56 protein-coding genes, 2 tRNA genes, 1 other RNA gene and 1 riboswitch (2 of these 60 running past the window's edge) are annotated in these 55,047 nt (G+C 74.9%); of the genes, 27 read left to right on the top strand and 32 right to left on the bottom strand.

The annotated features are described in order from the left end of the window. Positions 1-1,131, top strand: partial view of a sigma-70 family RNA polymerase sigma factor gene (locus BXA05_RS07270; RefSeq protein WP_076404459.1) — the end only. The gene continues 3,921 nt to the left of window position 1, outside the view; the window shows 1,131 of its 5,052 coding nt (coding positions 3,922-5,052); its start codon lies off the left edge, out of view; the stop codon is at positions 1,129-1,131. A 31-nt stretch (positions 1,132-1,162) separates the two neighbouring features. Here the strand turns inward: BXA05_RS07270 and BXA05_RS07275 are convergent, their stop codons facing one another. The 3 genes from BXA05_RS07275 to upp all read right to left on the bottom strand — a co-directional run bounded on the left by BXA05_RS07275 (position 1,163) and on the right by upp (position 3,659). Continuing rightward, on the bottom strand, positions 1,163-1,885 hold the full coding sequence (locus BXA05_RS07275; RefSeq protein WP_034651883.1) for an SDR family oxidoreductase: 723 nt from the start codon (positions 1,883-1,885) through the stop codon (positions 1,163-1,165). A gap of 139 nt (positions 1,886-2,024) precedes the next feature. After that, positions 2,025-2,708, bottom strand: a complete 684-nt coding sequence (locus BXA05_RS07280) for a winged helix-turn-helix domain-containing protein (protein ID WP_076404460.1) — start codon at positions 2,706-2,708, stop codon at positions 2,025-2,027. A 315-nt stretch (positions 2,709-3,023) separates the two neighbouring features. Continuing rightward, the gene (gene upp / locus BXA05_RS07285) at positions 3,024-3,659 is read right to left on the bottom strand and encodes a uracil phosphoribosyltransferase (protein ID WP_021482058.1); all 636 of its coding nucleotides are present in this window, start codon (positions 3,657-3,659) and stop codon (positions 3,024-3,026) included. Between the two features lie 325 nt (positions 3,660-3,984). Between upp and BXA05_RS07290 the strand changes: the two genes are divergently transcribed. After that, positions 3,985-4,416 (top strand): nucleoside deaminase, encoded by a 432-nt coding sequence (locus BXA05_RS07290; RefSeq protein WP_074804208.1) that lies wholly within the window; start codon positions 3,985-3,987, stop codon positions 4,414-4,416. Positions 4,417-4,560: 144 nt separating this feature from the next. Here the strand turns inward: BXA05_RS07290 and BXA05_RS07295 are convergent, their stop codons facing one another. The 4 genes from BXA05_RS07295 to BXA05_RS07310 form a co-directional block, all read right to left on the bottom strand. Beyond that, positions 4,561-5,364, bottom strand: coding sequence for an NAD-dependent protein deacetylase (locus tag BXA05_RS07295; RefSeq protein ID WP_043656515.1), 804 nt, complete (start codon positions 5,362-5,364; stop codon positions 4,561-4,563). Positions 5,365-6,205: 841 nt separating this feature from the next. Further along, the gene (locus BXA05_RS07300) at positions 6,206-8,275 is read right to left on the bottom strand and encodes a carbohydrate-binding domain-containing protein (protein WP_143311081.1); all 2,070 of its coding nucleotides are present in this window, start codon (positions 8,273-8,275) and stop codon (positions 6,206-6,208) included. Further along, on the bottom strand, positions 8,275-9,171 hold the full coding sequence (locus tag BXA05_RS07305; protein ID WP_083711622.1) for a polyphosphate polymerase domain-containing protein: 897 nt from the start codon (positions 9,169-9,171) through the stop codon (positions 8,275-8,277). The genes BXA05_RS07300 and BXA05_RS07305 overlap by 1 nt, the downstream gene beginning before the upstream one ends. Beyond that, positions 9,168-9,851 carry a DUF4956 domain-containing protein gene (locus BXA05_RS07310; protein WP_170963149.1) on the bottom strand — a complete coding sequence of 228 codons (684 nt, stop codon included), beginning with the start codon at positions 9,849-9,851 and terminating at the stop codon, positions 9,168-9,170. Before BXA05_RS07310 ends, BXA05_RS07305 begins: the two co-directional genes overlap by 4 nt. Before the next feature lie 223 nt (positions 9,852-10,074). Here BXA05_RS07310 and BXA05_RS07315 point away from each other — a divergent pair, with 223 nt between their 5' ends. From BXA05_RS07315 to BXA05_RS07325, 3 genes are all read left to right on the top strand, one after another. After that, a complete protein-coding gene (locus BXA05_RS07315) occupies positions 10,075-10,914 on the top strand; it encodes a siderophore-interacting protein (RefSeq protein WP_076404462.1) in 840 nt (279 codons plus the stop codon). Positions 10,915-10,922: 8 nt separating this feature from the next. Then, complete coding sequence (locus BXA05_RS07320) at positions 10,923-11,945, top strand: iron-siderophore ABC transporter substrate-binding protein (RefSeq protein WP_076404463.1); 1,023 nt, start codon at positions 10,923-10,925, stop codon at positions 11,943-11,945. A gap of 198 nt (positions 11,946-12,143) precedes the next feature. Beyond that, positions 12,144-12,233: transfer RNA gene (locus BXA05_RS07325), tRNA-Ser, on the top strand. A 215-nt stretch (positions 12,234-12,448) separates the two neighbouring features. On the opposite strand, the gene BXA05_RS07330 is transcribed toward BXA05_RS07325, so the two are convergent. Continuing rightward, complete coding sequence (locus tag BXA05_RS07330; RefSeq protein WP_076404464.1) at positions 12,449-12,742, bottom strand: hypothetical protein; 294 nt, start codon at positions 12,740-12,742, stop codon at positions 12,449-12,451. 544 nt (positions 12,743-13,286) lie between these two features. On the opposite strand from BXA05_RS07330, the gene BXA05_RS07335 reads away from it, so the two are divergent. Continuing rightward, positions 13,287-13,952, top strand: coding sequence for a Type 1 glutamine amidotransferase-like domain-containing protein (locus BXA05_RS07335; RefSeq protein WP_076404658.1), 666 nt, complete (start codon positions 13,287-13,289; stop codon positions 13,950-13,952). A gap of 79 nt (positions 13,953-14,031) precedes the next feature. Here the strand turns inward: BXA05_RS07335 and BXA05_RS07340 are convergent, their stop codons facing one another. Together BXA05_RS07340 and BXA05_RS07345 are read right to left on the bottom strand one after the other, a co-directional pair. Continuing rightward, on the bottom strand, positions 14,032-15,702 hold the full coding sequence (locus tag BXA05_RS07340) for a DHA2 family efflux MFS transporter permease subunit (protein ID WP_143311082.1): 1,671 nt from the start codon (positions 15,700-15,702) through the stop codon (positions 14,032-14,034). A gap of 82 nt (positions 15,703-15,784) precedes the next feature. Next, positions 15,785-16,375 carry a TetR/AcrR family transcriptional regulator gene (locus BXA05_RS07345; RefSeq protein WP_076404465.1) on the bottom strand — a complete coding sequence of 197 codons (591 nt, stop codon included), beginning with the start codon at positions 16,373-16,375 and terminating at the stop codon, positions 15,785-15,787. Positions 16,376-16,396: 21 nt separating this feature from the next. On the opposite strand from BXA05_RS07345, the gene BXA05_RS07350 reads away from it, so the two are divergent. After that, positions 16,397-17,626 (top strand): YbfB/YjiJ family MFS transporter, encoded by a 1,230-nt coding sequence (locus tag BXA05_RS07350; protein WP_076404466.1) that lies wholly within the window; start codon positions 16,397-16,399, stop codon positions 17,624-17,626. A gap of 112 nt (positions 17,627-17,738) precedes the next feature. On the opposite strand, the gene BXA05_RS07355 is transcribed toward BXA05_RS07350, so the two are convergent. Next, on the bottom strand, positions 17,739-19,232 hold the full coding sequence (locus BXA05_RS07355) for a DNA polymerase IV (protein ID WP_076404467.1): 1,494 nt from the start codon (positions 19,230-19,232) through the stop codon (positions 17,739-17,741). 216 nt (positions 19,233-19,448) lie between these two features. Between BXA05_RS07355 and BXA05_RS07360 the strand changes: the two genes are divergently transcribed. Continuing rightward, entirely contained in the window at positions 19,449-21,116 is a 1,668-nt protein-coding gene (locus tag BXA05_RS07360) for a glycosyl hydrolase family 18 protein (RefSeq protein WP_076404468.1), read from the top strand. Positions 21,117-21,258: 142 nt separating this feature from the next. Here the strand turns inward: BXA05_RS07360 and BXA05_RS07365 are convergent, their stop codons facing one another. Genes BXA05_RS07365 through BXA05_RS07375 form a run of 3 tightly spaced genes read right to left on the bottom strand, consistent with a single transcriptional unit; the run spans position 21,259 to position 23,103 of the window. Continuing rightward, entirely contained in the window at positions 21,259-21,954 is a 696-nt protein-coding gene (locus BXA05_RS07365; protein WP_076404469.1) for a phosphatase PAP2 family protein, read from the bottom strand. Further along, complete coding sequence (locus tag BXA05_RS07370; protein WP_076404470.1) at positions 21,954-22,652, bottom strand: phosphatase PAP2 family protein; 699 nt, start codon at positions 22,650-22,652, stop codon at positions 21,954-21,956. Before BXA05_RS07370 ends, BXA05_RS07365 begins: the two co-directional genes overlap by 1 nt. 55 nt (positions 22,653-22,707) lie before the next feature. Further along, positions 22,708-23,103, bottom strand: coding sequence for a RidA family protein (locus tag BXA05_RS07375; protein WP_076404471.1), 396 nt, complete (start codon positions 23,101-23,103; stop codon positions 22,708-22,710). A gap of 172 nt (positions 23,104-23,275) precedes the next feature. On the opposite strand from BXA05_RS07375, the gene BXA05_RS07380 reads away from it, so the two are divergent. Next, positions 23,276-23,773, top strand: coding sequence for an NUDIX hydrolase (locus BXA05_RS07380; RefSeq protein WP_043658711.1), 498 nt, complete (start codon positions 23,276-23,278; stop codon positions 23,771-23,773). A gap of 45 nt (positions 23,774-23,818) precedes the next feature. Here BXA05_RS07380 and BXA05_RS20685 read toward each other — a convergent pair whose 3' ends face one another. The 3 genes from BXA05_RS20685 to BXA05_RS07390 form a co-directional block, all read right to left on the bottom strand. Further along, entirely contained in the window at positions 23,819-23,947 is a 129-nt protein-coding gene (locus tag BXA05_RS20685; protein ID WP_255179672.1) for a hypothetical protein, read from the bottom strand. 192 nt (positions 23,948-24,139) lie between these two features. Next, a complete protein-coding gene (locus BXA05_RS07385; RefSeq protein WP_076404472.1) occupies positions 24,140-25,372 on the bottom strand; it encodes an acetyl-CoA C-acyltransferase in 1,233 nt (410 codons plus the stop codon). A 117-nt stretch (positions 25,373-25,489) separates the two neighbouring features. Next, positions 25,490-26,731, bottom strand: a complete 1,242-nt coding sequence (locus BXA05_RS07390; protein ID WP_076404473.1) for an acyl-CoA dehydrogenase family protein — start codon at positions 26,729-26,731, stop codon at positions 25,490-25,492. Positions 26,732-26,903: 172 nt separating this feature from the next. On the opposite strand from BXA05_RS07390, the gene BXA05_RS07395 reads away from it, so the two are divergent. Next, positions 26,904-27,569, top strand: coding sequence for a hypothetical protein (locus BXA05_RS07395; RefSeq protein ID WP_143311085.1), 666 nt, complete (start codon positions 26,904-26,906; stop codon positions 27,567-27,569). Positions 27,570-27,606: 37 nt separating this feature from the next. Here BXA05_RS07395 and pnuC read toward each other — a convergent pair whose 3' ends face one another. Together pnuC and BXA05_RS07405 are read right to left on the bottom strand one after the other, a co-directional pair. Beyond that, positions 27,607-28,317, bottom strand: coding sequence for a nicotinamide riboside transporter PnuC (pnuC, locus tag BXA05_RS07400; RefSeq protein WP_076404475.1), 711 nt, complete (start codon positions 28,315-28,317; stop codon positions 27,607-27,609). 150 nt (positions 28,318-28,467) lie between these two features. Next, a riboswitch (FMN riboswitch) is annotated at positions 28,468-28,591 on the bottom strand. 134 nt (positions 28,592-28,725) lie between these two features. After that, on the bottom strand, positions 28,726-29,484 hold the full coding sequence (locus tag BXA05_RS07405) for a TetR/AcrR family transcriptional regulator (protein ID WP_061268990.1): 759 nt from the start codon (positions 29,482-29,484) through the stop codon (positions 28,726-28,728). An 84-nt stretch (positions 29,485-29,568) separates the two neighbouring features. On the opposite strand from BXA05_RS07405, the gene BXA05_RS07410 reads away from it, so the two are divergent. Next, positions 29,569-30,030 carry an MOSC domain-containing protein gene (locus tag BXA05_RS07410; RefSeq protein ID WP_076404476.1) on the top strand — a complete coding sequence of 154 codons (462 nt, stop codon included), beginning with the start codon at positions 29,569-29,571 and terminating at the stop codon, positions 30,028-30,030. A 168-nt stretch (positions 30,031-30,198) separates the two neighbouring features. Here the strand turns inward: BXA05_RS07410 and BXA05_RS20690 are convergent, their stop codons facing one another. From BXA05_RS20690 to BXA05_RS07425, 3 genes are all read right to left on the bottom strand, one after another. Further along, positions 30,199-30,459, bottom strand: coding sequence for a hypothetical protein (locus tag BXA05_RS20690; RefSeq protein ID WP_061268988.1), 261 nt, complete (start codon positions 30,457-30,459; stop codon positions 30,199-30,201). A 237-nt stretch (positions 30,460-30,696) separates the two neighbouring features. Continuing rightward, positions 30,697-30,984: a hypothetical protein gene (locus tag BXA05_RS07420; protein ID WP_143311086.1), complete on the bottom strand. Its 288-nt coding sequence runs from the start codon at positions 30,982-30,984 to the stop codon at positions 30,697-30,699. Next, the gene (locus BXA05_RS07425; RefSeq protein ID WP_143311087.1) at positions 30,981-31,616 is read right to left on the bottom strand and encodes a TetR/AcrR family transcriptional regulator; all 636 of its coding nucleotides are present in this window, start codon (positions 31,614-31,616) and stop codon (positions 30,981-30,983) included. The genes BXA05_RS07420 and BXA05_RS07425 overlap by 4 nt, the downstream gene beginning before the upstream one ends. A gap of 142 nt (positions 31,617-31,758) precedes the next feature. Here BXA05_RS07425 and BXA05_RS07430 point away from each other — a divergent pair, with 142 nt between their 5' ends. Beyond that, positions 31,759-33,606, top strand: coding sequence for an ABC transporter ATP-binding protein (locus BXA05_RS07430; RefSeq protein WP_244550408.1), 1,848 nt, complete (start codon positions 31,759-31,761; stop codon positions 33,604-33,606). 102 nt (positions 33,607-33,708) lie between these two features. Continuing rightward, positions 33,709-34,308 carry a dihydrofolate reductase family protein gene (locus tag BXA05_RS07435; RefSeq protein WP_076404662.1) on the top strand — a complete coding sequence of 200 codons (600 nt, stop codon included), beginning with the start codon at positions 33,709-33,711 and terminating at the stop codon, positions 34,306-34,308. Between the two features lie 33 nt (positions 34,309-34,341). Here BXA05_RS07435 and BXA05_RS20025 read toward each other — a convergent pair whose 3' ends face one another. Then, on the bottom strand, positions 34,342-34,542 hold the full coding sequence (locus BXA05_RS20025; protein WP_076404477.1) for a DUF2510 domain-containing protein: 201 nt from the start codon (positions 34,540-34,542) through the stop codon (positions 34,342-34,344). Between the two features lie 136 nt (positions 34,543-34,678). On the opposite strand from BXA05_RS20025, the gene BXA05_RS07445 reads away from it, so the two are divergent. Further along, a complete protein-coding gene (locus BXA05_RS07445) occupies positions 34,679-34,975 on the top strand; it encodes a hypothetical protein (protein WP_076404478.1) in 297 nt (98 codons plus the stop codon). 31 nt (positions 34,976-35,006) lie between these two features. Here BXA05_RS07445 and BXA05_RS07450 read toward each other — a convergent pair whose 3' ends face one another. Further along, a complete protein-coding gene (locus BXA05_RS07450) occupies positions 35,007-35,900 on the bottom strand; it encodes an LLM class flavin-dependent oxidoreductase (RefSeq protein WP_076404479.1) in 894 nt (297 codons plus the stop codon). A gap of 23 nt (positions 35,901-35,923) precedes the next feature. On the opposite strand from BXA05_RS07450, the gene BXA05_RS07455 reads away from it, so the two are divergent. The 3 genes from BXA05_RS07455 (at position 35,924) to BXA05_RS07465 (ending at position 38,658) form a co-directional block, all read left to right on the top strand. Then, positions 35,924-36,223, top strand: coding sequence for a Dabb family protein (locus tag BXA05_RS07455; protein WP_076404480.1), 300 nt, complete (start codon positions 35,924-35,926; stop codon positions 36,221-36,223). 77 nt (positions 36,224-36,300) lie between these two features. Next, positions 36,301-37,224, top strand: coding sequence for an LLM class F420-dependent oxidoreductase (locus BXA05_RS07460; RefSeq protein WP_031315298.1), 924 nt, complete (start codon positions 36,301-36,303; stop codon positions 37,222-37,224). A 99-nt stretch (positions 37,225-37,323) separates the two neighbouring features. Then, positions 37,324-38,658: a uracil-xanthine permease family protein gene (locus BXA05_RS07465; protein WP_076404481.1), complete on the top strand. Its 1,335-nt coding sequence runs from the start codon at positions 37,324-37,326 to the stop codon at positions 38,656-38,658. 78 nt (positions 38,659-38,736) lie between these two features. Here the strand turns inward: BXA05_RS07465 and BXA05_RS07470 are convergent, their stop codons facing one another. From BXA05_RS07470 to BXA05_RS07480, 3 genes are read right to left on the bottom strand one after another with little or no spacing between them, the layout of a single operon-like run. Next, on the bottom strand, positions 38,737-39,345 hold the full coding sequence (locus BXA05_RS07470) for a GNAT family N-acetyltransferase (RefSeq protein ID WP_076404482.1): 609 nt from the start codon (positions 39,343-39,345) through the stop codon (positions 38,737-38,739). Between the two features lie 54 nt (positions 39,346-39,399). Continuing rightward, positions 39,400-40,050 carry a LytR C-terminal domain-containing protein gene (locus BXA05_RS07475; RefSeq protein WP_061268978.1) on the bottom strand — a complete coding sequence of 217 codons (651 nt, stop codon included), beginning with the start codon at positions 40,048-40,050 and terminating at the stop codon, positions 39,400-39,402. 25 nt (positions 40,051-40,075) lie between these two features. Further along, the gene (locus BXA05_RS07480) at positions 40,076-40,372 is read right to left on the bottom strand and encodes a type II toxin-antitoxin system VapB family antitoxin (protein WP_021480409.1); all 297 of its coding nucleotides are present in this window, start codon (positions 40,370-40,372) and stop codon (positions 40,076-40,078) included. Between the two features lie 229 nt (positions 40,373-40,601). Here BXA05_RS07480 and BXA05_RS20030 point away from each other — a divergent pair, with 229 nt between their 5' ends. From BXA05_RS20030 to BXA05_RS07515, 8 genes are all read left to right on the top strand, one after another. Beyond that, complete coding sequence (locus BXA05_RS20030; RefSeq protein ID WP_163188684.1) at positions 40,602-40,739, top strand: hypothetical protein; 138 nt, start codon at positions 40,602-40,604, stop codon at positions 40,737-40,739. Continuing rightward, the gene (locus BXA05_RS19685) at positions 40,736-40,825 is read left to right on the top strand and encodes a potassium-transporting ATPase subunit F (RefSeq protein WP_061268977.1); all 90 of its coding nucleotides are present in this window, start codon (positions 40,736-40,738) and stop codon (positions 40,823-40,825) included. Before BXA05_RS20030 ends, BXA05_RS19685 begins: the two co-directional genes overlap by 4 nt. Continuing rightward, the gene (gene kdpA, locus BXA05_RS07490; RefSeq protein WP_076404483.1) at positions 40,825-42,498 is read left to right on the top strand and encodes a potassium-transporting ATPase subunit KdpA; all 1,674 of its coding nucleotides are present in this window, start codon (positions 40,825-40,827) and stop codon (positions 42,496-42,498) included. The genes BXA05_RS19685 and kdpA overlap by 1 nt, the downstream gene beginning before the upstream one ends. 3 nt (positions 42,499-42,501) lie before the next feature. Beyond that, positions 42,502-44,655, top strand: a complete 2,154-nt coding sequence (kdpB, locus tag BXA05_RS07495; RefSeq protein WP_076404484.1) for a potassium-transporting ATPase subunit KdpB — start codon at positions 42,502-42,504, stop codon at positions 44,653-44,655. 26 nt (positions 44,656-44,681) lie between these two features. Beyond that, positions 44,682-45,296 carry a potassium-transporting ATPase subunit KdpC gene (gene kdpC / locus BXA05_RS07500; RefSeq protein ID WP_061268974.1) on the top strand — a complete coding sequence of 205 codons (615 nt, stop codon included), beginning with the start codon at positions 44,682-44,684 and terminating at the stop codon, positions 45,294-45,296. 2 nt (positions 45,297-45,298) lie between these two features. Next, complete coding sequence (locus BXA05_RS07505) at positions 45,299-47,812, top strand: sensor histidine kinase (RefSeq protein WP_061268973.1); 2,514 nt, start codon at positions 45,299-45,301, stop codon at positions 47,810-47,812. After that, positions 47,809-48,519, top strand: a complete 711-nt coding sequence (locus BXA05_RS07510; protein ID WP_021483553.1) for a response regulator — start codon at positions 47,809-47,811, stop codon at positions 48,517-48,519. The genes BXA05_RS07505 and BXA05_RS07510 overlap by 4 nt, the downstream gene beginning before the upstream one ends. A gap of 131 nt (positions 48,520-48,650) precedes the next feature. Continuing rightward, the gene (locus tag BXA05_RS07515) at positions 48,651-49,145 is read left to right on the top strand and encodes a hypothetical protein (protein ID WP_076404485.1); all 495 of its coding nucleotides are present in this window, start codon (positions 48,651-48,653) and stop codon (positions 49,143-49,145) included. 28 nt (positions 49,146-49,173) lie between these two features. Here BXA05_RS07515 and BXA05_RS07520 read toward each other — a convergent pair whose 3' ends face one another. From BXA05_RS07520 to BXA05_RS07540, 5 genes are all read right to left on the bottom strand, one after another. Beyond that, entirely contained in the window at positions 49,174-50,001 is an 828-nt protein-coding gene (locus BXA05_RS07520) for a hypothetical protein (protein WP_061268970.1), read from the bottom strand. A 64-nt stretch (positions 50,002-50,065) separates the two neighbouring features. Next, positions 50,066-51,730: an ABC transporter permease gene (locus BXA05_RS07525; protein ID WP_083711636.1), complete on the bottom strand. Its 1,665-nt coding sequence runs from the start codon at positions 51,728-51,730 to the stop codon at positions 50,066-50,068. Then, entirely contained in the window at positions 51,727-52,662 is a 936-nt protein-coding gene (locus BXA05_RS07530) for an ABC transporter ATP-binding protein (protein ID WP_076404486.1), read from the bottom strand. Before BXA05_RS07530 ends, BXA05_RS07525 begins: the two co-directional genes overlap by 4 nt. Beyond that, complete coding sequence (locus BXA05_RS07535) at positions 52,659-53,360, bottom strand: TetR/AcrR family transcriptional regulator (protein WP_076404487.1); 702 nt, start codon at positions 53,358-53,360, stop codon at positions 52,659-52,661. The genes BXA05_RS07530 and BXA05_RS07535 overlap by 4 nt, the downstream gene beginning before the upstream one ends. A 291-nt stretch (positions 53,361-53,651) precedes the next feature. Further along, positions 53,652-53,737: transfer RNA gene (locus tag BXA05_RS07540), tRNA-Ser, on the bottom strand. A gap of 166 nt (positions 53,738-53,903) precedes the next feature. Here BXA05_RS07540 and ffs point away from each other — a divergent pair. Continuing rightward, an RNA gene (gene ffs, locus BXA05_RS07545) (signal recognition particle sRNA small type) lies at positions 53,904-54,000 on the top strand. A gap of 474 nt (positions 54,001-54,474) precedes the next feature. Further along, a protein-coding gene (locus BXA05_RS07550) for a MetQ/NlpA family ABC transporter substrate-binding protein (protein ID WP_061268967.1) crosses the window boundary here: on the top strand, positions 54,475-55,047 show its 5' portion. 330 nt of this gene lie beyond the right edge of the window; 573 of the gene's 903 nt are visible here — the first part of the coding sequence; it begins with the start codon at positions 54,475-54,477; its stop codon lies off the right edge, out of view.

The raw sequence follows: 55,047 nt of genomic DNA on the forward strand, positions 1-55,047 counted from the left end.
GCGGGGACGGCCACGTTCGCGGTCGAGCGGGTTCACGCCCCCGGCCTGGCGGGGAGCACGGTGACCGCGTCGTACGCAGCGACGACCTACGCGCCGTCGTGGGCGCGCACGGCGACGGTCGAGGCGCGCTGGCAGGACGGCTCGATCCGGCTCGTCGGCACTCTCACGAACGACACGGCGGAGACGCTCGACGCCCGGATGCTCGGCGGCGCGCTCGGGGACTCCGCCCCGGTGAACGGCATCAGACCGGGGGAGACGGCGACGTTCACGATCGACACGGGGAAGCTCGACGTCAAGGCCGGGAAGGTGACCTTCCGCCAGTACCGCTGGGTGCTCGGCAAGGGCTTCCAGGACTCCACCCTCGCGGCGACCTACCGGGGAGCGGCGTACGTGCCCGACTGGGCGGCGACCCTCACGGCGACGACGCAGTGCGCGCCCGGCGGGGGCGGGGTGGTGCTCACGACCGGTCTGCGGAACGACGCCGACGAGCCGACCCGCGTCGTCGTCCGCACCCCGTTCGGCACGCGCGACCTCGGCGAGGTCGCGCCGGGTGCGAGCGCGAGCGTCGACCTGCCCGCGGGCGCCCTCGCGGTGCGGTCCGGTGCGGTGACGTTCGAGCTGTCGCGCACGGTCCTCGGCACCCCGTTCGCGGAGACGGTGACGGCCCGGTTCGACGCGCTCGACTGCGCGGTCGTGGCGCCCGGCGGCAGCCTCGTCCTCGGTGACCCGTACTACGACGCGAAGCGTGGTGACTCGTTCCGCACGGTGTCCGTGCTCCTCGACAACGCGGGCTCCAACGTCCCGCTGACCTTCCGGGTCACCGGGCAGGCGAAGGGCCAGTGGGACCTCGCGGCCGGCGAGCGCCGCACGGTGGCGCTGGGCGAGGCCTCCGGGTCCGGGGCGAAGTACGTCCTGCACGCGGGATCGTGGTCCGAGCAGCTCGTGGTCGACCCCTTCAGCGCGGCGCCCGCGTGCTACGCCGCGTGGGAGGTCGACGAGTGGTACGGCTTCGGCGACAAGGTGTCCTACGGCGGCTGGAACTACACGGCGCGGATCGCGAACGTCCTCATCCGGCCCGACCGTGACCCGCTCGGGGTGATCTGGCAGCGCGAGGCCCGCTGCGCGGGCTGACGCACCCGACGTCCGTCGCCGGGCCGGGCGGTCAGGGCAGGACGTCGGCGAGCGCGTCCTCGACGGGGCGGTCGCCGCCCACGAGGTCGAGCACGAGTCCGGCCGAGCGGGGCTCGTGGAGCACCGCCGCGAGCACGAGCGCGACGTCGTCGCGCGTCACGTCGGACCGCTCGCCGACGGCGGCGCCGGGCTTGCGCCGCTTGCCGCGCGGCTTGTCGCCGTCGCCCACGGGGGCGAGGGCCACGAGCCCGACGCCCGGGTCGTCGGTGAGACGGCCGGGCCGGACGATCGTCCACTGCAGGTCCGTGCGGGCGCGCAGGTCGTCCTCCGCAGCGGCCTTCGCCCGCAGGTAGGCCCAGAACACGTCGTCGACGCCGTCGGGGCGCTCGTCGGCACGGGCCGCCTCGACGCCGCGCGACGAGACGAGGACGTATCGCCCCACCCCGGCGCGCTCGGCGGCGTCGGCGAGGAGGGCCGCGCCCGCGCGGTCGACCGCGTCCTTGCGCGGCGCCCCGCTGCCGGGTCCGGCGCCCGCGGCGAACACGACGGCGTCCGCACCCTCGAGCTCGAAGGACACCGCGACGGCGTCGTCCTTCTCGAGGTCGACCAGCGCGACGTGCGCGCCGAGCTCCGTGAGATCCGTGATCTGCGCGGCGGACCGCACGAAGGCGACGACGTCGTCCCCGCGCTCCACCAGCGTCCGGGCCAGGCGACGGCCCACCTGGCCGTGACCTCCCGCGATGACTGTGCGCATGGGCCGAACGTATCGCCGCACGCGCGTCCGCGCCCGGCGAGCGGGCGGCGTGCGAGGGTCGTCACAGGAGGGGGTTGCGCTGCCGGGCGCGTGGTCCCCCACGTACCCCCACGTCGACCGCGGCCCGGCAGCGCGGTCCTCAGGCGGCGTCCCCCGAGCCGCCGAGGACGACGGGGGTCTGCGGGTCGAACCGGTAGCCGAGCCCGCGGACCGTGGTGATGACGTGCTCCAGCCCGAGCTTCTCGCGCAGGCGTCGCACGTGGACGTCGATGGTGCGGCTGCCGCTCGCGACCTCGTGGTCGGCCCACACGGTCTCCAGCAGCTCGGCGCGCGTCACGACGCGGTGCGCCGTGCGCGCGAGGTACGACAGCAGCTCGAGCTCGCGGAAGGTCAGGCGCGCGGAGCGGCCCTCCACGGTGACCGTGCGCCCCGCGGGGTCGATGACGACGCGCGGCACGGGCGAGAGGGTCGCGAGCCGCTCGCGGAACGCGGCGATGTCCTGGACGGGCGACGACGTCGCGGTCGTGGGCTCCGCGAGGGCGAGCGCCGTGTACGTCTCGGCGCTCGGCAGCCAGTCGCGCGCGAGCTCGCCCAGGGCCTCGGCGAGCTCGACGAGCTGCGCCTGCGGCTGCTCGCCCGGCGCGGCGTCGACGCCGACGTAGAGCACGAAGCCGGGGTTGCGCCGCGGGGCGGCGGGCTCGGGCGCCGCCGCGCGGGGCGCGGGGGCGGGCCGCGGGGCGGTGGGGCGCGGCGTCGTCGCCCGGGCGGCGGGGACGCGGGCCGACGGCGTGCGGCGGGCGGGGCGGGTAGCGGTGAGCGTCATGGGTGGCTCCGGGTGCGTCGGGCCGACGGCGACGCCGGGAGTCCGGCGGGTCGGCAGGGGTCGAGGGCTGAACCGAGGTGCGGGAGAGGGTTCAGGCCTGACAACAGACGCACACGACCGCGCCCGGGAGCACGCCGGACGGCGCGCTGACGGGACGGGTCGAGGTGCTCACGGGAGCGAGCATGGCAGCGGAGCGCACGGCACGCCAAGAGGAGCCGTGGAAGTTCTCATCATGCGGACCGCCGCGATCTCGCGTTCCGGGCGTGCCGAGCGGGCGCCGGGGCGTCCCGGCGGGTGTTCGTGCAGGTGGGAGGGTCAGACGACGCCGTACAGGCGGTCGCCCGCGTCGCCCAGCCCGGGCACGATGTACGCCTTCTCGTCGAGGCGCTCGTCGACCGCGGCGACCACGAGCTGGACGTCGACGCGCTCGCCGACCGCCTTCTCGAGCACCTGGATGCCCTCCGGCGCGGCGAGCAGGCACACGGCGGTGACGTCGCGCGCCCCGCGCGCGAAGACGTAGTCGATCGCCGCGACGAGCGTGCCGCCGGTCGCGAGCATCGGGTCGAGCAGGAAGACGTGCCGGCCCGTGAGGTCGTCGGGGAGGCGGTTCGCGTACGTGACCGCCTCGAGCGTCTCCTCGTCGCGCTGCATCCCGAGGAACCCGACCTCGGCCGTGGGCAGGAGCCGCGTCATGCCCTCGAGCATGCCGAGGCCCGCGCGCAGGATCGGCACGACGAGGGGGCGCGGCTCCGCGAGCCGGACGCCGACCGTCCTGGTCACGGGCGTCTCGATCTCGTGCGGCTCGACGCGTACGTCCCGCGTCGCCTCGTAGGCGAGGAGGGTGACCAGCTCGTCGACGAGGAGCCGGAACGTCGAGGACGTCGTCTCCTTGTTCCGCAGGACGGTCAGCTTGTGGGCCACGAGCGGGTGGTCGGCGACGTGCAGGCGCATGGTGACAACGGTATCGGACCGCGGGCCGTCCGCCGTACCGGCCGGTAACCGATCCGCGCACGGGGCGAGCGCGCGGTCGCTAGCCTGGTGCGGCCCGCTCCTACCGACCGGAGGTCCCGTGCCCGACGACGTCGCCCACCCCGGCGAGCCGGCCCACCCGGGCGGCCCCGCCCGCTCGGGCGACCCCGCCCACCGGGGCGACCTCGCGCACCCGGAGGAGGGGACGGCGTCGGGCAGCGTGCCGCGCGGGCTCGCGATCCCTGCCACGGAGGGTGCGTTCCCGCCCGCCACGGTCGCGGGGCGCCGCCGGACGTGGGACGCCCTGATGGGCCTCGCGCTGCACGAGGCGACCCACGCGCTCGCGAGCGCCGACGTGCCCGTGGGGGCGGTCGTCGTCGGGCCGGACGGTCGGCTGCTCGGCGTGGGGCGCAACCGGCGCGAGGAGACGGGCGACCCGACCGCGCACGCCGAGGTGCTCGCGCTGCGCCAGGCCGCCGCGACGTGGGGGGAGTGGCGCCTCGAGGGCTGCACGCTCGTCGTCACGCTCGAGCCGTGCGTCATGTGCGCGGGCGCGCTCGTGCTGGCGCGCGTCGAGCGGCTCGTGCTCGGGGCGTGGGACCCGAAGGCCGGTGCGACCGGCTCGGTGTGGGACCTCGTGCGCGACCAGCGCGCGAACCACGCCGTCGAGGTCGTCGGCGGCGTGCGCGAGGACGAGTGCGCACGGCTGCTCCGCGACTTCTTCGGCGCGCAGCGCTGACCGCACCCCCTGTCGTCGTGGTCGCGGAGGGGAGGAAGGACGGCGCCGGGTCTACCATCCGGCGCCTCGTCCCTCGGCGCCTCCCGCCAGGCCCGCCACGACCCGGCGCCGTCCTTCCTCCCCACCGCTCGTGGGTCGGTCGCCTCAGCGCGCGAGCGCCTCGGCGAGGGCGGTGAGGGTCTCCGTGGTGCCGGCCTCGATCTTGAGCGTCGCGAGCGGGTCGCCGCGCGTCCATCCGCGGTTGACGATGACGACCGGCTTGCCGTCCTTCGCCGCGTGCCGCACGAACCGCAGCCCGCTCAGCACCGTGAGCGACGACCCGGCGACGAGGAGCGCGTCGCCCTCGTCGACCATGGCGAACGCGCGGTCGACCCGCTCGCGCGGCACGTTCTCCCCGAAGTACACGATCTCCGGCTTGAGGACCCCGCCGCAGAACTCGCACGGTGCGGGCCGGAAGTGCGACGTCTGCTCGATCACGGCGTCCGCGTCCGGCGCGATCTCCACGTCGCCGACGTCGCCGACGCTCTCCAGGAACCCCGGGTTGAGCGCGGTCAGGCGCTCGGCCAGGTGCTCGCGCGAGATGACGCGCCCGCACTGCAGGCAGATCACCCGGTCGTAGCGGCCGTGCAGGTCGATGACGTTGCGGCTGCCCGCGTCCTCGTGCAGCAGGTCCACGTTCTGCGTGATGAGCCCGACGAGCACGCCCGCGTCCTCGAGCCGCGCCAGCGCCCGGTGGCCCGCGTTCGGGTGCGTGCGGTGCACGTGCTGCCACCCGACGTGGTTGCGCGCCCAGTAGTGGCGGCGGAACGCCTCGTCCTGCACGAACTGCTGGTACGTCATCGGGTTGCGCGGCGGCGAGTCCGGGCCGCGGTAGTCCGGGATCCCCGAGTCCGTCGACACGCCCGCGCCCGTGAGCGCCGTGACCCGCAGCCCGCGCAGCAGCTCCACCGCGTCCTCGACCGTCCCCGTCCGCGGCGCCGGCTCCGCGCCCGCCGGCGGCTGGCTCGGCCGCCACGCGAGCCGCGACGACAGGGTCGGGACGGCGGACGGCAGGTCGGCGGCCGACGTCGCCACGTGCGCGGGGGAGGCGGTCGTCGGTTCGGTCGGGTCGGTCGGGGACGGTGCGGTCGGGTCGCTGGGCACGTCTCCCACGGTACGACGAGAGCGGGGACTGAACCCCGGCCCGCCGAGGTAGCCCTGGTCACCCCGAGGGAGACCCGAGGCCCCGCGAGGTAGAGCTGAGGTCGCGCGAGGTAGAGCCGTGGTTCGGTCGAGGTAGAGCCGTGGTCCCGTGAGGTGGACTCGAGGTCTGGCGAGGTAGAGCCGTGGTCCCGTGAGGTGGACTCGAGGTCTGGCGAGGTAGAGCCGTGGTCGCGCGAGGTAGACCCGAGGTACGGCGAGGTAGAGCCGTGGTTCTGCGAGGTAGAGCCGTGGTCTTGTGCCCGACGGCGCGGGTCGGGTCTGGATGGTGGTGCCGCCTTGCTGGTGGCCGGCTGAGGCGCCCTCGCCGCGGGCGACCGACCGCCGTCGGGCACGACGGTGCTCCAACGCGAGGACGCGGCACGACCACGGCAAGGGCTCCTCGCGACCAGGTGGCCGCACGGACCGGAGTGGGGACGATCCTTGGCGCGCTCCTGCCGGTGCCCGACCGCGGGTCTCTCTCGGATGACCTCGGCTCTACTTCGCGGGACTTCGGCTGTACGTCGGGGAACCACGGCTCTACCTCGCGGGACCGGGGCTCTACCTCGGCAGGGCGCTCGGGCTGGGATCCCCGCCGGACGACGCGCGGTCAGGACTCGGTGGTCTCGCGCTGGCCCCTGGTGCCGTTCTGGGCCGTGGTGCCGTCCTGCGTGCCCGGGCGGGTGGGGCGGCCCCCCATGCCGCCGCCGGTCCAGTCGCCCGCGACGGCGGTCACCGAGCCGGACGGGGTGGTCACCGTGTAGGTCTCGCCGGTCGTCACGTCGGGGGAGGAGACGACGACGTTCGCCGTCTCCTTGGTGACGGTGAGCTCGGCGACGACGGTGCCGTCCGACGCCGTGACGGTGACGGTGTCGCCGGCGCTCGCAGAGACGTCGGCGGCGAGCCAGCCCTGCTCGGAGTCCGTGGCCGGTACGACGACCATCCCCGCGCTGCCCGCCGCGACGAGCGAGCCGCCGGAGACGGTGAACGTGCCGTTCACGTCGAGCGCGCCGTTGCCGTCGTTCGTCGGGCCCTGGACGACCGTCTCGCCGCCCGTGACCGTGAGCGACCCGTTCGAGTCGATCCCGTCGCCGCCCGCGTCGATCGTGAGCGTGCCGCCGGAGATCGTCAGCGACGAGCCGTCGTCGGCGTCCATGCCGCCGCCCGCCATGCCGCCCGCCCCACCGCCAGGGCGGCCCTGCGGCAGGTCCGTGCCGTCGGGGGGCTCGACACCGTCAGGCAGGTCGTCGCCCTGCGGGGGCTCGGGCATCTCGCCGTCGGCCGGCATCTCCGGCGGGGTGCCGCCCGTCGTCCCGCCCGGTGCACCGTCCGGCGGCTCCGGCATGGTGCCGTCGACCGAGCCGCCCGCCGCCGAGCCGCCCGCCGCCGTGTCGCCTGCTGTCGTGCCGCCTGATGCCGTGTCGCCCTCGCCGGTGCCGGTCGTCGACCCGACCGTCGCGTTGAGGCCGTCGTCGCTCGCCGTCACGTCGACGTCACCACCGGAGATCGTGAGGGTCGCGCCCTCGATGCCCTCGACGGACGTCGCGACGGTGAGTTCACCGCCGGAGACGGTGACGTCGCCGTCGGCGTGCACGCCGTCGTCGCCGGACGACAGCTCGACGGTCCCGCCCGAGACGGACACGGCGCCGTCCGAGTGCAGCGCGTCGTCGGCGGCGTCGACGGTGACCGTCGCGTCGTCGCCGACCACGACGCCCACGTCGCCCTTGAGGCCCTTCGCGGAGGCGTCCTCGCTCACGTCGGCGCCCGCACCGCCGGCCGCGGTGACCGTCAGCGTGCCGCCGGAGACGACGACGTCCGTCACCGCCTGCACGCCGTCGTCGCCCGACGTGACGGTGACGTCCCCGCCGCGCACGTCGACGAAGCCGAGGGCCGCGTCGCCGTCCTCGGTGGACTTCAGCCCGTCCTGCGCGGCGGTGACGTCGAGCGTCCCGCCCGTGACGACGAGGTAGTCCTTGCCGCGCAGGCCGTCGTCGCCCGCGTCGACGGTGAGGTCGCCGCCCGCGACGACGAGGCCGTCCTTCGAGACGATGCCGTCGTTAGCGTGCGACGTCACGGTGAGCGCGCCGTCGCCGCCGATCACGAGGTCGGCCGTCGAGAACAGCGCGCCGTCGGGCTCGCCGTCGGCGTCCAGCTCGGAGGGCTCCTCGGCGCCGGTGAGGCTGTTCGTCGAGCCGTCGGCGAGGACCACCGCGACCTTCTCCGCGTCCTGCACGTTGACGGCGGCGTTGGTCGGGGAGGTGATGTCGGCGTCGTCGAGCACGAGCTGGACGAGCCCGCCCTCGGCGGTGTCGACGACGACCTGGCCCTCCAGCGTGCCGCTCAGCACGTACGTGCCGGGGGCGGTCACGGTGACGGTCGCGCCGTCGACGGTCACGCCGTCGCCGTCCACGGTGGCGGTGCCGCCGTCGAGCGCGACAGTCGTCGCCGACGCCTCGTCGACCGCGAGGTCGGCGTCGTCCACCGTCACCTCGGTGTTGTCGGCGCGCGCCTCGTCCGGGGTGAGGCCGGCGACGGCGTCGGACGCGGTGGTCGAGGTTGTGGTGCTCGCGCTCGCGGACGTGTCGTCCGTGGCGGCGTCGCTGCCCAGGACCGAGCAGCCGGCGAGGACGGCGGCCGCCGCGGCCGCGGTGAGGTACGTGAGGGGTCGTCGGATGCGCATCACAGGCTCCTGTCGTCGTGCCCGGGGGTGCGGGCGGGTTGTCGGGCGAGGTGGTGGGCGGGAGTCCGGTCGGACGTCGTGCCGCCTGGGGAGGGGGTGAGGTGGCGGCGGATCACGCGCCGCCAGGGGCCGTCGGGCAGGTCGGGGCGCAGCAGCGCCAGCCCGGTGCCGTACTTCGAGATCCGCTCGGGGCGGTGGCCGTGCCGCCACAGCAGCCGGTCGAGGTCCGACGGCGTCGAGCCGCCCTTCGTCTCGACGACCGCCAGGTGGGTGACGGGCCAGGAGAGGGGGCGGGCGCCGTCGGGCCGGTCGAGCTCCCACGTGAGCCCGGTGTCGACGGTGGCGCGCGCGGCGCCGTCGGGCCGGGGGAGCAGGAGCGTCGTGCGGCGGTACCGCGACACGAGGCCGGGTGCGAGCGCGTGCTCCGGCACGCCGTCGATGCCCTCGGCGGCGAGCGTCCGGTGGACGAACTCCTGCCCGCCGTCGAGCGCCGTCGGGCAGTCGTGGGCGACGCGCTGCTTGAGCGTCGTGCCGCGCGCGGCGCGCGTCTTGACCTCGAGGAAGCTCGTCCCGGAGTCGAGGTAGGTGCGCGTGCGGACCTTGAACCGCCGACGGCGGCGCGTCGCCGTGAGGCGGAACGACGCGAGGTCGGGCGTGTCGAAGTACACCGACTCGTAGGCCGCGCTGCGCGCGCCGTCGATCTCGAGGACGCGCGCGGCGGTCGTGCGGGAGAGGGCGTCGAGCACGGCGACCGCGTCGTCCACCGGCAGGACGTACTTGCGGTCGACCCGGGTCAGCAACGCGGCCGTCCCGACGAGCTCGTCGAGATCCACCCCGGTGAGCGGCTGCAGGGCGGCGCGCACGCGGTCGTCGGCCGGGAGGGTCTGCGGGCTCATGCGCGCACCCCCGTCCGGGCGGGGAGACCGTCCGGGGCCGCGGTGGCCACGCGGAGCGGCGCGGCGTCGGCCGCGGGCGGGGGGACGGCGTCGGGCAGGACGGCGGGACGGGCGGGGCGCGCGCCCCGGCGCGGCGTCCGTGGGGCGGTCCAGCGGACGTCGACCCAGGTCGTGTCGTTGACGAGGTCGAGCCGCTGCACGCTCACCCCGCGGACCTCGGCGCCGAGCAGCTCCTCCAGGTAGCGCGTGAGCTCGGCCGGGTCGGCGAGGGCGCGGTCGACGACGACGGTCTGGCTCTGCGCGCGGCGCAGGACGCGCGGGTGGTCGACGACGGCCATCACCCCCACGACGAGCGCCATGCCGGCGAGGGACAGCCAGCCGGTGGCCGCGCCGAGGCCGCCGAGGAGGCCCAGCGCGAGGGCGGCGAAGTAGTAGGCGACCTCGGTCTGCGAGAGCTCGGTCGAGCGGAGGCGGATGATCGACAGGACGCCGAAGAGCCCGAGCCCCAGACCGGCGCCGACGCTGCTCGTCGCGAGCGTCGCCGCGACCGCGAGCACCCCCACGTTGACGCCGAGGTACGCGACGACGAGGTCGCGGCGGCGGTGCCGGGGGAAGTAGAGGCCGAACGCGAGGACGGTGACCGCGACGAGGTCGACGAGGTACAGGACGGGCTGGGACACGAGGCCTCCGGGTGCCGGGGCGCTGGGCGCCGTGGTCGAGGACGTCCTCATTCCGCCGGTCGAGCCTGTGCGGCCGCTGTGGAGGGCACAGGGTGCGTGTATGAGTTCCCTCGGGCCCCACGACCGCGCGACTCGCCCTGCTCCGCAGGGTGGTGACCGGCGTCACGACCTCGCGCCCAGGCGGTGATGTTAGCCTCACCTAAGTCACCGACGAGAGGTTGTCATGTCGACCACCACCGCGCCCGCCCCGCGGCGCGCCCGCCCCCAGACGGTCCTCGAGGTCCTCGAGACCGCGTGGCTCTCCCCGCACCTCGTGCGCGTCGTGGCCGGGGGCGACGGGTTCGCCGCGTTCACGACGAACGAGCACACCGACAAGTACGTCAAGATCTACTTCGCCAAGCCCGAGCTCGGCCTCGAGCCGCCCTACGACGTCGCGGCCCTGCGCGACACGCTCGCGCCCGAGGACGTGCCCGTCACCCGCACGTACACCGTGCGCTGGGTCGACGAGGCGGCGCGGCGGCTCGCGATCGACTTCGTCGTGCACGGCGACGAGGGCCTGGCCGGGCCGTGGGCCGCGCGCGCGAAGCCCGGCGACCGCCTCGTCCTCTCCGGCCCCGGCGGCGGGTACCTGCCCGACCCGGCCGCCGACTGGCACCTGCTCGCCGGCGACGACTCCGCGCTCCCCGCGATCGCCGCCGCGCTCGAGGCCATGCCGCGCGACGCCGTCGGGCACGCCGTGCTCGAGGTCGGGACCGAGGCCGACCGCCTGCCGCTCGAGGCGCCCGACGGCGTCCAGGTCACCTGGGTGCTGCGCGGCGACGCGCCCGCCGGGACGACGACGCTCCTGCCCGACGCCGTCGCCGACCTCCCGTGGCGGGAGGGCCGCGTCCACGTCTTCGCGCACGGCGAGCGCGGGGCCATGAAGGCCCTGCGCCGCGTCTTCACGGAGCGCGGCGTGCCGCGCTCCGACCTGTCGCTCTCCGGCTACTGGGCCTACGGCCGCGCGGAGGACCGCTTCCAGGCGGAGAAGCGCGAGCCCGTCGGCCAGATCTTCGAGGACTGAGGAGTCCCATGCACCGCACCAGCACCACCCGTCCCCGCCGCGCGCTCGCGGCCGTGTCCGCGCTCGCCGTGCTCGCGCTCGCCGCGTGCTCGTCCGGCGACGGCGACGCCGAGGCTTCGCCGTCCGGCAGCGCGACCGCCGACGGCGCCGCGGACACCTTCCCGGTGACCATCCCCACGGCGTTCGGCGACGTCGAGATCCCCGAGGAGCCGGAGCGCGTCGTCGCGCTCGGGTGGGGCGACGCCGAGACCGCCCTCGCGCTCGGCGTCCAGCCCGTCGGCGCGAGCGACTGGCTCGCGTTCGGCGGCGACGGCGTCGGCCCGTGGCTCGCCGACGCGTACGACGAGTCGCCCGAGATCATCGGCACCCTCGAGCCGTCGTACGAGCAGATCGCCGTGCTCGACCCCGACGTCATCCTCGACGTGAAGTCGTCCGGCGACCCCGAGCGGTACGAGCGGCTCTCCGAGATCGCCCCGACCGTCGCCATCCCCGAGGGCGGCGAGGCCTACCTCACGCCCATGGAGGACCAGGTCGGCATGATCGCCGCCGCCCTCGGGCGCAGCGAGGCCGGCGACGAGCTGCTCGCCGAGGTCGACGACGCGTTCGCCGCCGCGCGCGACGAGCACCCCGAGTTCGCGGGCAAGATCGCCGTCATCGGGTCCTACTGGGCCGAGGGCTTCGGCGCCTACGTCTCGACCTCCAGCCGCGGCGAGTTCATGCAGGGCCTCGGGTTCGAGACCAAGCCCGAGATCGACGAGGCCGCCGGCGAGGAGTTCTCCGCCACCCTCGGCACCGAGAACGTCGACCTGCTCGACGCCGACCTCACCGTCATCCAGCCCATCGGCTTCACCGCCGCCGACGTCGAGGCGCTCCCCATCTTCCAGACCGTGCCGTCCGTCGCCGACGGCCGCTACGTCGTGTTCGACGACAAGGACCTCTCCAACGCCTTCTCGCTCGGCACGCCCACGGCCGTGATCTACGCGATCGACAACGTCACCCCGCTGTTCGCCGAGGCGCTCGCCGGGAAGTGACGCCCGTGCCTCCGGCGGGGTGCGCGACGCGCGCGGTCCGGCGGCGGGTGTTGCCCGACGGCGCGGGGCGGGCCGGGTGGTCCGTCTCGCGCGGGCGTCGAGCGGGGCGTGCGCGACCCGGCGCAGGAGCGGCTGACCGGCCGATTCGGTGTCCGGGGGTGTGACCAGGTATCCTTCCTGGGCCGGGTATCCCGGCGAGGTAGCGTGTCCGAGCGGCCTAAGGAGCACGCCTCGAAAGCGTGTGTGGGTGAAAGTCCACCGTGGGTTCAAATCCCACCGCTACCGCCACCCGAAGGGCCCCACCCGCAGAGTTCTGCGGCGGTGGGGCCCTTCGTCGTACGCCACCCTCCGATTTCGCTCCGTCTTGCCTGGCTGACCGCCTCCGGGCGCAGCCCCGCGCTCCGCCCGTTGCGCTCGCTTCGCGCACCCCACCGTCCGGCGGCTCATATTGCCAAGGGGCCCAGGAGTCGTTCCGAGACCGCCTCGTCGTCACGCAGCCGCGCTCACGTCCAGAAGCGAGGGTCCCGCCACCAGTAGCCGTCGAGATCACCGACCATCCGAACGTCGGAGTCGCGCACGAGCCGCCGCAGCTCTCGCCCGGCGCCCGACGATGACTGACGCATCAGGGACTCGATGATGTCGCGTGTCTCAGCGAGGGGCCTGTGGAAGCCGCAGCACTCCCAGATGCCGCAGCTGGTCACGGACGGTTCGACCACGGCATCGGCGCGTGTCCAGACCGACAACGCGACGAGGAGCGATCCGCGCACCAGGCCTGTCCGATGCTCGTACTGGAGCACCGCCGCTCGGGCTGACCCGGACAGGCTGCCGCCACCGACCTTCGGTCTTCGGAGCGGAGTCGTCGCTCGCGCGATCAACTGCGCCTCCGCGCGCAGCTGGGAAGGACGCCTACGCGGCATGTCCCTTCGTGGAGGTGTGCATGCCGCGATCGTAGGGGCGCGGAAGGAGCCGCGTCCATCTGTCACTGTCCGGCCCCGAACCGACAGCCGAGCATCCGGCCAGCTCCGGCCCGCGTCAAGGGCGCCTGCGCGGTCGCTGCGCGATGGCCTGCGGCCGCCCTCGACCCGGACCTCCGCGGAACTGTTGTGAGGCCGCGCTTCGGTGCAGGTCAGCGGTGATTCCATGCAGTCTCGACCGAGGGCATGAAAGGCGACCATCCAAGCCACCGCTACCACCCCGAAGGGTCCCATTCGCGGAACCTGCGGCTGTCGGGCCCTTCGTTGTCACTCGGTCGTGCTGAGACGAGCGCCGCCGACGTGGCGCGATGAGTTCCCGCCCGCACGGAGGTCTGTCGTGCAGACCGCCGGAGCCGAGGAGGACGCGATGAAGCTGTTGCTCACGTCAGGGGGAGTCACGAACCCGACCATCGAGGGGGCGCTCGTCGGGCTGCTGGGCCGGCCGATCGGTGAGTGCTCGGCGCTGTGCATCCCGACGGCGTTGTACGGCCACCCGTGGGTGGGGCCGGGGAAGAACGCCCGGGACTTCATCACGGGGGAGTCGGACCACATGGCGGGGTTGGGGTGGGGGTCGGTTGGCGTGCTGGAGCTGACGGCGCTACCGAGCATCCCCGCGGACCGCTGGGTGCCGCTCGTCCGGGAGACGGACGTGCTGCTGGCCGCGGGCGGTGACGCGGGGTACCTGGCGTACTGGATGCGACGGTCGGGGTTTGCGGACCTCGTGCCGTCGCTCACCGAGACGGTCTACGTCGGGATGAGCGGCGGCAGCATGGCCCTGACGCCGCGCGTCGGCGAGGAGTTCGTGGGGTGGGAGCCGCCCGACGGCGAGGACGCGACGCCGCTGGGGCTCGTCGACTTCTCGATGTTCCCCCACCTGGGCCACCCGGACCTGCCCGACAACACGGAGGCCGCGGCGCGGCGGTGGGCTGCCGCCCTGGGCGGGCCGGCGTACGCGGTCGACGACGAGACGGCCTTCGTGGTCGACGGCGCGGTCGAGGTCGTGTCCGGGGGCGTCTGGCACCGCCTGGCGTAACCCGCGTCGGCTCGACCCGGCACCGGGCTCGGCGCGACCCCGCGCCGGGCGGGACCCGCTCCGGCGTCGGGCCCGACCCTCACCCCGACCGGCGCGACGCCCGCACGACGGCCGTCGCGGACGCGAGGCCGAGCACGAGGAACGCCCCGGCGACGAGCAGCGACCCGCGCGTCGCGTCGGCGAACCCGGACGCGAGCGCGTCGACGACCTCGGGTTCCTGCGGCCCGAGCTCGCCGTGCGTGCCCTCGGCGCGCAGCTTCGCGATGACGTCGCCGGCGGAGCCGCTCGTCGCGTCGGCGAGGCGCGTGACCTCGGCGTCGGGCAGGCCCTCGCCGTCGAGGGCCGCGGGCACGGCGCTCGCGAGCAGGACGGCGAGCGCGGTCCCGACGAGCGCGGTCCCGAGCGCGGAGCCGACCTGCCGCGCCGTCGACTGCGTGGCGGAGCCCTGGCCGGACTCCTCGGCGGGGACCTGCACGAGGGTCGTGCTGGTGAGCTGCGCGGAGGCGAGGCCGAGCCCGACGCCGTAGACGACGAGCAGGGCCGCGAGCAGCCACGGGGAGACGGTCGCGGTGACCGTGAGCGCGACGGCGGCGACCCCGACGATCTCGAGCGCGAGGCCGATGACCACGACGAGCGGGGCGCCGACGGCGGCGGCGAGGTGACGCGCCGACGCGCCGGAGAGGAACGCGCCGAGCGCCATCGCCGCGAGCACGAGCCCGGCGCCCATGGTGGACAGCGCGAGCACGTTCACGAGGAAGAGCGGCAGGACGAAGATGATGCCGAACTCGCCGACGGCGACGGTCGTCGCGGTGACGTTGCCCCACCGGAACGTCGGGATGCGGAACAGCGTGAGGTCGAGCAGCGCGGACCGCCGCACCCGCGCGCGGTGCCGCTCCCACACGACGAAGAGCACGAGCAGGAGCAGCCCGGCGGCGAGGAACACGGGGGTGGGCGAGACGGGCGCGGACGTCGGCCAGGTCGCCCCGAGCAGCTCGACGTCCCCCTTCGGGCTCCACCAGCCGAACGTCTGGCCCTCGATGAGTCCGAACACGAGCGCGCCGAACCCGAGCGCGGACAGCAGGAGCCCGACGAGGTCGAGCCCGGGGGCGGACGCGTGTGCCCGGGTCTCGGGCACCCAGAGGTAGGCGCCGACCACGACGAGCGCGCCGACGGGGACGTTGACGAGGAAGATCCACGGCCACGTGAACGACGTCGTGATCCACCCGCCCGCGAGCGGGCCGACCGCGGCGGCTCCCGAGATGACGGCGCCCCAGACCCCGAACGCCGCGGCCCGGTCCTTGCCGCGGAACGTCGCGTTCACGGTCGACAGCGTCGAGGGCAGGATCGCGGCCGCGCCGAGGCCCTGGGCGAGCCGCCCGACGATGAGCGAGCCGCCGTCGTCGGCCGCGGCGGCGAGCAGCGACCCGGCGAGGAAGACGGCGACGCCCACCACGAGGAGCCGCCGTCGCCCGAGCCGGTCCCCGAGACGGCCCGACGAGAGCAGCAGCGCGGCCAGCACGACGGCGTACGAGGCGCTGATCCACTGCGCCTCGCTCAGCCCGAGGTCGAGGTCGGCGACGATGTCCGGGACGGCGACGGCGACGATCGTCCCGTCGATGACGACCATCGACAGCGCGACCGCCAGGACGACGAGCGCGCGCCACCGGTTGGCATGGGCCCGCGGGTCGACGGCGGGTTCGTCGTCCTCGGGCGGTTCGGTCTGCGGCGCGTTCCCCTGCACGGACTCCACGGGGCCTCCCTCGTGTCGTGACGCGGCCCTCCGTCCAGCATCACCGGGGAGGCGCGCGAGCGCATCAGCAGCGCCGGGCAGGTCAGGCGCGGTGGCGCAGGACCGCTCCCGCCGCGAGGTCGCGCCACGGGAGGGGCGTCGGGCCGTCGTCGCCCGCGACGGCGCGGCGCGTGCGGGAGGCGAGCGCGGCGTCGTAGAGCGCGAGGAGCTCGGCCGCGAGGGCGTCCGGGTTCGCGGCGTCGGTCGCGGCGGCGAGGTCGCGCAGCCGATCGACGAGCAGGCGGGTGTCGGCGGCGAGCCACCGGTACGCGGGGTGCTCGGGGTCGGTGACCTCGACCGCAGCGGCGAGGAACGCGCAGCCGCGGGTGCTCGTCGCGGTGGGGAAGCCGTCGAGCGCGTCGAAGACGGCGAGCGCCCGCGCGTCCGCGTCGTCCCCGCAGCGGTCCAGCGCCACGTCCCACGCGGCGCGCCAGCGCTCGTGCCGCCGCTCCAGGTAGGCCGCGACGAGGTGGTCCTTGCCCGGGAAGTGCGCGTACAGGGTCGCGGGGGAGACCTCGGCGCGGCGGAGCACGGCGTCGACGCCGGTCGCCGCGATCCCGTGCTCGACGAACAGCGCTTCCGCGGCGTCGAGCAGGCGGTCGCGGGCCGGTCGGCGTGCGTCGGTCCGGGGCATGGGGATAGCGTAACGATCACTATGCTGAAACGATCGTTACACCCCGCCGCGCCCGCCCCAGGCCGCCTGGTCGCCGCGGGCACCGGCCTCGTCGCGGTGACGTACGGCGTCGTCCGCTACGGGTACGGCCTCCAGCTCCCGACGCTCACGAGCGAGCTCGGCCTCTCGTCCGCCGCCGCGGGCGCGATCGCCGCCGGCAGCTTCGCCGCGTACTGCGCTGCCGCGCTCGGGGCGCAGCGCGCGATGGCCCGACGCTCCCCGCGCGCGGTCGTCTGGGCCGCAGCGGCGCTCGCCGCGGCAGGGGCGGTCCTGGTCGGGCTGTCGTGGTCGTCCGCGAGCCTCGCGGCGGGCGTGCTCGTCGCGGGCAGCGCCGCCGGTGCGGCGTCGCCCGCGCTCGTCGCCGTGGTCGGCGCGACGGTCGACGGCCGCCGGGCCGGGCGCATGCAGGCCGTCGTGAACTCCGGGACGGGCGTGGGCGTGGCGCTCGTGGGGGTAGCTACGCTCGTCGCGCCGGACGTCTGGCGGCCCGTGTGGTTCGCCGCCGCGGTCGGGGCGGTGGTCACGGCAGCGGTCGTCGACCGGAGCGCGCGCTGGCCCTCGGCCCCCGAGTCGCCGCCCGCGGCTGGCGCCGCAGTCGGGCGGTCGCTCGGACGCGCCGGGGTCGCGGCCGCGGTGGCCGGCATCGGCAGCGCCGCGGTCTGGACGTTCGGGCGCGACCTCGTCACCGTGACCGGTGGCCTCCCCGGCCGCACGACGGCGGCCCTCTGGTGCCTCCTCGGCGTGGCGGCGGTCCTCGGTGCCCTCAGTGGCGACGCCGTCCGCGTGCTCGGCCTGCGCGGCGCCTGGGTCGTGACGGCCGTCGCGACGGCCGCCGGCACCGCCGCGCTGGCCCTCGCCCCGGGCAGCGTGCCTGTCGTGGCGGTGGCGGGCGCTCTCTTCGGCGGCGCCTACACCGCCCTGAGCGGCGTGCTCATCGCGTGGGGCACCGCGCTGCGCCCGCACGCCGCCGGGCGCGCGACCGCCGCGCTCTTCGTCGCGCTCACGGCCGGGCAGGCGGTCGGCGCCCTCGCGACGGGCGGGCTGAGCGACGTCGTCGGGCCGCAGGCCGCGTTCTGGGTGGGCGCGGCGCTCCTCCTCGTCGCGGCCGGGGTCGTCCCGCGCGTGCCCGACGGCGCAGGCCCGGTCGGCAGCGCGCCGACCGCCCGGCGTCGGGCAGGACCGGGACGGAGGGGCCGAGCGCGGACGGGGTGAGCTCGGAATGGACGAGCACAGACGGGACGAACAGAGGCGCGATGAGCGCAAGCGAGACGAGCGCGGGCGGGACGAGCGCGGACGACACGCGCGCGGGTGCGACGGCTCGCGGTTACGCGTCGTCGTCGGCGGGCGAGGCGCGCACGGGCTCGCCGTCCGGGCCGAGCGGCTCGACGAGCGCGAGCTCCTCCGTCTCCGGGTCGACCCAGCGCTGGTAGCCCGGGCCGGTCCGCGCCGTCTCGAAGCGGACGGCGACGCGGCCGTCGTCGCCGACGCGCACGACCCACCCGCGCCCGTCAGCCGGGGTGGCGACGTCGAGGCCGGGGGCGAGGAGGGCGGCTGTCGCCCGGACGGGTCCGGTCGCGGCCGCGCCGGGCGCCTCGGCACCCACCGACTCTGCACCCACCGACGCTGCACCCACCGACGCTGCACCGACCGCCCCGGGGCCGACCGCCTCATCGCCCACCACCTCCGCGGCGATCGGAACGGCGGGGTCCTCCGCCGCGTCCGCGCCGAGCGGCAGCATGAGCTGCGCGTGCTCGGACAGCGCGTGGAACGCGACCCCGAGCAGGCGGACGGGCTCGGTGACGTCCGCGAGGCGGAGCGCGCGGTGGGCCGCGTCGCGGAGGGCGCCCTCGTCGGTCGTCGGGCGGGACAGCGTGACCGAGCGGGTGAGGGTCGTGAACGACGCGAGGCGCACCTTGACCACGACGGTGCGCGCCGCGACGGCGTGCCGCTCGAGGCGGGCCAGGGCGGCGTCGACCACCGGGTCGAGCGCCCCGGCGATCGCGGCCCGGCCGTGCAGGTCGGTGTCGAACGTGTGCTCCGCGCCCGCGGACTTGCGCTCCCGCACCGTGGAGACCGGGCGGTCGTCCCAGCCGCGCGCGATCCGGTAGAGGTTGGTGCCGCCCGCCTCGCCCGCGACGAGGAGCAGCGTGTCGAGCGGCTGGCGGCGCAGGTCGGCGACCGTGCGCACCCCGAGCTCGTCGAGCCGCGCGGCCGACACCGGGCCGACGCCCCACAGCGCGCGGACGGGCAGGTCGAGCAGGAACGGGTCCTCGTCGTCGGCCCCGACGACCCGGACGCCGCCGGGCTTCGCGGCCTCCGAGGCGAGCTTCGCGACGAGCTTGGACCGCCCGAGCCCGAGCGAGACGGGCAGGCCGCTCAGCTCGCGCGCCCGCTCGCGGATGCCGGTGGCGAGCGCCGCGAGGTCGGTCTCCGGCCCGACGGCCGCGGCGAGGTCGGCGAACGCCTCGTCGATGCTCACGGGCTCGACGAGGTCCGTCACCTCGCGCAGCGCCGCCATGATCCGTGCCGAGTAGGCCGAGTACGCGGCGAACCGCGGCACGACGACGACCGTCGACGGTGGGCACAGCCGCCGCGCCTGCTCCATCGGCATCGCCGAGCGGGCGCCGTACTGCCGGGCCTCGTACGACGCCGTCGCGACGACGCTGCGCGGCCCCACGCCGCCGACGAGCACCGGGCGCCCGCGCAGGGACGGCCGCTGGTGCTGCTCGACGGCGGCGAAGAACGCGTCGGCGTCGAGGTGTGCGATCGTCGGGCGGGCGCGCAGCACGGGGGCGTGCGGCGCACGGTCGAAGCTCACCGCCCTACTCTGCGCCCTGCCACCGACAGCGGTAACGGTTTCGTTCGGACCCTGGCGTTTCGGGGATGCGCACGGGTATCTTGCAGGAGACCGAACAAATCCCGGGATCCCCAGCCCGGGCCGAAGAGCAACGAGGCCTTCATGACCGATCGATCGACACCCAGCGCGGCTGCCCCCGGCCGCTCGTTCGCCAGGACCTCGCCACGACGCTCGCGCGTGGTCACGGCCTCCGCCGTCGTCGGGGCGCTCGCCCTCACGGCCGCCACCTTCGCGTCGCCCGCCGCGGCGGCGCCCCAGCCCGCGGCCAAGCCGGCGGCCTCCGTCGCCGGGCCGTCGGACATCAACGGGTTCCGCAGCGTCGGCTACGTCATGGCCGACTCGCGCGTGACCCGCGACTTCCACGTGGCCGACCTCGTGCGCACCGGAGCGATCGAGGACCTCACCCACATCAACTACGCGTTCGGCAACGTCACGACCGACCTGGTGTGCGACATCGCCGACGTCCCCGGCGAGGGCGACCCCCTCAACGACTTCGTCGCGGAGGTGCCCGCCGCGGACTCCGTCGACGGCAAGGCCGACAAGCCGGGCCAGAAGCTCGCCGGCAACTTCAACCAGCTCAAGAAGCTCAAGGCCGTCAGCCCGGAGACGAAGATCCTCGTCTCCCTCGGCGGCTGGACCTGGTCGGACAACTTCTCCGAGGCGGCGTCCACGGCCGAGGGTCGTACGCGGCTCGTCGACTCGTGCCTCGACCTCTACATCGACGGCAACCTGCCGGTCGTCGACGGCAAGGGCGGCCCCGGAGTCGCGGCCGGCATCTTCGACGGCATCGACATCGACTGGGAGTGGCCGGTCACCGGCGGCGAGACGGCGAACGTCCGCCCGGAGGACAAGGAGAACTTCCTGCTCCTCATGGAGGAGTTCCGCGCCGAGCTCGACGCGCGCGGCGCGACGACGGGCCAGGACTACCTGCTGACGGCGTTCGCGCCCGCGGGCGGCTGGAACGCCGGCCAGGGCGGCTGGCTCGACCCGCGCCTGTTCGCGGTCGTCGACTTCCTCAACGTCCAGGGCTACGACTTCCACGGCGGCTGGGTCCCGAACAAGACGGGCCACCAGGGCAACCTGCACCCCGACGGCGCGGAGAACTGGGGCCTCGGCCTCGACGGCGCGCTCGGCATGTACGTGAAGGCGGGCGCGGACCCGTCGCAGATCAACGCGGGCCTCGCGGCCTACGGCCACGGCTGGTACGGCGTCAAGGACGGCACGAAGGGCTGGCAGCCCGCCGCCGGGTACGTCGGCACCAAGACGTACGCCGAGCTGCGCTCGTTCGGCGGGAAGAAGTTCTTCGACCCGAAGATCGGCGCGAGCTGGCTGTACAACGGCGACCAGTGGTGGAGCTACGACGACCCGGCGTCCGTGACGGCGAAGGCCGAGTTCGTCGCGACGCAGGGTTACGGCGGCGCGATGTGGTGGGACCTCTCCGGCGACTACCGCAACGAGCTCGGCGACGCCCTGGGCTCGACGCTGCGCGCGGCGACCCCCGGTCCCGGCGTGGCCGAGGAGTGCGCGGTGCCCTGGTACGGCACCGGCGTCTACACCGGTGGTGAGGTCGTCTCGCACGAGGGCGCGGAGTACAAGGCCCAGTGGTGGACCCGCAACCAGGAGCCGGGCGCGAGCAACGCCTGGAAGAAGATCGGCCCCTGCGGCACCGCGCCCGAGGTCGAGGCGGCGGTCTGCGCCCCAGCCTGGTCGCGCGAGGCCGTCTACACCGGCGGGCAGACCGTGTCCCGCGCCGGCGTGAACTACAGGGCCCAGTGGTGGACGAAGGGCGAGCTCCCCGGTTCCGTGACGTGGGGCTCGTGGGACCCGGTGGGTCTGTGCGCCTGAGCTGACGGCTGGTCCGGGTGCCGCGTGCGCCCGGACGGCCCCCGCACGACGACGGCGGGCCCGGTCTTCGGACCGGGCCCGCCGTCGTCGTGGTGGGGGGAGAGCGGCGCCGACGGGCGCCGGGAGCGCGTCCCCGGGGGTGTCAGCGCTTCGCGCGCAGGTCGCGGCGCAGGTAGTGCCACGCGAGGACGCAGCACACGATGCCGTTGAGGAGCCCCACGACGACGTCCGCCGGTCCGTGGGCACCGCGGTAGAGCCGCGAGAGACCCACGCCGAGCGGCACGAGGCAGCACAGCACCGTCACGACGACGCGCAGGACCGGGTTCGTGATGCGCTGCGCGAGCAGGGCGAGCGTCAGGTAGAACGCCGCCGACGCGCCCGTGTGCCCCGAGGGGAAGCTGGACGTCGGGGGCGCCTCGTCGAGCCGCGAGACGTCGGGCCGCTCGCGCCCCACGACGATCGACGACGTGAGGAAGATCAGCGCCTGCAGCGCGACGGCGAGCGCGGGAACGAGGGCGAACCACCACTGCCGGGTGCGCCACCACACGAGCGCGACGGTGAGCAGCGTGCCGCCGATGATGAACTCGGTCGTGCCGATGAGGGAGAGCACGTCGGTGACGGTGTCCCAGAACGGCGTGCGCCGTTGCTCGAACCACCGGTTGACCGCGACCTCGCCCGGCAGGTCGCCGAGCGGCCCGGTGACGAGGAAGCCCGTCGCGACGATGACCACCCACAGCACCGCCCCCGGGAGGAACGCCCGCAGGCCGACGTCGCGCAGCACCTCCTTCGCCGTGGGGCGGGTCGTGTCCAGCTCGTAGCGGTGCACGAAGGGTTGCATCAGACCTCGTTCCTGGGAGTGTCACCGGAGGGACGATCGGACCGCGCGGCGTTCCAGCCGTGGTAGCCGACGGCGGACGCCCCCGCGACCGCGCCGCCGAGGAGGATCCCGCCGACGACGTCGGAGGGGTAGTGCGCGCCGAGCAGCACGCGGTCGGCTGCGGTGACGAGAGCGAGCGCCGTCGCACCGCCGACCACCGCGACGCGGCCTCGCCGCCCGAGCAACGGCCAGACGAGCACGCTGAGCGTCACCCCGACGGCCGCGGCGTTCATCGCGTGCCCGGAGGGGAAGCTCGCGCCCGGCACGGTCGACACGGCGTCCTCGAGGACGGGCCGCGCGCGGCCGACGACCTCCTTCGCGCCGAGGCCGAGGGCCCACGCGCCCCAGATCGTCCCGGCCGCCCAGGCCGCTCGTGACCCGAGCCCGTGGCGTCGCCACGCCCAGACGCACACGCCCATCGCGGCGAGGTTCATCCACCGTGCTGCGAGCGCCTCCTGTCCCACGAGGAGCGCGCGCTCGAGCGCGGGGCGCTCGCCGGCGAACCGGGTCGCCGCGGCGACGGCGGCGCGGTCCGCGTCGACGACGACCCCCGACTCCGCGCGCACGAGCCACGCGAGCGCGAGCACGGGGAGGGAGGCCGCGACCCCGTACGCCGCGGCCCGCCAGAGGGCGCGGTACGGGGTCCGGTGGGCTGGCACCCCCGGACAGTAGCGGCACCCCCGCGTCGTCGCGCGCGGGAGCCGGTGCCCCGCGTCAGGCGGGGAGCGCGGCGACCGCCTCGATCTCGACGAGCGCGCCCGGCCGCGCGATCCCGACCCGCAGGACCGTCACGGCAGCCGGGTGCTGGCCCCAGACCTCGCCGACGGCGGCGAAGCCCTCCATGAGGTCGGCCTCGGGGTCCAAGTAGACGGCGAGCCGCGCGACGTCCTCCGGCCCGGCGCCTGCCTCGGCCAGCACTGCGAGGACGTTGCGCAGCGCCTGGGCCGTCTGGGCCGCGATGCCGCCCTCGACGATCGCGCCGTCCGCGTCGGTGCCGTTCTGGCCCCCGACGTAGAGCGTGCGACCGGTCTCGACGATCGTGCCCTGCGAGAACGCCGGGTTGCGGTGCAGCCCGGGCGGGTTGAGGTGCGTGACGCTCTGCGTGGCCATGGTCGTCCCCTTCTGCGGTCCCGGTCCTGGTGCTGCCGACGCTACGCCGTGCCCCCGACAGACCCCCGACAGACCCCCGACAGGCCACCGGACACGACCCCGAAACGCCCCCGGCGGGTGGTCCGCGCGGCTCCGACGGGCCGGTCCGGCGTCGGCTGTGTAGGAAGGAGGGGTGAAGCAGTCAGCAGGGCTCGTGCTCTACCGGTTCCGTGCCGACGTCGTCGAGGTGCTCCTCGGGCACATGGGGGGCCCGCTGTGGGCGCGCAAGGACGCGGGCGGGTGGACGATCCCCAAGGGCGAGGTGGAGCCGGGGGAGGACGAGCACGCGGCGGCGCTGCGCGAGTTCGCGGAAGAGCTCGGCGTCCCGGCTCCCGCCGGCGCGGCACCGGACCTCGACCTCGGCACGGTGCGCCAGCGCGCGGGCAAGCTCGTCGCGGCGTGGGCGCGGGAGGCGGACCTCGACGTCACGACGATCGCGAGCAACACGTTCGCGCTGGAGTGGCCGCCGCGCTCGGGACGCATGCAGGAGTTCCCGGAGCTCGACCGGGCCGGCTGGTTCGCGCTCGCGCGCGCCCGCGGGCTCGTCGTCGCGGGTCAGGTCCCGCTGCTGGACCGGCTGGAGGAGCTGCTCGCGCGCGAGCCGGCGCGGAGCACGACGACCGAGGGATGACGAGAGCCCGGGACCGCGGTCCCGGGGCCCGTCGAGCGGGAGGCGTCAGCCGAGCAGGTAGGGCGCCGCGGCGAAGCCTGCGGCGAGCCCGACGAGCGCGACGGCGACGGCGGACAGGTGCGAGCGGCGCGCACGGCTCGCGGTACGGCGGGCTGCGTCGGTCACGGTGGTCATGACGGTCCTCTCGTGGGGGGCGGTTCCAGGGAGAGGGACCACGTCAGACGCGATCCATGACGCGAAACCCGGCCGTCGTGGCGCGATCTGCGTCACACCGCGGCGGCCGAAACGCGCCAACCCTGGTGCAGCATCGTGCACCAGGGTTGGTCGGCTCGCGCGGCGGAGCCCCGAGGGGGCCCGCCCGGAGGGTCAGGCGCGCAGGACGAGCGCGTCCCCCTGACCGCCGCCGCCGCACAGCGCCGCCGCGCCGACGCCGCCCCCGCGGCGACGGAGCGCGAGCGCGAGGTGCAGCGCGAGCCGAGCGCCCGACGCGCCGACCGGGTGGCCGAGCGCGATGGCGCCGCCGTCGGCGTTGACGACGTCCGCGTCGATGCCGAGGTCCGCGACGGACTGCAGCGCGACGGCGGCGAACGCCTCGTTGATCTCCACGAGGTCGAGGTCCGCCGCGGCGATGCCCTCGCGCTTCACGGCGGCCTCGATGGCCCGCGCCGGCTGGGAGTGCAGCGAGTTGTCGGGTCCCGCGACCTGCCCCGCCGCACCGATCTCGGCGAGCCACGGCAGGCCGTTGCGCTTCGCGAAGGCGCGGCTCGCGACGACGACCGCCGCCGCGCCGTCGGACAGGGGCGAGCTCGACCCGGCGGTGATGGTCCCGTCCTGCACGAAGGCGGGGCGCAGGCGCTCCAGGGCCTCGAGCGTCGTGTCGGCGCGCACGCCCTCGTCGTGCTCGACGACGACCGGCTCGCCCCGCCGCTGCGGCACCTCGACGGGGGCGATCTCCTCGGCGAGACGCCCGGCGTCGCGCGCCGCGGCGGCCCGCTGGTGCGAGCGCAGCGCGAACGCGTCCTGCTCGGGGCGGCCGATGCCGCGCGTCACGCAGCCGCGGTCGGTGAGCTCGCCCATGACCTCGCCGCTGAACGGGTCGTTCAGGCCGTCGTGCGTGAGCGAGTCGGCCATCGTCACGTCCCCGAACGCGAACTCGGAGCGCGACCCGACGACGAGGTGCGGCGCGTTCGTCATGGACTCCTGGCCGCCCGCGACGACGACGCTCGCCTCGCCCGTGCGGACCAGCCGGGCCGCGTCGATGATCGCGGTGAGGCCCGAGAGGCACAGCTTGTTGATCGTCACGGTGGGCACGTCCCAGCCGAGGCCCGCGAGGATCGCGGCCTGGCGCGCGGGGCCCTGCTTGGCGCCCGCCTGCACGACCTGCCCGACGATCACCGTGTCGACCTGCTCCGGCGCGACGCCCGCGGCCGCGAGCGCGCCGCGGATCGCGTGCGCGCCGAGCTCGGCCGCCGAGAGCGAGGCGAGCGCGCCGCGGAAGCGCGCGAACGGGGTGCGCGCGCCGTGCAGGAGGACCGGGGTGACCTCGTCCTCGGGGGTGACGGCGGCGGCGTCGGGCAGGGGGCTGGCGTCGGTGCTCATGGGACTCCGATCCGGGGAGGGCGAGGAGACGGGGCGAACAGGAAGGAGCCCCCGGCGCCGCGAGGAGGGGCGAGCGGCGCCGGGGAGCGGGGGGGAGGGCGTGCGCCCTCGGGACCGTCAGACGAACGCGGAGACGCCCGTGATGTCGCGTCCGACGATGAGCGCCTGGACCGACTCGGTGCCCTCATAGGTGTGCAGGGCCTCGATGTCGGCGAAGTGCCGCGCGACGCGGTTCTGGAGCAGGATCCCGTTGCCGCCGAGGAGGTCGCGCGCGCTCGCCGCGACCTCGCGCGCCCCGCGGGTGCACGTGTACTTCGCGAGCGACGCCTGCGGGCCGGTGAGCGTCCCCGCCTCGTCGAGCCGCGTCATCTGCGCGACGAGGAGCTGGAGCTGCGTGATCGTCGAGAGCATCCGGGTGAGGCGCTCCTGCACCATCTGGTTCGCGGCGAGCGGGCGTCCGAACTGGACGCGCTGCTTCGCGTACGCGACCGCGGCCTCGTAGCACGCGACCGCGTGCCCGACGGCGGCCCACGCAACCCCGAGGCGCGTCGCGAAGAGCACGCGCGAGGTGTCCTTGAACGACCGCGCGCCGGGCAGGGCGTTCTCGGCGGGGACGAACACGTCGTCGAGCACGACGTGCGCCTGCCAGATCGCGCGGAGCGACACCTTGCCGGTGATGGTCGTGCCCGTGTAGCCGGGGGTGTCCTGCGGCACGACGAACCCGTGGACCTGGCCGTCACCGTCGTCGCCGACGAGGCGCGCCCACACGACCGTGATGTGGCCCGACGACCCGTTGCCGATCCACTTCTTCTCGCCGTTCAGCACGTAGCCCTCGACGCCGTCGCGCGTCTCCGTGCGCGCCGTCGTCTCGAGCGAGACGGAGTCCGAGCCGTGGGTGGGCTCGGTGAGCGCGAACGCGCCGAGGATCTCCCCGCGCGCCATGGGCTCGGCGTACTTCGCCCGCTGCTCGTCGGAGCCGAGCATCTGGATGCTGCGCAGCGCGAGACCGCCCTGGACGCCGCAGATCGTCGCGACGGAGCCGTCGCCGCGCGACATCTCCATGGCGGCGAGGCCTGCCGCGAGCTGGCTCACGTGCGGACGACCGTCGACGTCGACGCCGTCGCGCAGCAGGTCGAGCTCGCCCATGCGCTTGACGAGGTCGAACGGCACCTCGGCGCGCTCCCAGTAGTCGTCGATGACGGGGAGCACCTCGTCCTGGACGAACTGCCGGACGCGCCGGAGGTGGGCGCGGTCCTCCTCGGTCGCGTCGGCGAACGCGCCGGCGTAGTCGAGGTCGAGCGGGGTCGCGAGGTCGTAGGTGGGCTCGGTGACGCCGGGCATGATCGGGGTGGTGGGCATCGGTGCTCCCCTGGGAGGGCGGCTGCGGTCGGTCGACCGTCCTCGACGCGGTTGCCCGGGATGCGGGCCCGGCGTCGGCGGCGGTCCCTCCCATAGTGCAGCGATACCCCGTCTCAGTCAATCGAGACGGCGTATCGGCGGGAGGTGTGCGCCTCCGTCGTAGGGTGCCTGCGTGACGACGACCGCCCGGGTGGCCTGGGACGACGACGCCTCCGCGGGCGAGTGGATCGCCGGGCGGCTCGGCGAGTTCGGCCCGCGCGTCGACGGCACGGTCCCGCGCGGGTACGCGGCGTACGCGTGCGTCCCGCACCCGTCCTGCGACGACGACGGCACCCTGGCGACGCGGGCCGACGCCCTGGCGGCGGTCCTCGGGCCGTTCACGGGGGACCAGCCCGTCCACCTCGGCCTGTGGACGGGGCACGCCTTCTTCTACGACCACGGGACCGACCCGCGCACGACCTCCGGCGTCGCCCCGTTCGTCGGGTGGCCCGAGGGCGAGCCACGGCCGACCCCCGAGGAGATCGAGCGGGCGCTCGACGACGCGTGGGGCCACATCGCGCCCACGCTGGTCGAGCGCCCGGCCGCCCCGATGCTCGAGCTTCCGCACCGCGAGTACCACCTGTGGACGGGGACGCTCGGCGACGTCGGCGCGTTCCGTGACCACCAGCCGCCGAACCTGTGGTGGCCGGCGGACCGGTCGTGGTTCGTCGGGACGGAGATCGACGCCACGGCGACCTACGTGGGTGGGAGCGACGCGCTCGCCAGGGCGGTGTGCGCGGACCCGACGCTGCGCGCGAGCCGCGTGGCGCCGTCGGACAGGATGCTGTTCGACGACTGACCCGCGGCCACGGCGGCGACCGGCCGGGAGCCGGCGGTCAGGCGGGCGCGCCCGCCGCCGCGGCGTCCGCCTCGGCAGCGGCGGCCGCGCGGCGGTTGACGCGCCACCACACGAAGAACCCGACGAGCGTGAACGCGCCGTAGAACACGTACATGAACGCCGACGCGTAGAAGCCGGCCGAGATCAGCAGCGGCACGCCCACGACGTCGACGGCGACCCAGATGAGCCAGAACTCGACCCAGCCCTTCGCCATGCCGTACGTCGCGAGCAGCGAGCCCATGAAGATCCACGCGTCGGCCCAGACGGGCTCGTACGACTCGAGCGCGCGGAACACGGGGGTCAGGAGGGCCGTGCCGCCGACGAGCGCGACGACGAGGAGCACGCGCTGGCGCCACGACGCCCAGCGCGGCACGACGGCGACGCCGTGGCTGTCCGCGTCGGCGTCACCGAGCCGCGCCTGGGTCTTGCGCCACTGCACCCACCCGTAGACCGACACGACGACGAACATCACCTGGCGGCCCGCCTGGCCGAGCAGGTTGACCGGGTTGGGCGTCGCGAACACCGCGCCGAGGAACACCGTGAGCAGCAGCAGGTTGCCGACGATGCCCACCGGCCACGCCCACACCTTGCGCCGCATGCCGCCCAGCGCCGACGCCAGGCCGAACCCGTTGCCCACGATCTCGCGCCACAGCAGGTGCTGGTCGCCGATCGTCAGCTGCGCGTCGAACAGCGCGTGGATCAGGTCCATCGGATGTCCTCGTCCTCCCGGGCACGAGCGCTCCGGGGTGAGGGCGGGCGGTGGGGACGGGCCACGAGGGCCCGACGGCGTCGCTCACCACGGCGAGACCGCGCCCCGTCGCGCGGGCTCGCGAGAGCCCGGCCGAGGACGGCCGCGCCGCACGTGCTTCCTCCCATCCGGACTGTCACCGTCGGTCCTGGAGTTCCACCAGGTCAACCGCGCGTGGGCGCGGGTCGCGGACTGTCACCGCCGGCTCGGAATTGCACCGACCCCGGAGCACGTTCGTGCGTACTGCGTTCTGCAACCGCCGATGCTACTCGCGCATTCCCCGGGCACGGGACTCGCACCGCACCGTCCCACGGATTGGAACACGATGCGATCTTGCGCCACCTGTTTGGCGGGGCGGGGTGGGAGGGGTCAGGCGAGGGCGTCGCGGACGGCGCGCGCGACGTCGTCCGCGACGGCCTGCGCGTCCGCGTCCGCGTCCACCACGGTCACGACGACGCGGCGCGCCGCGGGCACGCCGTCCCCGCTGCGCTCCCGGGCGGCGCCGTCCGGCGCGGCGTACCGGCCGACGGCGGCGCGGCGCAGGTCCGCGAACGCCTCCTCGAGCTGGGGGCGCAGGTCCTGCTCGGGGGAGCGCAGCCACCGGCGCAGGAGCGCGTTGTGCACCGCGACGACGGACGCCGCGAACGCGATGGACGCCGTCGAGCGGCGCTCGTCCGGCGGGAGCGCGTCGCGCAGGTACGCGGTGAACGCGCGCTCGTAGCGGTGGGTCGTGACGAGCTCGCGGTCGCGCAGCGCCGGCACCTGCTGGAGGAGCTGCCAGCGGGCCAGGGACGTCTCGCGCTGACCGACGTGGTGGTCGAACACCAGCCGCGCCGCGCGGCACACCTCGAGGTACGGGTCGACCGTCGGGTCGGGCGTGAGGTGCCCCTCGGCGTCGGGCACGGGCCGCGTCGCGGCGAGCATGACGACGACCTCGTCGAGCAGGAGCTCGTGGTCCGCGAAGACCACGTCCTCCTTGGACCCGTAGCGGCGGAAGAAGGTGGCGCGGCTGACCTGGGCGGCGTCGGCGATCTCCTCGACGGTCGTCTGCTCGTACCCCTTGCGGGTGAAGAGCTCGATCGCTGCGTCGACGGCCTGGGCATGGGTGCGGCTGCGGACGTCGGTCATGCACCGGACGGTACACCGGTACCCGGCGCTCGCCCGGCCCGGGGGCGGTGGCCCTGGGGCGGCGCCGGGTGCGAGGCTGGTGCCATGCCGGACCAGCCTCGCGTGCACGCGATCCACGTCGCGAAGGCCCGTCGGCTGCCGACGCGGGTCGTCGCGTCGGTCGAGGCCGAGGAGGGCAAGGGCCTCGTCGGCGACCGGTACCACGGGTCGAAGCACCGGCACGTGACGATCCAGACGCTCACCGACCTGGCGGCCGCCTCCGCGGACCTCGGGCAGGAGATCGACCCCGGCCTCACCCGGCGCAACGTCACGCTCACCCACGGCGACCTGCCCACGAAGCCGGGCTCGTTCCTGCGGATCGGGGACGTCGAGCTCCAGGTGCTGCGGATCGCCGCGCCGTGCCGGCTGCTCGACGACTGGATCGCGCCCGGCGCGATGCGCGCGATGCACGCGCGGGGCGGCGTCGTGTGCCGTCTGCTGTCGTCCGGCACGGTCCGGGCGGGCGACGTCGTGGTGTGGGACGCGGCGGCCGCCGGCGGGGCCTGAGCCCCGGGGCGGCCTCCGGCCCGACGGTGGCCGGGCGCGTGCCGTCGGCAGTGGCGCCCGTGCTTCGACGGTAGACCTGTGGTGGCCCCGCGTCGACGGCTGGGGCGGGTGAGACCGCGGGCGTCGGCGAGATCCCTGGTGCGCGGGCCGCGGGCGCCGCACCAAGGGTCAGCCGCCGAGGAACGCCTTCATCGCGAGGGTCGAGAAGAGCACCGCGCCGGCGGCGACGGCCAGGGCGACGACCCAGCCGTTCGCCCGCTCGACCGGGGGGACGGCGGGCCGACGCGCGGGGGCCGCGCCCCGCCGTCGGGCCCGGGACGCGCGGCGCGCGGTGAAGCGCAGGCCGCGCGCTGCCGCGCGGGCGGACGGCTGCTCGGGTGCGCCGTCGTGGGCGGGGAACGCGGTGTCCCGGGCGGGGGTGGGGGTCACGGTGCGCCTCCGGAGGTTGGCCGGCGCCGCTGACCGGCGCCGTACCGACAGTCTGTCCCGCGGCGCACCCCGGGCGCGTCGCCCGTCCGGTGGATCCTGCGGCCCGCCGGGGTGCGACCTCCGGATGACGCGCGCGTGGTCCTCGTGGCCCGCGAGGTGCACGCTCTCGCACCGCCGACCGCACGGGCGACCCCACGGCCGACCGCGCGACGGCCCGCACGAGCGACCGCTCGGCGGTCAGCGCGGGGCGTTCTCCTGGTACCGGGGCCGGCCGCCCCGGGCGGCGCGCTGCAGGTAGCGGACCTCGCGCAGCGCGACGGCCGCCGCGACCACCAGCGGGACCCACGCCCAGACGCGCCCGCGCAGCACCAGCACGAGGCACACGACCGCGACGACGATCCCGCCGAGCACGGTCGCGACGCTCGCCCAGCGCACGCCGGTCCGGAACTCGTCGGCCCGCTGCCACCAGCGGCGCAGCCGCTCACCGAGGCCGGGGCGGGGTGCCGGCCCCGGGCTGACGCTCATGCGCGGGCCTCGCGCGTGAGGGCGACGCCCTCGATGCTGCGGACGGCCATGCGGAGCGCGTCGGCGCGCGAGATCTCGCCGTCGTCGGCCATGGACCACGCGTTGAACAGCATCCACCACAGGGTGCGGACGATCCACGCCACGCTGAGCTGGTCGTCGACGACGCCGGCCTCCTGCCCGCGGCGCAGCAGCTCCCGCACCGGCTCCTCGGCCTGCTCGGACTCGGCCCAGAACGCGGACTCGGCGTCGGCGAGTTCGGTGAACAGCACCATGTACCAGGGGCCAAGGTCGAAGTACTCGAAGGCGAGGCGGCGCAGCGCGGAGGCCGGGGGCCCGTCGTCGAGCCGCGCGGCGGTGATCGCCGCCCGCGTGCGCTCGACGGTCTCGGCGCCGATCGCCTCGACGAGGTCGGCGCGCTCGGGGAAGTAGCGGTGCAGGGTCGTGCGGCCCACCTGGGCGGCCTGCGCGACGTCGCCGAGCGACGCGGACTTGTCCGTGCTGAGCACCGAGACGGCCGCGTCGAGGATCGCGCGCCGGGTCCGGGTGCGGGTGCCGCTCGTGGGCGGCGCGTCGGGTGCCGCTCCGGAGGGCGTCGCCGCGGAGGTGCTCCGCGCGCTCGTTCGTGCCGTCACGCGGCCCACGATAGCCCGCGTCGTGACGGAACGCCGGTTGTCACGGATGGAACACTCGTGTTCCACTAGGGGCGTCGAGCGCTCCGGCGCGCGACCGCCCGCGCCGCGTCAACGACGGTTGACACGAGAGAGGATGTCAACCATGGTTGACGACATGTCCCCGACCGCCACCACGCCCGAGGCCCCGTCCGCTCCTCGCGACGCCACCCCTCGGGGTCCGTTCCTCCCGCGCCTCGCGGTGCTGTGGCAGTTCGTCCGCCCGCACCGCCGGACCCTGCTGCTCGGCCTCGTGCTCGGTCTCGGGACGACGGCCGCCACCCTCGCGACGCCGATGGTCACCAAGTGGGTGCTCGACACGCTCGGTACGGGGGAGTCGCTGACCCCGGCCGTGCTCACGCTCGTCGGGCTGCTCGTCGTCGGGCTCGTGCTCGGGCTGTGGCAGTGGGTCCTGCTCGGCACGCTCGCCGAGCGCGTGGTGCTCGACGCGCGGTCGTCCATGGTGCGGCGCTTCTTCCGCGCGCGGATCGGCGCGCTCACCGGCCGCCCGACGGGCGAGCTCGTCACGCGCGTCACGTCCGACACGGTGCTGCTGCGCGAGGCGGCGTCGTCGAGCCTGGTCAACCTCGTGAACCTGGCGGTGTCCCTGGTCGGGACGGTCGTCCTCATGGGCGTGCTCGACCTCGTCCTGCTCGGCACGACGCTCGGGGCGATCGTCGCCATCGGCGTCCTCGTGGGCGCCCTCATGCCCCGCATCGCGAAGGCGCAGGAGAAGGCGCAGGAGTCGCTCGGCAGCCTGGGCGGCACGCTCGAGGGCGGGCTGCGCGCGATCCGCACCATCAAGGCGAGCCGCGCGGAGGGCCGCCAGATCGACCGGGTGCTCGACGACGCGCAGGACTCCGCGCGCCACAGCGTGCGGGCCGTGCGGACCGAGGCGGTCGCGTGGAGCATCGCCGGGGGCGGCATCCAGCTCGCGATCATCGTCATCCTCGCGCTCGGCGCCTGGCGCGTGGACCAGGGGCTCCTGGCCGTGTCGAGCCTCGTCGCGTTCCTGCTCTACGCGTTCCAGATCGTCGAGCCCGTCACGGGGCTGACCATGAACGTCACCCAGCTCCAGGCCGGCATCGCGGCCGCGGGGCGGATCCGCGAGGTCCAGGCCATCGAGCCGGAGGAGGACGACGACCCCGCCGCGCGTCGCCCGGCCGGGGTGGGCGCGGCGTCGGGCACGGCGGCCCCGCACGACGCGCCGCGACTGTCGCTGCGCGGCGTCACCGCGCGGTACCTGCCGGGCGGCGAGCCCGTGGTGCGCGACCTCGACCTCGACGTGCCCGCGCGCGGGCACGTCGCGATCGTCGGCCCGTCCGGGGCGGGCAAGACCACGACCTTCTCGCTCCTGCTGCGCTTCCTCCAGCCCGAGTCGGGACGGATCCTCCTCGACGGCGTGCCCTACGACGACCTGACGTTCGACGACGTGCGGCGCCGCTTCGCGTACGTCGAGCAGGAGACCCCCGTCGTGCCGGGCACCATCCGCGAGAACCTGCGCCTCTCGGACCCCGCCGCGACCGAGGAGGCGATGTGGGCGGCGCTCGCGCAGGTGCGGCTCGACGCCAAGGTGCGCTCGCTGCCCGACGGCCTCGACACGTCGCTCGTCGGGACGACCGTCTCGGGCGGCGAGCGCCAGCGCGTCGCCCTCGCGCGCGCCGTCCTGCACGCGCCCGACGTGCTGCTCCTCGACGAGGCCACCGCCCAGGTCGACGGGCTCACCGAGGCCGCCGTGCACGCCGTCATCGAGGACCTGGCCCGGGACCGCGCCGTCGTGACCATCGCGCACCGCCTGTCCACGGTCATCGACGCCGACGTCATCCTCGTCATGGAGGACGGCCGTGTCCGCGCGCGCGGCACGCACCCCCAGCTTCTCGCGACCGACGAGCTCTACCGCGAGCTCGTCGCCGCCCTCCGCATCGCCACCGAGGAGGCCCCCGCACCGCGCTGACCCGGGTGCGGCGATGAGTTCCGCGCCCGCCCGCGGTCGGACGTGTCGTCAGGACGGACGACGGCGGTCGCGGCGCACGCGGACGCGGAGGGTGAGGGCGGCATGGGGAACGTGACGTGCGACGTGGCGGTGTCGGTGGACGGGTACTCCTCGCGCCCCGACCAGACGCTGGAGCACCCGTTCGGCGCGGGCGTGGACCTGCACCGGTGGATGGTCGAGACCGCCGACGAGAACGCGGCCGAGATCGCCGCGATCGTCGACGCGGGGGCGTTCGTCATGGGCAGGAACATGTTCACGCCCGGGCGAGGGGACTGGGACCCGGACTGGCAGGGCTGGTGGGGCCTGGAGCCGCCGTACCACGCGCCGGTGTTCGTGCTCACGCACCACCCGCGCGAACCGCTCGTCCTGGAGGGCGGGACGACGTTCTTCTTCGTCACCGACGGCGTCGAGTCAGCGGTCGCGCAGGCGCGGGAGGCCGCGGGGGACCGGGACGTCGCGATCGCGGGCGGGGCCGCGACCATCAACCAGGTGATCACGGCGGGGCTGCTCGACGAGCTCCGGCTGCACGTCGTGCCCCAGGTCCTCGGCCACGGCGACCGCGTGCTCGACGGCGTCCCGCCCCTCGCGCTCGAGACCGTCGCCGTGCGAGCGGCGTCCCAGGTGACCCACGTGACCTACCGGGTGCGGGGGCCGCTCGGCTGACGTGCCTCCCGGCGCGAGGCTCTCCCGGCAGGCTCAGCCGAGCACGGCGAGGAGGAGCGGCGCCGCGACGACCAGCACGACCACCGACCCGAGCACGACGACCCGCCGCCACGGCCCGACGTCGTCCCGCGCCCGGCGCTCGCGCGTCCGGTCGGTCCACGCCGCGCCGTCGTACCAGCGCTCGCTCCCCGAGCCCGGTACGTCCGCGTACCACCCCGCCGGTGCCTTGCGCACGTCGCCTCCTCGCGTCCCGGTCCGGTGAGCCCTCGCACGACATGTGTCGCGGGCCCTCTGTCTCTGACACGCAGCGACGCCCCGAGAGGTTCCACCCGAGCGGGAGGACGTGCCGGAGGTGCGGCACACTGTGCGCGTGGAGAACCGCCCCGGGGCGCCGCCCAGTGGTCCCGAGCTCGACCCGGTCGGGGCGTGGGGCCTCGTGATCAGCCTGGTGCTGGGCGGGGTCGCCGCCGTGCTGTCGCTCGTCGGCTACCTGGTCGACCTGCCGCCGTGGCTCGTGGGCGTCTGCCTGGGTGCCGCGGTCCTCGGGGGGATCGCCGCCGCCGTCTTCTCCGCACGCCTGGCGCGCCTCGAGCAGAGGTCGGCCGGGCGTGTGCTGTGGGAGGCGGTGACCGCCCCGGTCCGCTTCGTGCTCGACGTCCTGTTCTAGCCCGTCAGCCCGAGGCGTGACGGACCGCGCCCTACAGCTGGGCGACCTGCGCGGCGCCGTCGGTCGCGATCTGCTCGAACACGCGCTCGTCGCCCGCGAACTGGGTGCCCGGGATGGGCCGGTGGACGACGATCTCCGTGATGCCGGCCTCCGCGTACCCGCGCGCCGTCTCGACGAACGCGTCGACCGACTCCAGCGCGGGGTCGGGCGTGAAGCCCGTGAGCAGGATGCGCTCCACCGACCCCGGGTCGCGACCGACGTCGCGGCACGCGGTCTCGAGCCGCTCCACCTGGTCGCGGACGGCGGCCCGCGACTGCGCCGGGGTCGCGTCGTCCCCGAGGCGGCCGTCGCCCGTCGTCACCCACGCCTCCCCGTAGCGCGCGGCCAGCCGCAGCCCGCGCGGGCCGGTCGCGGCGATCGCGAAGGGCACCCGGGGCGACTGGACGGGGCCGGGGATGGTCCGCGCCTCGTGCGCCCGGTAGTGCCCCTCGTCGTGCGTGACGGCGGGCTCGGTGAGCAGGCGGTCGAGCAGGATCGTGAAGTCGCGCAGCCGGTCGGCGCGCTCCCGGGCCGACCACGGCTCGCCGCCGAGGACCGTCGCGTCGAAGCCCGTCGTCCCCGCGCCGAGGCCGACGGTCACGCGCCCGCCCGACAGGTCGTCGAGCGTCATGACGTCCTTCGCGAACGTCACCGGCTCGCGGAAGTTCGGCGACGACACGAGCGTGCCCAGCCGCACCCGCTCGGTGACGCCCGCCGCGGCGGCGAGCGTCGGGACCGCGCCGAACCACGGGCCGTCGCGGAACGACCGCCACGACAGGTGGTCGTACGTGTAGGCGCCGTGGAACCCGAGGTCGTCGGCGGACCGCCACACGTCCCGGCCCTCGCGCCACGGGTAGATCGGCAGGATCACGGTGCTCACGCGCATGGTCGCCAGCCTAGGGTGGAGGAGTGATCCAGCACACCGTCGCCTTCCGCCTCGTCCACCCCGCCGGCAGCGCGGAGGAGGCCGAGTTCCTCGGCACCGCCCGCGCGACGCTCACCGGGGTCCCGGGCGTCCGGGACTTCACCGTCTCGCGCCAGGTGAGCCCGAAGAGCCCGCTGACGTTCCAGTTCTCCATGGTGTTCGACGACGACGCCGCGTACGCCGCGTACGACGCCCACCCGGACCACCGCCGCTTCGTCGCCGAGCGGTGGGTCACCGAGGTCGCGGAGTTCCAGGAGCTCGACCTCGTTCCTCTGACGGACTGACCGCACCGCCTTCGCGGAGCGGGCGTCGTGCGGGCGGGGGCGGGTGCGCGATGTGGCAGGGTGACGGCATGACCCAGATCGACCTGCGCATCTTCACCGAGCCCCAGCAGGGGGCGTCGTACGACGACCTCCTCGCTGTCGCGAAGGCCACCGAGGACCTCGGTTTCGACGCCTTCTTCCGCTCCGACCACTACCTCGTCATGGGCGACGGCGACGGGCTGCCCGGCCCGACCGACGCCTGGACGACGCTCGCCGGCCTCGCCCGCGAGACGAGCCGCATCCGGCTCGGCACGCTCGTGTCGTCGGCGACGTTCCGCCACCCCGGCGTGCTCGCGATCCAGGTCGCGCAGGTCGACCAGATGTCGGGCGGCCGCGTCGAGCTCGGCCTCGGCGCGGGCTGGTACGCCCGCGAGCACGAGGCGTACGGCATCCCGTTCCCGGAGAAGCGGTTCGGGATCCTCGAGGAGCAGCTCGCGGTGATCACCGGGCTGTGGGAGACGCCGGTCGGCGAGACGTTCTCGTTCAGCGGCGAGCACTACACGCTCACGGACTCCCCGGCCCTGCCGAAGCCCGCGCAGGAGCGCGTCCCGGTGATCGTCGGCGGCCACGGGCCCCGGCGCACCCCGGCGCTCGCGGCCCGGTACGCCAGCGAGTTCAACGCGGCGTTCCCCGACCCGGGCGTCCTGCCCGACCGGTTCGAGAACGTGCGCGCCGCGTGCCTCGACGCCGACCGCGACCCCGACTCGCTCGTGTACTCGGCGGCGTTCGTCGTCGCGGTGGGCAAGGACGAGGCGGAGTTCCGCCGTCGGGCCGACGCGATCGGGCGCGAGCCCGACGAGGTCCGCCGCAACGGCCTGGCCGGCACGGTCGGCGAGGTCGCGGACAAGATCGCGGCCGCCGCGGAGCAGGGCGCGACGCGCTTCTACCTCCAGGTGCTCGACCTGCACGACCTCGACCACCTGGAGCTCGTCGCGAGCGAGGTCGTGCCGCAGCTGCCGTGACGCCCGTGCCCACGGGTCGCCCCGGAAACACCGCCGTGACGTCGGGCCACTACCCTGCACCGGGGGTTTTTTCACACGGGCTTCACGGACGGGAGAGACATGAGCGCCATCGGGTGGCGGTTGCACGGTGACGGGAAGACGGTCCGACCGGGGGACGTCGTCGACCCGGACGAGCGTCTGACCTGGCCGCGGACCATCGGGATCGGGATGCAGCACGTCGTCGCCATGTTCGGCGCGACGTTCCTCGTGCCGCTCCTCACGGGCTTCTCGCCCGCGACGACGCTGTTCTTCTCGGCGATCGGCACGGTCGGGTTCCTGCTCATCACGCGGAACCGCCTCCCGAGCTACCTCGGGTCGAGCTTCGCGTTCATCGCGCCGATCGGTGCGGCGACCGCGTCCCAGGGCCAGTCGGTCGCGGTCGGCGGGATCCTCGTCACGGGCCTCGTGCTCGCGGCCGTCGGCCTCCTGGTCCACGTCGCGGGCGCGCGGTGGATCGACGTCGTCATGCCGCCGATCGTCACGGGCACGATCGTCGCGCTCATCGGGCTCAACCTCGCCCCGGCGGCGTGGGGCAACTTCCAGCAGGCGCCGGTCACGGCCGTCGTCACGCTCGCCGCGATCATCCTCGTGAGCGTCCTGTTCAAGGGGATCCTCGGGCGGCTGTCGATCCTCGTTGGCGTGGTCGTCGGCTACGTCGTGGCCGTGATCCAGGGCGAGGTGTCGTTCGACGAGGTGCGCAAGGCTGCCTGGGTCGGGCTCCCGGAGTTCGTCACGCCGACGTTCGACGTCGCCGTGCTCGGCCTGTTCGTCCCGGTCGTGCTCGTGCTCATCGCGGAGAACGTCGGGCACGTGAAGTCGGTCGCCGCGATGACGGGCAAGAACCTCGACGACCTCACCGGCCGCGCGCTCTTCGCCGACGGCCTCGCGACGACGTTCGCGGGCGTCGGCGGCGGGTCGGGCACGACGACCTACGCCGAGAACATCGGCGTCATGGCCGCGACGCGCGTCTACTCGACCGCGGCGTACTGGGTCGCGGCGGCGACCGCGCTGGTGCTCTCCCTGTCGCCGAAGTTCGGCGCGCTCATCGCGACGATCCCGGTCGGCGTCCTGGGCGGCGCCGCGACGATGCTCTACGGCATGATCGGCATCCTGGGCGCGCGCATCTGGGTGCAGAACAAGGTCGACTTCTCCGACCCGGTCAACCTCACGACCGCGGCCGTGCCGCTCGTCGTCGGCATCGCCAACTTCACGTGGGTCGTGGGCGACCTGACGTTCGAGGGGATCGCGCTGGGCACCGCCGCGGCGCTCGTGATCTACCACGTGATGCGGAACCTCTCGCGGTGGCGCGGCACGACGCAGGAGCCCGCGAGCCCGGCGTCGGCCCCCGGGGGCGACGAGCCCGCCGTCCACGAGACGGTCGAGGACGCCCGCTGACGCGACGCGCGGGAGCGGCCTCCTCGGAGGTTCCACGGAGACGACGGCCCGGCAGGCGTGAGCCCGCCGGGCCGTCGGCTAGAGGCGCAGGCCCAGGACGAGGCCCTCGGCGACGTCGAGCCGGGTGAAGCCGAGGTGCTCGTAGAAGCCGATCGCGGACGCGTTGTCCTCCGCCACGCCGAGGTGCACCCCGGGCGACCCGGCGGCGCGGAGCGCGTCGAAGAGCACCTCCATGAGGCGGCGGCCGTTGCCGCCGCCCTGGGCGGACGGCAGCAGGTCGACGTGCAGGTGCGACGGGTAGTCGCCGAGCACGGACGGGTCCGTGCGGTGCGGGCGGTGGATCTGCTCGACGAGCGCCTCGTCGCGCGACCCCGCGGGGAAGCTCCCGAGGGGGTAGCGCTCCCGCAGCGGCGGCCACCACTCGCGCTCGCACCGGTCCTCGAACGTGGCGGTGTCGCGGGCGCCGAGCACGTAGCCGGCGGCGACGCCGTCGGCCTCGACGACGGACGCCAGGCCCGGCTCGAGCGCGAGGTACGCGCCGAGATAGACCTCGCCGAGCAGGCGCTGGTCGGCGTAGAGCCCGCTCGCGTCGGCGCCGGACGCACCGGTCCGCAGGCAGATCTCGTACAGGCGGTCGACCTCGGCGGGGTCGGTGGTCCGGGCGGGCCGGAGGGGCAGGGTGCTCATGGGTACCGTTCGGCGGTCAGGGTGCCCGGCGGGCGCCGGGCCGGGACGTGCTAGCTAGCCCTCGGCGGGGGGCACGGGCAGCGGGCGGGGCGTGATCTCCTCGATCGGGACGCACCCCGTACGGCTCTCGAGCGGGACGTCGCCGGACAGGCCGACGAGCTCCGGGTCCACGATGTTCTCGAAGTCGGCGCCCACGTAGAGGTCGACCGTCGCGTCCCCGCGCGCGTCGAGCACGAGGCCAGGGTTCTCGTAGTGCGCAGCGAGGGTGTACGCCTGCGCGATGCCCGCGGCACCGAAGTGGATCTGCGTGCGCGACACGACGTCGGACTTCCCGTCGCCGTCGAGGTCCGGGGCGTTGCCCGTCGAGAGCACCGCGAACCCGCGCGACGTGAGGATGTCCTGGTTGAGCCGACCCAGCGGGTCGTCCTTGCCGGACGCGTTGTAGACGTTGACCTGGATCTCGCCGGTGGCGACGGGCAGGGTGCCGTCCGCGAGGCAGGGGACCTTGACCCCCGCGAGGTCGTCGACGGGCTCGGGGGAGGACAGCTCCCGGTCGAACGGCGCCTCGATCGCGCCGGTGTACACGGCGAGGGCGCCGATCCCGACGACGGCGAGCGCCGCGATGAGCAGCCCGAACACGACTGCCTGGCGCTCGTGCATGCGCCGGCGGCGGACGGCGCGCGCGGTGTCGGGGCGGAGTGTCACGCCAGCAACCTACCGGACCGGCCGCTCATCGCAGCGTCAGCACGCGCGCGTGCAGGATCGCCCGCTGCTGCAGCGCGGCGCGGACGGCGCGGTGCAGGCCGTCCTCCAGGTAGAGGACGCCGTCGAACTCGACCACGTGCGCGAAGAGGTCGCCGAAGAACGTGGAGTCCTCGGCGAGGAGCGCGTCGAGGTCGAGCGTGCGCTTGGTGGTGACGAGCTCGTCGAGGCGCACCTGACGCGGGGGCACCTCCGCCCAGTCGCGGGCGGTGACCCGGCCGTGGTCCGGGTAGGGGCGCCCGTCGCCGACGGCCTTGAAGATCATGCGGGACATCCTAGGTGCCCGACGGCGGCCGCCGCCCCCGATGGCGGGGCGTCGGTCACGCACTCGTCACGAACTCCCCACGGGAACCGACGGGCTCGTCCGCGACCGCCCGGACCGACGGCCGACCGTCAGGAGATCGTTAGCGTCGCGCCCCGGCCCGTATGGGTCCCGTGAGGACGGGCTCCGCCGTCCCGGAGCGGGTGTTCGATCGTCGTCGGCGCCCCGTCCGGTGGGTGCCCGGCCGCCCGACAGGGGGCCGTCGGTCTCGACCTGGGGACGTCTCGTGCTCGACATCGTCTACGTGCTCGGCGTGATCGCCGTGTTCGTGCTGGTCGCCGGAATCGGGAAGGCGGTGGAGAAGCTGTGATCGTGCTCGAGCTCCTCGCCGCGGCTCTCGGTGCGGCGGCGATCGTGTATCTCGTGGTGGCGCTCGTGAGACCGGAGCGCTTCTGATGACCTGGATCTTCGCGCTCCTCGCGCTCGGGACCGTCGCCCTGGTCCTCGCGGCGCTCTACCGCCCGCTGGGCGACCACATGGCACGGGTCTACTCCTCGCCGAAGGACTGGCGGGTGGAGCGGGGCCTGTACCGCGTCCTGGGCGTCGACCCCCGCTCCGAGCAGACGTGGCCCGCCTACCTGCGCAGCATCCTCGCGTTCTCGGCCGTGGGCCTCGTGCTGCTCTACCTGCTCCAGCGCACGCAGCAGTGGCTGCCGTACTCGCTCGGGCTGCCCGCGCCGTCGGAGCACCTCGCCTTCAACACGGCCGCGTCGTTCGTGGGCAACACGAACTGGCAGTCGTACTCGCCGGAGCAGACGCTCGGCTACACCGTGCAGCTCGCCGGGCTCGCGGTGCAGAACTTCGTGTCCGCGGCGGTCGGCATGGCGGTCGCCGTCGCGCTCGTGCGGGGCTTCGCGTACCGCCAGGTCGGGACGATCGGCAACTTCTGGGTGGACCTCGTGCGCGGGTGCCTGCGCATCCTGCTCCCGATCTCCCTCGTCGGAGCGGTCGTGCTGCTCGTCGGCGGGGTCGTGCAGAACTTCGACGGCTTCACGCAGGTCACGACCCTCGCGGGCGGCACCCAGAGCGTGCCGGGCGGGCCGGTGGCCTCGCAGGAGGTCATCAAGCTGCTCGGCACGAACGGCGGCGGGTTCTTCAACGTGAACTCGGCGCACCCGTTCGAGAACCCGTCGGCGTGGACGAACGTCGTCGAGGTCCTGCTCATGCTCGTCATCCCGTTCTCCCTGCCGCGCACGTTCGGCCGGATGGTCGGCGACGACCGCCAGGGCTACGCGATCCTCGCGACGATGGGCGTGCTCTTCGTGGCGTCGTTCGTCGCCCTGACCGCGCTGGAGTCCGCCGGGAACGGCGCCGCGCCGCAGCTCGCCGGGGGTGCGATGGAGGGCAAGGAGGCGCGGTTCGGGATCATCGGCTCGACCCTCTTCGCCACGACGAGCACCACGACGTCGACCGGCGCGGTCAACTCGATGCACGACTCCTACACGGCGCTGGGCGGGATGCTCCCGCTGCTCAACATGATGCTCGGCGAGGTCGCCCCGGGCGGCGTCGGCTCCGGGCTGTACGGGATGCTCGTGCTCGCCGTCATCGCGGTCTTCATCGCGGGCCTGCTGGTCGGTCGCACGCCGGAGTACCTGGGGAAGAAGATCGGGCCGCGCGAGATCAAGCTCGCGAGCCTCTACATCCTCGTGACGCCGACGCTCGTGCTCGTCGGCACGGCCCTGAGCTTCGCGATCCCGCCCGTGCGCGAGAGCGTCGAGACGGTGTCGATCTGGAACCCCGGCGTGCACGGCACGACCGAGGTGCTGTACGCGTTCACGTCCGCAGCCAACAACAACGGGTCGGCGTTCGCGGGTCTCACCGCGAACACCCCGTGGCTCAACACCGCGCTCGGGGTCGCGATCCTGCTCGGCCGGTTCGTGCCGATCGCCCTCGTCCTCGCGCTCGCGGGCTCGCTCGCGCAGCAGGACAAGGTGCCCGCGACCGTCGGCACGCTGCCGACCCACCGCCCCCAGTTCGTGGGGCTCCTGACCGGCGTGGTGGTCCTCCTCACCGCGCTCACGTACTTCCCCGTTCTCGCGCTGGGTCCCCTGGCTGAAGGGCTGCTGTAACCCATGTCCACGCTCACCCACCCCTCCCCGCGCGCCGTGCACCAGCCGACCGCGACCACCGGCGGCCTCTTCACCTGGTCGCAGGTGCGCCAGGCGCTGCCCGGCGCGTTCCGCAAGCTCGACCCGCGCCAGATGTGGCGCAACCCCGTGATGTTCCTCGTCTGGGTCGGGGCAGCGCTCACCACCGTGATCGCGGTCGTCGAGCCGTTCCTCGGCGGCCCGGAGGAGTCGGGCGGCACGCCCGTCCCCGGGTCCTTCACCGCGGTCATCGCCGTGTTCCTCTGGCTCACGGTCCTGTTCGCCAACCTCGCGGAGTCGGTCGCCGAGGGCCGCGGCAAGGCCCAGGCCGACTCGTTGCGCCGGACCCGCACCGCGACCGTCGCGCACCGGGTCGCCGCGTACGACGAGACGGGCGACCCCGGCGCCCTGCGCGCCCGCGCGGTCGAGGTGTCCTCGGCCGACCTGCGGCTGGGGGACGTCGTCGTCGTCGAGGCGGGGGAGCTGGTCCCCGGCGACGGCGAGATCGTCTGGGGCATCGCGTCGGTCGACGAGTCCGCGATCACGGGCGAGTCCGCGCCGGTGATCCGCGAGTCGGGCGGCGACCGGTCCGCCGTCACCGGCGGCACGCGCGTCCTGTCGGACCGCATCGTCGTGCGCGTCACCTCGATGCCGGGCGAGACGTTCGTCGACCGGATGATCGCGCTCGTCGAGGGCGCGAGCCGGCAGCGCACGCCGAACGAGATCGCGCTGAGCATCCTCCTCGCGTCGCTGTCGATCGTGTTCGTCGTGGTCGCCCTCACGCTCAACCCCGTCGCGTCGTACGCGGCGAGCCCCGTGAGCGTCGCCGTCCTCGTCGCGCTCCTGGTCTGCCTCATCCCGACGACGATCGGCGCGCTGCTCTCGGCGATCGGCATCGCGGGGATGGACCGCCTCGTGCAGCGCAACGTGCTCGCGATGTCCGGCCGCGCGGTCGAGGCGGCGGGCGACGTCACGACCCTCCTGCTCGACAAGACGGGCACCATCACCTACGGCAACCGGCAGGCCGCGCGGTTCGTCGCGCTGCGCGACGTCGACGAGCGCGACCTCGTCCGCGCGGCCGCGCTGTCGTCCCTCGCGGACCCGACGCCGGAGGGCACGTCGATCGTCGAGCTCGCGCGCCGCGGGGGCCTCGACGTCGGGCCGACCGCGCCGGGCGAGATCGTGCCGTTCACGGCGCAGACCCGGATGTCGGGGCTCGACGAGCCGGACGGGACCCAGATCCGCAAGGGCGCCGGCTCCGCCGTGACGGCGTGGGTCGAGCAGGGCGGCGAGCGGGCGGCGTCGAGCGTGCTCGCGGAGCTCGACGACGTCGTGGAGGAGGTCGCGCAGTCGGGCGGCACGCCGCTCGTCGTCGCGGTGCGCACGCCGGACGGCGTGAGCCGCGTGCTCGGCGTCGTCCACCTCAAGGACGTCGTCAAGGAGGGCATCGCGGACCGCTTCGCCGAGCTGCGGTCGATGGGCATCCGCACCGTGATGATCACGGGCGACAACCCGCTCACCGCCGCCGCGATCGCGCAAGAGGCCGGCGTCGACGACTTCCTGGCCGAGGCCACGCCCGAGGACAAGCTCGCGCTCATCCGCGCCGAGCAGGAGGGCGGCAACCTCGTCGCCATGACGGGCGACGGCACGAACGACGCGCCCGCCCTGGCACAGGCCGACGTGGGCGTCGCGATGAACTCCGGCACGTCGGCCGCGAAGGAGGCCGGCAACATGGTCGACCTCGACTCCGACCCGACGAAGCTCATCGACGTCGTGCGCATCGGCAAGCAGCTCCTCATCACGCGCGGGGCGCTCACCACGTTCTCGATCGCCAACGACGTCGCGAAGTACTTCGCGATCATCCCCGCGATGTTCATGGGCGTGTTCCCCGGCCTCGAGGTGCTCAACGTCATGGGCCTCAGCTCGCCGTCGTCGGCGGTGCTGTCGGCGATCGTCTTCAACGCGATCGTCATCGTGCTGCTCATCCCGCTCGCGCTGCGCGGCGTGCGGTACCGGCCGGCCGACGCCTCGACGATCCTCGGGCGCAACCTGCTCGTCTACGGCGTCGGCGGCCTCGTGGCCCCGTTCGTCGGCATCTGGCTCATCGACCTCGTCGTGCGCCTCCTCCCCGGCTACTGACCCGTACGACGACCAGGAGAACCCCCATGAACACCACGGCACGCAGCACCGGGCGGGTCGTCTGGGTCGCGACCCGGGCGATGCTCGTCCTCACCCTCCTCCTCGGCGTCGGGTACACGCTCGTCGTCACCGGCGTCGGGCAGCTCGTCCTGCCCGCGCGCGCCGACGGCTCGCTCGTGCACGACGGCGCGGGCCGGGTCGTCGGGTCCGCCCTGCTCGGGCAGGCGTTCACCGACGCCGACGGCGACCCGCTGCCCGAGTACTTCCAGCCCCGGCCGTCGGCCGCGGGCGACGGGTACGACGCCGCGGCGTCGTCGGGCTCGAACCTCGGTCCCGAGAACGAGGACCTCGTCGCCGCGATCACGGAGCGGCGCGCCCAGGTCGCGGAGCTCGAGGGCATCGACCCGGCCGACGTCCCCGTGGACGCGCTCACGGCCTCGGGCTCCGGGCTCGACCCTCACATCAGCCCGGCCTACGCCGCCGTCCAGGTCGACCGCGTCGCGGCGGCGCGCGGTCTGACCACCGCGCAGGTCGAGGAGCTCGTCGCGCGGCACACTGGGGGGCGTGCGCTGGGGTACCTCGGCGAGCCGACGGTGAACGTGCTCGAGCTCAACGTCGACCTGGACCGGATCGGAGGCTGAGCATGGCGCGCGGACGGCTGCGGGTCCTCCTCGGGGCGGCGCCCGGCGTCGGGAAGACCTACGCCATGCTCGAGGAGGGCCGCCGTCTGCGCGACGAGGGCCGGGACGTCGTGGTCGCTGTCGTGGAGACCCACGGCCGCGCCGCGACGGCGGCCATGGCGGAGGGCCTCGAGGTGGTGCCGCGCGTCCGCGTGACCCACCGGGGCGTCGCGCTCACGGACCTCGACCTGGACGCCGTCCTCGCGCGGCGCCCGGACGTCGCGCTCGTCGACGAGCTCGCGCACACGAACGCGCCGGGCCTCGCCCACGAGAAGCGCTGGCAGGACGTCGACCGGCTGCTCGACGCCGGGATCGACGTCATCTCGACCGTCAACATCCAGCACATCGAGTCGCTCAACGACGTGGTCGAGAAGATCACGGGCGCCGTGCAGCGCGAGACGATCCCCGACGCCGTCCTGCGCGGCGCCGACCAGATCGAGGTCGTCGACCTCGCGCCCCAGGCGCTGCGCGACCGCCTCGCGGGCGGGTACGTGTACCCGGCCGAGCGCGTCGACGCGGCGCTGTCGAACTACTTCCGCCTCGGCAACCTCACCGCGCTGCGCGAGCTCGCGCTGCTCTGGCTCGCCGACGAGGTCGACGCGGCGCTCCAGCTCTACCGGACCGAGCACGGGATCGACAGCACGTGGGAGGCGCGCGAGCGCGTCGTCGTGACGCTCACGGGCGGCCCGGAGGGGGAGACGCTCGTGCGGCGCGGCGCCCGGATCGCCGCGCGGTCGGCGGGCGGCCAGCTCCTCGCGGTGCACGTCACGACGCAGGACGGCCTGCGCGACGCGGCCCCCGGCGCGCTCGCGCACCAGCGCGCGCTCGTCGAGCAGCTCGGCGGGACGTACCACCAGGTCGTGGGCGACGACGTCCCCACCGCGCTCGTCGAGTTCGCCAAGGGCGTCAACGCCACGCAGCTCGTCATCGGGGTCTCGCGCCGGGGCAGGCTCGCGTCGGCCCTCAGCGGTCCGGGCATCGGCGCGACGGTCACGCGCGAGGCGGGCAACATCGACGTCCACATCGTCAACCACGCCGCCGCCGGGGGAGGGGCGCGCCTGCCCCGCTCGGGCGGCGCGCTCACCCTGCGGCGTCGCGTCGCCGGGTTCGTCCTCGCGCTCGTCGGCGGACCGCTGCTCACCTGGCTCCTCGTCACGGCGCGCGACGAGGACACGCTCGTGACGGACGTCCTGGCGTACCAGCTGCTCGTCGTCGTCGTCGCGCTCGTCGGGGGCGTCTGGCCCGCGGTCTACGCCGCGGTCCTGTCGGGCGTCACGCTCGACTACTTCTTCGTCGAACCCCTGCACACGATCACCGTGGGCGAGCGGTTCCACCTCGTGGCCCTCGTCCTGTACGTCGTCATCGCCGTCCTCGTGAGCGTCGTCGTCGACCGCGCGGCGCGCACGACGCGCGCGGCCCGGCGGGCGGCCGCGGAGTCCGAGGTGCTCGCCACGGTCGCGGGCAGCGTCCTGCGCGGGCAGGACGCCGTGCAGGCCCTCGTGAGCCGGGCGCGCGAGGCGTTCGGCATGGTGGGGGCGCGGCTCGTCGTCTCCGGGACGGAGCTCGCGGCCGACGGCGACCCGGGGCCGGGCACGCCCAGCACGACGGTGCGCGTGGACGACCGGGCGGACCTCGAGCTGTTCGGGCCGGACCTCGCCGCGTCCGAGCGGCGCCTGCTCAACGTCATCGCGGTCCAGCTCGAGGCCGCGCTCGAGCACAGCGACCTCGCCGAGGTCGCGAGCGAGATGGACCAGCTCGCCGAGTCCGACCGCGTGCGCAGCGCGCTGCTGTCGGCGCTGAGCCACGACCTGCGCCGACCGCTGAGCGCCGCGACCGCCGCCGTGAGCGGCCTGCGCTCGACGCGCGGCGCGCTCAGCCCTGCCGACCGGGACGAGCTGCTCGCGACCGCTGACGAGAGCCTCGGCGCGCTCGGCACGCTCATCACCGACCTGCTCGACGTCAGCCGGCTGGAGGCGGGCGTCCTCGGGGTGTCGCGCACCGAGGTCGAGCCGGCCGACGTCGTGCTGCCCGCGCTCGACGAGCTCGGTCTCGGGCCCGCCCAGGTGGAGCTCGACCTCGAGCTCGACGTCCCCGCGGTCGTCGCCGACCCGGTGCTGCTCCAGCGCGTGCTGGTCAACCTGCTCGCCAACGCGACGCGGCACTCGCCGCCGGACGAGCGCGTGCGGATCTCGACGAGCGCGTTCGGGGGGTCGGTCGAGATCCGCGTCGTCGACCACGGCCCGGGCATCCCGCCCGAGCGGCGCGAGGACGTGTTCGTGCCGTTCCAGCGCCTCGGCGACACCGACAACACGACCGGCCTCGGGCTGGGCCTCGCGCTGTCGAAGGGGTTCGTCGAGGGCATGGGCGGCACGCTCACCCCCGAGGACACCCCCGGCGGAGGGCTCACCATGGTCGTGGCCCTGCCCGCCGCGGGCCCGACGCCCCACCCCGACGCACCGGAGACCAGCGCGCCATGAAGATCCTCATCGCCGACGACGACCCGCAGATCCTGCGCGCCCTGCGCATCACCCTCACCGCGCAGGGCTACGAGATCATCACGGCGACCTCGGGCTCGCAGGCGATCGCGCGCGCGATCGACCACCGGCCCGACGTCCTCATGCTCGACCTCGGCATGCCCGAGCTCGACGGCCTCGACGTGATCCACGCCGTCCGAGGCTGGTCGGACGCCCCGATCCTCGTGGTGTCCGGGCGCACGGGCGCCGCCGACAAGGTCGAGGCCCTCGACGCGGGCGCCGACGACTACGTCACGAAGCCGTTCTCCATCGAGGAGCTGCTCGCCCGCATCCGCGCGCTCACGCGCCGCGTCGCGCACGAGGACTCCGCGCCGGTCGTCGTACTGGGCGACGTGACGGTCGACCTGTCGGCCCACAGCGTCGTGCGCGTGCGCGACGGCCAGACCGAGCAGGTGCGGCTCACCCCGACGGAGTGGCAGGTGCTGGAGCGGCTCGTCCGCAACCCGGGCAAGCTCGTCACGCGGCAGACGCTGCTCACGGAGATCTGGGGCTCCCAGCACGTGAGCGACACGGGCTACCTGCGCCTGTACGTCGCGCAGCTCCGCAAGAAGCTCGAGCCGGAGCCGGCGGCCCCGCGCTACCTGCTCACCGAGGCGGGCATGGGCTACCGCTTCGAGCCGGACCCCGGGGCGCCGACCGCGGCGTCCTGAGGGCCGTCCGCGGGCGGCTTCCCGACGGGCGGCGACCACGCCCGTCGGGAGGCCGTGAGGATCCGGGCGCGGGCCGTGTGCGTTCCGTCAGGCCCGGTTCCCGGCCCCGCCGCGCGCGGTAGACCGGAGTCATGACTCTCGTGCACACCGCGTTCTCCGCCCGGCTCGCCGCGCTGCGCGGCGCTCCCTCGTCGGCCTGGCCGGGCGGCACCGTCCTCGCCCCGCACGACGTGCTCGTCGACGGGACGAGCCTCGCCGCCTGCGCCCGGCTGCGCGCGACCCCGACCGTCCACGTGCCCGCGAGCGCCGACCCGGGCCGCGTCGGGCGGCTGTGGGAGGCGTCGCCGCGGTGCGTCGTGCTCGCCGGGGTGGAGGACGTCGTCCCGCGCCTCGGGGGCCACCACCGGCAGGTGTGGCTCGACGCCGACCTCGACGCGTGCGGCGCGGTGGTCGAGGAGGCCCGGCTCGTCGGCCGCGTCTCGGCGGCACCCCTGCGCCGTTTCACCGTGCACCCCGCACCCGGTCGCGCCGGGGGCGTCGCGCGGCTCCCCGAGGACCTGCGGCGTGGTGACGTCGTCGCGGTCCCGTGCCCCGGCGTCGTCCACGAGCGCGAGCTCCGGCGCTGAGCGGGAGCCGCGGGCCGTGAGGGGACCGCTACGGTGTCACGGGGCCCGCGGCGTCGTCGACGAGGCGCGCGAGCTCGCGCACGACCGCACCCGGCAGGGCCGGAGGGAAGAGCAGCGCGCGCTGCCGCTCGCCCGCCCGCCAGCCGTCGCACGCGAGCGCCGCGAGCACGAGGGACGACGGCGCGCCCTCCTCCCGCCACGCGCGCAGCACGTCCGCGTGGACGGTGTGCTGGCCCTCGGGCACGTCGTCGCGCGCCACCCCGCCGAGGGCGTAGAGGCGCAGGAGCGCCGCCGCCTTGCGCGAGTCGTCGAGCGCCGCGACGGACGCCGCGACCGCGGCGCGCGACGGGTCGAGCCGCAGCGGCGAGAGGTCGTCGAACCCGGACTGCACGACCTCGATCGCGACGTCGTCGACCAGCGTCTCCGCGTCCCCGAACATCGACCGCAGGGTCGACTCGCTGCGGTCGCACCGCCGCGCGACCGCGGCGAAGGTGACGTTCTCGACCCCCTCCTCGAGCGCGACACGCAGCACCGCGTCCACGAGCGGGCGCTCGTCGTCGCGGAACGGGTCCTCGTCGAGCTCGACGTCGCGGAACACGACGGCGCGCGCGGGCGGCCGGACGTCGGCGTACCGGGAGAGGTCGTCGACCAGCTCGTCCCACTCCGTCTCGGTGAACCGGTACGCGTCCTGGTACAGGCCCAGCCACGTGCCCTCGAGCGCGAGGGCCGCGACCCACGTGCGCGGCTCGCGGGCTCCGGCACCCTCGGTCGGCTCCCGCGTGGGGATCGCGTCGACCCACTCGTGCAGGGTGGCCCTGGCCGAGCGCGTCGCGTCGCTCCGGTCGGGCGTGGACATGACCGTCACCTCCGTGGTCGGAAAAGGTGGATCGAGCCTAGCCGGAGCCCACGACGGCCACGCGTCAGGGGCGCGGGACGTCGCGGCGGCGGAAGCCCGCGAGGCCCAGCGCGACGAGCACGACGGCGAGGAGCGTGAGCCACACGAAGGGCCACGGCTCGGCGTCGGCCCCGGGGAGCTGGGGCACGTGCCAGAAGGGCGAGAGCCCGCTCGCCCACGACGGGAGGTCGAGCAGGGCGCCGAACATCGTCACGACGAACGAGTAGGCGAGGAGCGCCCACGCGAGCGCCGCGAGGCCCGGGCGTGACCCGAACGCCGCCACCGCGACCCCCGCGACGACCGCGACCGCGGGCAGGTACGCGAACGACGCGGCGAGGTGGTCACCGAGGCCGAACGCGTCCTCCCCGACGCTCAGGGCGCCGAGCCACAGCCCGACGGCGCTCACGGCCAGCAGCACGCACGTCCCGACCAGCGTCACGACGAGCTGGCCCGCGAGCCACCGCACGCGCCCGACACCCGTCGCGAGCACCGGCTCGAGCCGCCCCGCGGTCTCCTCGCCCCGCGCGCGCTGGGCCGAGGCGACGGCGAACCCGCCCGCGCCGAGCCCGAGGAAGAGCGCCATGACGGCGACGAAGCCGGCCACGAGGTCGGACGCGTCGCCGATCATCTGGGCGACCTCGGGGTTGGCCGCGACCATGTCGCCCACCGAGTCGACGAACGTCCCGCACGCGAGCGCCGTGACGCCGATCCCGATCGCCCACGCGAGCACGGACGCGCGCTGCTGACGCCACGCGAGGGCGAGCGGGCTCGCGAGCCAGCGGGCGGCGTCGGGCCGGCCCGCGCGGGGCGGCACGAGCCCGGCGCCGAGGTCGCGCCGGGCGGCGAGCGCCGCGCCCAGGGCGAGGAGCAGCACCACGAGCGCGACGGACAGGCCGAGGGGCCACCAGCGCAGGTCGACGAACGCCCGGATCTGCTGCGCCCACCCGATGGGGGAGAGCCACGAGACCCAGCTCCCGTGCTCCTCCTGCACGTCGCCGACGGCGCGGAGCAGGAACGCGACGCCGAGCACGGCGAGCGCGAGCCCGCTCGCGCCGCGCGCGTGCTCGGTGACCTGGCTCGTCACGACGGCGACGGCGGCGAACACGAGGCCCGTGACCCCGACGGCGGCGCCGAGCGCGAGGGAGTCCACGGCGTCGAGCCCGGTCGCGACGAGCACGACGCCGGTCGCGAGCGCGATGGCCGCGTTCGCGACGACCGCCGCCACGAACGCCGCGGTCGCGGGCGCGTGCCGCCCCACGACGCCCGCCCGGACGAGCTCGGCCCGGCCGGTCTCCTCCTCGGCGCGCGTGTGCCGCACGACGAGGAAGATGCTCATGATCGCGACCGCGACCATGACGGTGAGCGCCATCTCGTTGGCGATCATCGCGCCGAGCGTGTAGTCCTCGATGCCGTACTGCGGCCCGGACAGCATGATCCCGGCCGGGCTCGAGACGAGCGCCGCGCGCGCCTGGCGGTCGGCCGCCGTCGGGTAGAGCGTGTCGAGGGCGACCGCCGCGTACCCGAAGAGGAGCGCGACGGACGCCGTCCACACGGGGATGCGGACGCGGTCGCGGCGCAGGACGAAGCGCAGCAGGGTGAGCCAGCCCGTCGCCGCGCGGCCGGGACCCGGGGGCTCGGGAGCGACGGCGGCGCCTCGTCCGCGGGGCGGGGCCGCGGTGGGGGCGCTCACAGCGCACCGGCCCCGTCGAGCTGGGCGAGCTCGTCGCCGTAGTGGCGCAGGAACAGCTCCTCGAGCGACGGCGGGGTGACCGTGACGGACCGCAGCCCCAGCTCGGTGAGCGCGCGCAGCACGGGCTGCACGTGGTCGTTGTCGACGTCGAAACGCGCCCGCGTCCCGTCGGCGCCGGGCTCGACGAGGAGGTCGTGCACGCCGTCGAGCGCGTCGAGGGCGGCGGGGTCGCGGTCGGTCACCGCGGTGACCGACGACCGCGTGAGGTGCCGCAGCTCGGCGAGCGTGCCGGACTGGACGGTGCGGCCGGCCCGGATGATCGTCACGGTGTCGCACAGCTTCTCGACCTCCGCGAGGATGTGGCTCGAGAGCAGCACCGACCGGCCCTCCGCCGTGACCTCGCGCACGCACTGCGTGAACACCGACTCCATGAGGGGGTCGAGGCCCGACGTCGGCTCGTCGAGCACGAGCAGCTCGACGTCGGACGCGAACGCCGCGACGAGCGCGACCTTCTGCCGGTTCCCCTTGGAGTACGTGCGCGCCTTCTTCGACGGGTCGAGCTCGAACCGTTCGAGCAGGAGCGCCTTGCGGCGCGGGTCGACGCGCCCGCGCAGCCGGGTGAGCAGGTCGATCGCCTCGCCGCCGGTGAGGTTCGGCCACAGGCTCACGTCGCCCGGCACGTACGCGAGGCGGCGGTGCAGGTCGACGGCGTCGCGCCACGGGTCCCCGCCGAGCAGCCGGGTGGTCCCCGAGTCGGCGCGGAGCAGCCCGAGCAGCACCCGGATCGTGGTCGACTTGCCGGCGCCGTTGGGCCCGAGGAACCCGGCGACCTCGCCCGTGCGGACGGTCAGGTCGAGGCCGTCGAGCGCCTGCACGTGGCCGAACGCCTTGCGCAGGTCGTGCACCTCGACGGCGGGGGTCGTGCTCGTCATCGCGTCTCCTCCTGGTGGGTGGTGTGCCGGACGTACGCGTCGAGCAGCGTCGGCTCGACGAAGAGCCCCTCGGTGAAGACCTCGAGCGCGGGCAGCATCACGCGCTCGACGTACTCGCGGAGGTCGGTCTCGGGGTCGCGCGGCTCGGTCCGCTCGCGCAGCGCGCCGTCGACGAGGAGCGAGCCGAGGGAGAGCGAGACGAGGTACCGCGCGCGGGCGGGCTCGTCGCGGCTCGGGCGGATCACCCCGGCGGCGACGCCGTCCTCCATGTACTCGAGCGTGACCTGCGTGAGGTGCTCGACGAACGACCGCGCGAGGTCGCCGCCCGCCTGGAGGCTGCGCAGCGTGTACTCGAACACGGGCGCGTAGTCCTCGATCCCGGCGAGCTGCGTGAACAGCGCCATGGGCCCGGCCGCCGGGTCCTGCGGCGAGATCGCGTCGGTCTTCGCGGCGCGGACGGCGTCGAACACGTACGCGTCGCAGGCCCGGCGCAGCCCGTCCTTGGAGCCGAAGTGGTGCACGACGAGCGCCGCGCTCACGCCCGCGTCCGCCGCGACCGTGCGCAGCGGCGCGCCGAACCCGTCACGCGCGAACCGCGAGATCGCGGCGTCCCGGATGCGGGCGCGGGTCGTGAGGTCGTCGGTGCCCGACGGCGCGGGCGTGGCCCGACCGGTCCGCGGAGGCTGCTCTGAACGCATGTTCAATAGACTAAACACGCGTTCAACGCCTGTCCAGGGGTCCAGGGGGCTCCCAGGGTGGGTGGATGTGGCGAAGATCCGGGACTCCGGGGCTCTCCACCCCTGCCGTTCCGGGCCGGACACCCGTAGGCTGGGGGGAGCCGTCGGCGGCACCGCCGGCGCCACGTCCCGGCGCGTCGGACCGTCGGGACGTCGAGAGGCCCGTCGCACCTGTGCGACGGGCCTTTTCGGTGTGCGCCCGCACCCCGACGACGAAGGGCCCGCCGCGAGTGCGGCGGGCCCTTCGGTCTGCGGAGGATGGGGGATTCGAACCCCCGAGGGCTGTTAACCCAACACGCTTTCCAAGCGTGCGCCATAGGCCACTAGGCGAATCCTCCTGGCGACGGTCGGCGACGCACGGATGCGCACCGACAGCAGCGCAACGAGGATACCGGACGGCGGCGCCCCGGCCGAATCGCCTCCGGAGAGCCTGCGATCAGGCGCGCGGCGGGGCGCGCGGTGGAGCGGGTTTCGAGCGCGGCACCGACCTGGGCTAGGGTGGGTGCAGACCCCTCGTGCGGCATCATCTCGCCGAACTCCCCCAGGGCCGGAAGGCAGCAAGGGTAGGTGAGCTCTGGTGGGTGTGCGAGGGGTCCTTTGCGTCCCCGGACCGCACACCTCACCGTCCGAGTGTGCCGCCCGCCACCTCGCGGCATTCGCCGCTTTTCGCCCGGTTGAGGCGCCTCCGTTCCCGACATGCGACCACTTTGCAGTCCACATCGTGGACTTTCGCGGTCGGAGATTGGCGTGCGGGCCGTCGTCGTGCCCATGATGTCGGCATGACCCGTCAGCACGTCGTGACCACGACCCCGCGCGCAGCAGCCTGCGCCGGCTCGTCGTGCTGTCGCCGCGTGCGCACCGGGCGAATGTGCGGCTGCTGACGCCGTCGTGACCCGCAGGGAGACCTGCGCCGCACCCGCCGCGTCGTCCTCGACGACGACCGGCCCCCGCTCGCCGCGTGGCTGATGGCCCGCCGGAAGCACCCAGAACCCCACCGCCTCGCAGGGACCCCCTGCACCCCCGGCCGTGCCGGTCGCCACCCGTGACCGCGCCGCCGTCATCGGAAGGAACCCCCATGTCGTTCTCCACCACCCGCAAGCGCCTGACCTGGACCGCGATCGCCGCGACGGCCGCCCTGACCCTCACCGCGTGCGGTGGCGGCGACTCCTCGGGCGGCGCCTCCGGCGAGAGCGGCGACGGGGGTCCGATCCGCGTCGGCGTCGTCGGCGCGTCCGACGACAAGTGGGCCGTCTTCCAGGAGCAGGCCGAGGCCGAGGGCATCGACGTCGAGCTCGTCGACCTCCAGGACTACACGCAGGCGAACCCCGCGCTGTCCCAGGGCGAGCTCGACGTGAACCAGTTCCAGCACCTGCAGTTCCTCGCGGGCTACAACGTGGACGCGAACGACGACCTGCAGCCCATCGGCGCGACCGCCGTCTACCCGCTGGGCCTGTACTCGACGAAGCACACGTCGCTCGAGCAGATCCCCGACGGCGGCCAGGTCGCCGTGCCCAACGACCCGACGAACCTCGCCCGCGCGCTCCTCGTGCTGCAGGAGGCCGGCCTCGTCGAGCTCAAGGACGGCGGGAGCTCCATCTCCACCGAGGCCGACGTGCTGCCCAGCTCGAAGGTGACCGTCACGCCCGTC

The sequence above is a fragment of the Cellulosimicrobium funkei genome, from assembly GCF_900155925.1.
GTDB classification, from domain to species: domain Bacteria; phylum Actinomycetota; class Actinomycetes; order Actinomycetales; family Cellulomonadaceae; genus Cellulosimicrobium; species Cellulosimicrobium funkei.

Excerpts from the sequence above, each read along its gene's own strand:
- BXA05_RS07275 (WP_034651883.1), bottom strand. The coding sequence starts at position 1,885 with ATGCGCACAGTCATCGCGGGAGGTCACGGCCAGGTGGGCCGTCGCCTG.
- BXA05_RS07280 (WP_076404460.1), bottom strand. The coding sequence starts at position 2,708 with ATGACGCTCACCGCTACCCGCCCCGCCCGCCGCACGCCGTCGGCCCGC.
- upp (WP_021482058.1), bottom strand. The coding sequence starts at position 3,659 with ATGCGCCTGCACGTCGCCGACCACCCGCTCGTGGCCCACAAGCTGACC.
- BXA05_RS07290 (WP_074804208.1), top strand. The coding sequence starts at position 3,985 with ATGGGCCTCGCGCTGCACGAGGCGACCCACGCGCTCGCGAGCGCCGAC.
- BXA05_RS07300 (WP_143311081.1), bottom strand. The coding sequence starts at position 8,275 with ATGCGCATCCGACGACCCCTCACGTACCTCACCGCGGCCGCGGCGGCC.
- BXA05_RS07305 (WP_083711622.1), bottom strand. The coding sequence starts at position 9,171 with ATGAGCCCGCAGACCCTCCCGGCCGACGACCGCGTGCGCGCCGCCCTG.
- BXA05_RS07315 (WP_076404462.1), top strand. The coding sequence starts at position 10,075 with ATGTCGACCACCACCGCGCCCGCCCCGCGGCGCGCCCGCCCCCAGACG.
- BXA05_RS07320 (WP_076404463.1), top strand. The coding sequence starts at position 10,923 with ATGCACCGCACCAGCACCACCCGTCCCCGCCGCGCGCTCGCGGCCGTG.
- BXA05_RS07335 (WP_076404658.1), top strand. The coding sequence starts at position 13,287 with ATGAAGCTGTTGCTCACGTCAGGGGGAGTCACGAACCCGACCATCGAG.
- BXA05_RS07345 (WP_076404465.1), bottom strand. The coding sequence starts at position 16,375 with ATGCCCCGGACCGACGCACGCCGACCGGCCCGCGACCGCCTGCTCGAC.
- BXA05_RS07350 (WP_076404466.1), top strand. The coding sequence starts at position 16,397 with ATGCTGAAACGATCGTTACACCCCGCCGCGCCCGCCCCAGGCCGCCTG.
- BXA05_RS07365 (WP_076404469.1), bottom strand. The coding sequence starts at position 21,954 with ATGCAACCCTTCGTGCACCGCTACGAGCTGGACACGACCCGCCCCACG.
- BXA05_RS07375 (WP_076404471.1), bottom strand. The coding sequence starts at position 23,103 with ATGGCCACGCAGAGCGTCACGCACCTCAACCCGCCCGGGCTGCACCGC.
- BXA05_RS20685 (WP_255179672.1), bottom strand. The coding sequence starts at position 23,947 with ATGACCACCGTGACCGACGCAGCCCGCCGTACCGCGAGCCGTGCGCGC.
- BXA05_RS07385 (WP_076404472.1), bottom strand. The coding sequence starts at position 25,372 with ATGAGCACCGACGCCAGCCCCCTGCCCGACGCCGCCGCCGTCACCCCC.
- BXA05_RS07390 (WP_076404473.1), bottom strand. The coding sequence starts at position 26,731 with ATGCCCACCACCCCGATCATGCCCGGCGTCACCGAGCCCACCTACGAC.
- pnuC (WP_076404475.1), bottom strand. The coding sequence starts at position 28,317 with ATGGACCTGATCCACGCGCTGTTCGACGCGCAGCTGACGATCGGCGAC.
- BXA05_RS07405 (WP_061268990.1), bottom strand. The coding sequence starts at position 29,484 with ATGACCGACGTCCGCAGCCGCACCCATGCCCAGGCCGTCGACGCAGCG.
- BXA05_RS07410 (WP_076404476.1), top strand. The coding sequence starts at position 29,569 with ATGCCGGACCAGCCTCGCGTGCACGCGATCCACGTCGCGAAGGCCCGT.
- BXA05_RS07420 (WP_143311086.1), bottom strand. The coding sequence starts at position 30,984 with ATGAGCGTCAGCCCGGGGCCGGCACCCCGCCCCGGCCTCGGTGAGCGG.
- BXA05_RS07430 (WP_244550408.1), top strand. The coding sequence starts at position 31,759 with ATGGTTGACGACATGTCCCCGACCGCCACCACGCCCGAGGCCCCGTCC.
- BXA05_RS07435 (WP_076404662.1), top strand. The coding sequence starts at position 33,709 with ATGGGGAACGTGACGTGCGACGTGGCGGTGTCGGTGGACGGGTACTCC.
- BXA05_RS07450 (WP_076404479.1), bottom strand. The coding sequence starts at position 35,900 with ATGCGCGTGAGCACCGTGATCCTGCCGATCTACCCGTGGCGCGAGGGC.
- BXA05_RS07465 (WP_076404481.1), top strand. The coding sequence starts at position 37,324 with ATGAGCGCCATCGGGTGGCGGTTGCACGGTGACGGGAAGACGGTCCGA.
- BXA05_RS07470 (WP_076404482.1), bottom strand. The coding sequence starts at position 39,345 with ATGAGCACCCTGCCCCTCCGGCCCGCCCGGACCACCGACCCCGCCGAG.
- BXA05_RS07480 (WP_021480409.1), bottom strand. The coding sequence starts at position 40,372 with ATGATCTTCAAGGCCGTCGGCGACGGGCGCCCCTACCCGGACCACGGC.
- kdpA (WP_076404483.1), top strand. The coding sequence starts at position 40,825 with ATGACCTGGATCTTCGCGCTCCTCGCGCTCGGGACCGTCGCCCTGGTC.
- kdpB (WP_076404484.1), top strand. The coding sequence starts at position 42,502 with ATGTCCACGCTCACCCACCCCTCCCCGCGCGCCGTGCACCAGCCGACC.
- kdpC (WP_061268974.1), top strand. The coding sequence starts at position 44,682 with ATGAACACCACGGCACGCAGCACCGGGCGGGTCGTCTGGGTCGCGACC.
- BXA05_RS07505 (WP_061268973.1), top strand. The coding sequence starts at position 45,299 with ATGGCGCGCGGACGGCTGCGGGTCCTCCTCGGGGCGGCGCCCGGCGTC.
- BXA05_RS07510 (WP_021483553.1), top strand. The coding sequence starts at position 47,809 with ATGAAGATCCTCATCGCCGACGACGACCCGCAGATCCTGCGCGCCCTG.
- BXA05_RS07515 (WP_076404485.1), top strand. The coding sequence starts at position 48,651 with ATGACTCTCGTGCACACCGCGTTCTCCGCCCGGCTCGCCGCGCTGCGC.
- BXA05_RS07520 (WP_061268970.1), bottom strand. The coding sequence starts at position 50,001 with ATGTCCACGCCCGACCGGAGCGACGCGACGCGCTCGGCCAGGGCCACC.
- BXA05_RS07530 (WP_076404486.1), bottom strand. The coding sequence starts at position 52,662 with ATGACGAGCACGACCCCCGCCGTCGAGGTGCACGACCTGCGCAAGGCG.
- BXA05_RS07535 (WP_076404487.1), bottom strand. The coding sequence starts at position 53,360 with ATGCGTTCAGAGCAGCCTCCGCGGACCGGTCGGGCCACGCCCGCGCCG.